Genomic DNA, 57,671 nt, shown 5'->3' with positions numbered 1-57,671 from the left:
GCCTAATTTGTGCTTCATGACGGTCCTTGCACGTTCTTCCTCTGCAACTACCTGGCTCACCGCTGACGACACCTTATCTATTAGCTCCTCCTCACTGAGGCCCAGGGTTATCTGATTTGAGATTTGGTACAATGAACCCAAAACGTCACTTCCTTCGCCATAAGTCCCCCTAACAGTCAGACCAATACGATTGCATTCATTTATCAGTGTAGTAACTTGCTTTGACATTTCAAGGGCAGGAATGTGAACCATTACAGAAGCTCGCATTCCGGTTCCGACGTTCGTTGGACAAGCTGTAAGATAGCCAAAGTCGCGATCGAAGGCGTAATTCAGCTCTTCGAACACCTTTTCAACTTTATTTGCAATACGCCACACTTCACTTAGCTCCAGCCCAGCTAAGATCACCTGTATTCTAAGATGGTCCTCTTCGTTCACCATTACAGATATGACGCCCTTTGGATCTATGACAGCAATGCGTCCAGGGCCGCCGTTAGCAAAGGGTGGACTGATCAAATGCCTCTCTACTAAGATCCATCGTGAAAGAGGATCTAGCGAATCCATCTCTATGACGTCGCTATTTTTAAGAAGATCAGATTTGGATATAACCTGTTTCACCTTATCTGCAATGACAAGGAGTTTTTCTTCATCGCAACGATGGGTAAAGGGAAAATCCCTTAAGTTCCTCGCCAGCCTGATCCTGCTAGAAACCGCAATATTAGAGCTGCTGCCCTTGCCTTTTATCCATTCTATGGGATGCGTCAACAAATCACGCCTTGCCATTATTACCATCACCTTTCGACGTCAGTTCGCGTATACGATCACGGATCTTTGCAGCGCGCTCATACTCCTCCTTCTCAATTGCCTCCTTAAGCTCCATTTGAAGTCGCTCTAGTTCGTTTTCTGCTCCCCTGTCCACAGCAACGTCCATTTCCGGTTTATTCCCCCTATGGCGGTCAGCACCATGTATTTTACGAAGCAGAGGCCTGATAGATTCCCTAAAAGATTCGTAACATTTCGGACATCCAAATTTGCCGCTTTTTTGAAAGCTCGAATAATCCAAGCCACATTCTTGACATCTAATTTCAGTTTCAGTGGCTCTGCGCCTACCTGTCGAAGCGAAAGGCTCAAATAAAGGCCCTAACAAATTTTCCCAAGAGAGATCGAAGTTAAAATGGGGAAACAGGTCCAACTCCAAACTCATGGCTTGAGCACACTCTCTACAGAGATGGTATTCCTTTACCTCTCCGTCGATCATTTGCTTAATGTGCACCTCGGCCTCCCGTTCGTTGCAATGTTCACACAGCATAGCCATTCCCCCTATATAATAGCGAGGCTCTTCAGCAACCTTCTTACCAGTTCGGTGTTAAGCTCATCCCTTTTATATGCCGGAAGATCGAAAAGAGAAGTCAGCATTTCGTCCATAAACCTCAGCATAACTTCAAAAATCGTCCGTTCCCTTAGCGTAAGCAAGCCTCGCTCTTCTAAATTTTTCAACAATCGCCTGATATCCTGCGATGGCATTGCGTCATCTACTATCTCTTCTATGTGATTTAGCCTATCTTCCACATCGGAGAGGCAAACTCTGATGATGCGTATATATCCATGGCCTCCCCTTTGACTCTCGACGATAAATCCCCTCTCAGGAGTGAACCTACTTTGCAATACATAATTGATCTGACTTGGCACGCAACCGAAAACACTTGCCAGTTCCTTGCGTCGCAAGATAATCTCGTCAGTAGAGTTGGACTCGAGCAAACTACGAATGTATTTTTCTATCTTTTCGGTCAAGCTTCCCATACTGCAGCACCCCTTATCTTGCAACTCTGACTTTGACCAGAAGCATTATACGCATAAAGGTCAGAAAATGTCAAGGATTATGTTAGGAGTGCCAAACATTTTACATCGCCGAGTATGACCAAGCAGGAAGGACATGTCTTGAACTTCTGGGGGATAAATGCCCTGATTTTCCTTGAGGTATCTACAACAACAATATTTTAAGCCCTATGGCACAAATCACTAACCCGCTAAAAATACAGGCAAAGCGTCCGAAAAGAAGCCCTAAAGTATGGCCAAAATATACTCCTAGCAAGCACATGCCCATTGTAACGATCCCTATGATCGAAGACAAAAAAACTATAGATACGTTGGTTACAGCAACTCCCACTCCTACGGACAAAGCATCAATCGATGTCGCAATAGCAAGCGCCAGCAAGGCAACACCTTTGGTGAAATCCTTTGAGTCGCATTGTTGCGCTTTTCTTGAATCAATGGCCATCTTTAAGCCAACAAAGAAAAGAATAAAGGAGGCTATCCATTCATCGTATGGCGAAAATTTACGTAATGCATAGCAACCTAAAAAATAACCAAAAATAGGCATGGCAAACTGGAAAAAACCGAAGATGCTGCTCATCCTCAAGGCAACATAAAAACAACTATCCCTTCTGCAAGCACCTGCACTAACGCACACAGAAAAAGCATCCATGGACAACGACAGACCAATCAAAAATGCATAGACAATAGACACAATTTCTGCCCCCTAAAAAGTTCAATCCACTCGCATTATCGGCCTAGGCAACCCGTTCTCCTACTTTATGTTCAGTTCCCATAAGGAGCCTCTTTATATTTGCGCGGTGTCTTAAGATAGTAAGAACCGCCAAAAAAGTTGAGGCCACAATATAAGCTCTATTTGAACCAAGCAATATCAGCAAAAAGGGCACAGAAGAGAGAGAAACCATTGATCCCAACGAGACATAGCGGCTTAGCCTCATGACACAATACCATATAATTCCACCCAAAATCGAAGCTAAGGGGTGAAACATAAATACTACACCGAACGATGTAGCAACTCCCTTTCCTCCTTTAAATTTCAACCAAACGGGAAAGTTATGCCCCAACACCGCTATAACCCCAATAAAAGCCAGAAAATCAGGCGAAGTAACCCCCAAACATCTGGCAATTAATATGGCTAAAGCCCCTTTGCTTATGTCGAAGAAACCGACAATTACGGCCCATTTCCTTCCCATCACCCTACCTACGTTTGTTGCACCTATGTTGCCGGAGCCATATTTCCTGATATCTTCGCCTCTCATCAACTTAACGACCAAATAGCCCATTGGCATTGAGCCCAGGATGTAAGCCAGTAAAACCAAAAAAACTGACATCGGCCTCACTCCTTTGTCTTTCTCAACACTAAGGCGTCTGCCACTAGCACTCCTTTCCCTTCATCTAATACAAATATAGGATTAATATCCAACTCTTCAAGCTCGTTTTCAATGCACGCAAGTTTAGACACCAAGCTCACAACCTCTGCCAACGCCTTTACGTCCTTCCTTTTTTGCCCTCTTGCCCCCGCAAGCAACGGATAACCTTTTAGTTCCCCTATCATCTCATATGCCATATTTTCGTCAATTGGTGCTCGCCGCATGGAAACGTCTTTCAAGACTTCGACGTAAATGCCACCTAATCCAACGACAATAATGGGACCAAATATGGGATCTCTTTTAATGCCAATCATACACTCTAACCCATCACTTACCATTTCCTGGACCAAAACCCCTTCGATTTGCGCATCGGGACAATGCTTTCGGGCATTTTCCAATATTCTGCCATAGGCGTTTCGGATTTGCTCTTCGCCGTTCAAATTTAGAGCTACGGCTCCAGCTTCAGTCTTATGAAGAATCTGAGGAGACATTACTTTTAAGGCTATCGGATATCCTATTTCTTCACTAGCATCAAGGGCCTCCTCCAACGATAAACAAAGACGCTCTTTAGTAACTGGAACACCCCAATATGCCAACAGCCTTTTAGAATCATACTCCGTCATCATAAAGGGCAGATTAGGCAGATAAGGCGACCCCTTTACCATGATTTCAGTAGCTGGCTTCGATAACACCTCATTCCATTTGCCTAAGGCACTTAAGGCAAAAGCACTTCTCCTTAAGCTTTGAAAGAGCGGAATGCCCTCAGCCTTAAGCTGCCTTAAAAAAGCCTCACCATGTTTGTTATCTATCAACCAACTGCAATTTATGGGCTTGATGGTGTGTTTGTTTGCCGCTATCAGATCTTCGGTCATCTGCCTGCCCGATTCGCCAGTTATCATGGATATGATCACCGTCACCATATCTATGTCGGGGCATTCAAGCACTGCATCCAAACATCCCGGAAAACCTTTGGGATCGTTTATGACCTGAGCAGTCATATCTACGGGGTTCAAGCAAGAGCCGAAGGGGGGAATGTAGGGTTTTATCTTTTCTTGTATTTCAGGGCTTAGGATGGGAACCTCCAAGCCAAAATCGTCCAGTAAATCCGTCATTATTATGCCCGCCCCACCCGAAGTAGTTAAAACAGCCACATTTTTGCCTCTGGCTCTCTTGGGAGAAGAGAAGATCGTGCCAAGGTCTATTATATCCTCGACATCGGATATGCTTATCACTCCATACTGTTTAAATACGGCATCCCATACTGCTTTATCGCCTGTCAAGGCAGCTGTATGGCTTTTTGCGGCCTTCTTGGCCACTTCACTTCTTCCGACCTTCAACACGGCAACCGGGATTTCTCGTTCCTTTGCCCTCTGGACAAGATCTAAAAACTTTGAGCCATCCTCTAAGCCTTCCAGGTAAAGTATAAGAAGTTTTACTTCTTTATCTTCTATTATGTAACGTCCAAAGTCTACAACATCTAAATCTACCTGATTACCGGTTGTGACGACATAGCGGAAATTAACACCACTATCTACGCTTAAAGCAAAAGATGCGAATCCAAAGGCACCGCTTTGCGAAACGTAGGCTATATTCCCAGGCTTTAACGGTTCGCCATCAAGCGATGCTGAAAAGCTCAAAGGTACACCATCTACAAAGTTAACCAACCCCTGGCAGTTGGGGCCAACTATGTGAATGTTCCACTTTTTAGCGATCGATACTATCTTTTCCTGAAGGTAAGGATCATCAGCTTCTGCGAAGCCTGAGGAAAATATCACTACAAAAGGGACGTTTTTTTCACCGCATTGCTCTAAAACATCAGGTACAAGATTAGCTCTTACTCCAATTATTACCACATCTGGAGATACTGGAAGTGAACGGACATCGGGGTAACAGACAAAACCGTGAAGGGAATCATATTTGGGATTTACGGGAAATATTCCACCTTTATAGTTATACCGATTCAGCAATTTCAATGGTCTGCCAGAAATGCTATCCAAATTCGAAGAAGCTCCGACTATTGCAATATTCTTTGGCCTAAAGAGACGTCCTAGATCCACATATGATGACATTTCTATCCCTCCCTATCGGCTAAAAGAACGTGTCCGATCATGACTGTAATCATTATATACTATAAATTTATTGAGGTTGCAAAAAGAATTTTTAATCAGCGATGGGAGAACATAATAATGCCATATAATGAAAAAAGGGCTCACTTGAGCCCTTTCTACCTTTAAATTTGCTGTATGGTGCCGAGGGGGGGATTTGAACCCCCACGGGAAACCCCACACGCCCCTCAAACGTGCGTGTCTACCTATTCCACCACCTCGGCATTGCAACAGCATTATACGGTAACTGACATAATTTCGTCAAGGCAAATTGATCTATCGACCGCGCCAAGTTTTTATGGAATTTTCCAGAACAGCATCCAGTATATTTCAGGGAACCTTATTTTCGGGTAGCTATAAAAATTATAAATTAGCAAAAATATTAGCGATGGAAGTTATTATTATATAGCGCAATGAGATCCCAAAACCGATAATCCCTTGCAAGGATATTGCTACCCCCATCCTTGAAGTGGCTTAAGGAATATAATTTTTCTTAATTTTTAGATAAGGCAACTCGACTCCCACAAATAATTGGGTGTAAAATATATATCAGAAAAAACCCTTCCTCAAAAACGTACGCGCATAAGCGCAACCCTCCTGCTTATGTGCGTACGTTTTTGCATGTAATTACTATAACTGGATTAATCCCGTCGAATTACAACTTCTCCCTCAACAATCACTATTAGGAGATGGCTCATGTAATCCAGAGGATCTCCGTCCCAGACAAGCAAATCGGCAACCTTACCTCTATCGATGGAACCCAACTGGTCCTCCATGCCAATATGTTCGGCAGCTTTTATGGTTATAGAAGCCAAGGCATCATTTGGCGGAATTCCAGCCGAGGCCGCCAGTGAGGCATGTAAAACAAGGTGGTTTATTGGCACGACAGGGTGATCAGTGGTAAAACATAAATGCACCCCTTGTCTAAATTGTTTGACGGCCCCTTCCCATGACCTGTTTTGTAACTCCAGCTTAGATCGTGAGGTTATGGCCGGTCCGTAAGCAACCGGTATTTGTCTTTCTGCCAGCAAGCCTGCGATTTTGTCGCCTTCTGTGCCATGCTCCAAGGTGATCTTTATATTGAACTCATCAGCTATGCGGATTGCCGTCAAGATATCATCTGCCCTATGGGCATGAATTCTCAAGGGTAGCTCTTGATTTAACACAGGCAATAGGGCTTCGCGCTTCATGTCCCTATCGAAGGTCTTTCCTTCTCTTTCTGCTTCTGTTTTCTTTCTTCCATAGTCTTGAGCCGACATCAGTGCTTCTCGTAAAATGGCAGCTACAGCCATACGCGTGGCAGGAGAACGATCCTTTTTTCTATATAAGTTTTTTGGGTTCTCGCCGAAGGCCGCCTTCATTCCTGAAGGAAACTTACGAACCATGCGATCTATGATCTTTCCGTATGTCTTTATGATAGCCCCCTGACCGCCAAGCACATTAGCGCTCCCTGGAAGAACCTGTACTGTAGTAACACCGCCTAAAAGCGCATCATCGAAGGCCCTATCGTAAGGGTTTATGGCATCTATTACCCGAAGGTGAGGTGTAATTGGGTTTGTGGCCTCATTAACGCTTTCTTCATCTTCTGGATAACCTTCCTCTATCAATCCAATGTGCGTATGAGGATCTATAAATCCAGGCGTTACCATGCATCCGGTTACATCTACTACCTTGACATCATTAGAAATGCTAAGTCCTTCTCCAATATCCTTTATAATCCCATCTTCGACCAAAATGTCAGATTTCTCTAAGATCCCTTGAGTGATCGTAAAAAGCGTTCCTCCCCTGAGCAATATAGACTTTTTACTCAATTTTCAACACCTCCGACTTCTAAATACAAAAAGAGGCGGGAACTGCCTTTTAAATTCCCGCCCATTTTAATTTCCAGTTCAATACCTCTAATAACTTACTCCCAGTTTCTTGGAAAGTTTTTCTAGCATATCACTTACCATGGAAGGGAGGTCATATTCGGGATTCCAACCCCATTCTTGCTTGGCACAGCTGTCGTCCAACATGTCAGGCCACGAATCTGCTATATTTTGCCTCACCGGATCAACATTATAGGTTATCTGAAATTCGGGAATATGCTTTCTGATCTCCTCGGCGAGCTCTTTTGGCGTAAAGGCCATGGCTGTGACATTAAAGGCATTACGATGGATTAAACGATTCGGGTCTGCCTCCATGAGTTGTATAGCTGCTTTTAAGGCATCGGGCATATACATCATATCCATACGAGTGTCTTCTTTTAAGTAGCAGGTATATTTTTTGTTCTTCAAAGCCTCGTAAAATATTTCAACCGCGTAGTCCGTTGTTCCTCCTCCAGGCAGAGTCTTGTAAGAAATCAAACCGGGATACCTCACGCCACGGGTATCTACTCCATATTTGAAGTAATAATAATCACATAAAAGTTCACCCGTAACCTTTGTAACGCCATACATTGTCCTAGGGCGCTGTATGGTGTCTTGAGGGGTCTTCCACTTTGGAGAGTTGGGTCCAAAAGCAGCTATTGAGCTTGGCACAAATATGGCACACTTAAACTCCCTTGCTATCTCCAGGGCATTTATCAAGCCACTTATATTTACCTCCCATGCCCGCATCGGATTTTCCTCAGCCTTGGCTGACAATATCGCAGGAAGGTGATATATGGTATCAATCTTGTACTTCTTGACAACTTCGGCGTAGGCTTTTGCATCGACTGCATCTACAACCTCATAGGGGCCGGCCTCGATCAAGTCTTCGCTAGGATTTCTCTTGTGGCCACCACAGACCACATTTTCATTGCCATATACCTCTCTTAATGCAGGTACCAGTTCCGAGCCTATTTGCCCCGTCCCACCTGTAACTAAGATCCTCTTCAATTGAACTCCTCCCTTCTGCTCTTCGAACTTTTCGAATGGATTAGCATTTTTATTATATCATTGCATATCATATATTACATGCGAACATTTACCCAATCACGTCAGTTCTTGAAGCAGACAAACCAAAAGGGCCCGTAACCTAAATCTAAAAGTTACAGGCCCTTAGCTTAAACACGTACGACACTAGATCTCGATTTTATCTGCGGCGTTCCTTAATACGTGCAGCTTTGCCGGACAACTTTCTCAAATAATAAAGCTTCGCCCTCCTTACCCTTCCATAGCGAACGACCTCTATTTTTTCTACATTAGGGCAGTAAAGAGGGAATATCCTCTCAACGCCAATGCCGCCAGAGACTTTTCTAACTGTAAAAGTCTCCCTCAACCCGCCATTTTTTCTTGCGATGACGATTCCTTCGAATATCTGGATTCTTTCCTTGCCAGCCTCTCTTACTTTAACGTGCACTTTAACGGTATCTCCTGGCCTGAAATCCGGTACTTCGCGTTTTTGATATTGTCTTTCTACTAAAGAAATCCTAGGATCCATATCGTTTTCCTCCCTCGCTTAAAAACTTTTACCTCCATCCGAAGAGGCGATCTAGTAAAATAGCAACCGCGCTTCTCACGGACAAGTGGTTGTAATCTCCCTTTCCTCCCAATATGGGGCTTAATACTACATCAACCCCGCTAAAAACTTCATCGGCAAGCCCCCAACTTGTGCCAAAAAGAATACACACCGGAAGATCTCTTTCAAGCAGAATCCTTTTTAGCTCAAAGACGGGCAACGCCCCGGCTCTCTTTTTGGCCGTAGTTGCGACAGTCAAAGGTTTCTTTTTTTCCTTCTTTTCTATCCAGGCAAGGCAATCTTCAATGGAATCGAAGGCCTTAAGCAAGCTCAATGCCTCGGACCTCATCGGATTAAGCCCTTCCGGAGCTTTTTCCCAATGATTCACGATTTTACATACCATTTCTTGCTGCGACTTAAGGGGCGTAACTACTATGAACTTATTTATTCCATAAGTCATGCAACTTCTGCTAATATCATGAAGGTCCAACCCCGTCACAGCTGATGTAACTGTCTTGCCGTCTTTATTTAATACCGGATGATGAACGAGCATGACATAGACACCTTGACTCAAGTATGGCCTAATATTGGCCCTGGCCAAAAGATCAGGGCGACGTTTCAAGGTCCTTACGACAGCCTGCCTTCTGCGCCACCTCGCCGTCTTCTCGTGATCCCCCGATACCAGTTCCTCCGGCACTTCCAGGCCGCACCACACCGAAGGCCTTGTATAATGGGGGTGATCCAGCATTCCTCTATAGAAAGAATCCTCTAAGACGGCTTCTCCTCTTCCTACAACTCCCGGGACAAGCCTTGAAACGGCATCGACAATGACCATGGCAGGAAGCTCGCCGCCGGTCAACACATAATCGCCTATAGAGATTTCAAGGTCCACACATTTTTCCGCAAAACGCTCATCGATGCCCTCATAATGCCCGCATATCAATATCACGTGATCCTTTGCAGCTAATGCCTCCACCGTATCTTGGTTGAAAACAACGCCTTGCGGTGAAGTATATACTACAAAAGATTTTTCGGATTTGATGCTTTTCAAGGCATTGTATAAAGGTTCAGGCCTAATGACCATTCCCCCGCCACCATAGGAGTAGTCGTCAATTTGACCATAGCTATTAATAGCGTAATCCCGCAGGTTTACTATATCGATTTCTATTTTGCCTTCCTTGACGGCTCTGCCAACAATGCTAGTATTTAAAAAAGCATCAAAGTATTCTGGAAAAGCAGTAACTATGCTAAAACGCACTACTCCCACAGACCCTCCATTAAATGCACTTTTATAAAACCTTCCTCTACGTTTATCTCCTTGACCACTTCAGATATGGCCGGAAGCATGTGCCTTTTGCCGTCACAGGCCTCAACTACGTATACATCATTGCTTCCTGTCGGCATTATCTCAACGAGCACGCCTAAGCGGTCGCCCCTTTCAACGTCCATGACATCTAGCCCGATCAAATCGTCAACCCAATAAAAACCCTCGGGGAGTTCGACCCTTTCCTCGGGGTCTATCATGACGATGCCGCCGCGCAAATTCTCAGCCTCATCTCTGTCGGCAATTTCATCCACCCCTACGATGAACTGTTTTTTGCCTACATGCTCCCTTAAAGAATTTATCGTGAGCCGGCACCAAAAGGACCCGTTGGGACGATAAACGTTAAGGTGATTCATATGGTTAAAGCGATCCGGAAAATCCGTCAAAGGCAAGAGCCTAAGCTCCCCTCTAATTCCGTGAGCCCCCACTATCCTCCCAATGGTGACCAACTCTTTGCAACTCATTGAACCATTCACCTCGTTTAAATCTCTCATTCCTCGACAACTACATCCACCTTATCTTTGGATTTTATAGCTGCCGCTTTGGCAATTACCCTTATCGATTTGATGGTTGCTCCTGCTTTCCCGATAACCCGGCCCATATCTTCGGGGTTTACTTTTATAGATACTTTGACCTTGCCATCCGCTACCTCTTGTTTTACCTCTACATCCTCCGGCTTAGTGACCAATCGCGTCACTATTGTTTTCACCAGATCAGCGTAATCTACCATTTACATCAAGCCTTCTTGCTTTCGATAAATTTGTCCCACACGCCAGCCTTTCTCAACAATGATCTGGCCGTATCCGAGGGTTGTGCACCCACTTTCAGCCAATAAATGGCCCTTTCTTCGTCGACTTTAACCTCTGCAGGGTCAGTCAACGGATTATAACTGCCTATCATCTCGATGAACTTCCCGTCCCGAGGAGAACGAGAATCGGCAACCACCAAACGATAAAAGGGCCTTTTTTTGCGTCCATGACGTGCCAGTCTTATCCTAACTACCATATGTTCTACACCTCCTAAAATAATCCCTTGGGAAGTTTAAGGCCTCTTAATTTGCCTTTATTCTTTCCAAAGCGTTTAAAGATCTCCTTCATCTGTTCATATTGCCTTAATACCTGATTGACCATTTGGACGTTTGTCCCCGAACCCATGGCGATTCGACGCTTTCTGCTGCCCTTTATTATCTCGGGTTTTCTTCTTTCCTCAGGCGTCATCGAAAGTATGACGGCTTCCACATGCTTGATGCGCCTAAAATCTATATCTGACACCTGGGATTTAACCTTACCGGGCAAGGGAAGCATATCCATGACCTTGTCAAGTGGACCAAGCTTCTGAATCTGCCTAAGTTGAACCAATAAATCTTCAAGAGTAAATTTGTTGTCCTGAAGATTCTTTTGAACTCGTTCGATCTCCTTGGTATCGCTCGACTTTTGTATCTTTTCGAGCAATCCCTCCATATCTCCCATGCCCAATATCCTCTGGGCCATCCTTGCGGCGTCAAATTCTTCCAGATCTTCTAAGTGTTCGCCAACGCCAACAAGCTTGACGGGGACTCCGGTTGCAGCCTTTACCGCAAGAGCTGCTCCACCACGAGCATCACCATCGAGTTTGGTCAATATTACCCCCGTAATGCCTGCTTTCTCTTTGAACATCTGAGCAACGTTGACGCCCTCCTGGCCGGTCATGGCGTCTATGACGAGCAAAACCTCGTGAGGGTTAAGCGTTTTATGCATCTGTTCCAGTTCTGCCATGAGATCTTCATCTATATGCAAACGTCCCGCTGTATCAAAGATAACTACATCAATAAGATGATCATCAGCATATCTAAGAGCCTTCTTTGCGACCCCAAGCACATCGCCGGAACCTGCTTCATCTGGTCCAAAAAAGGGAATGCCGGCCTTTTCAGCTAAAACCTTTAGCTGTTTTACTGCGGCTGGACGTCTTAAATCACAAGCCACGACCATTGGCTTATGGCTGTCCGAAATTTTCAAGGCAAGTTTTACGGCAGTTGTAGTCTTACCGGAACCTTGTAATCCGACAAGCATGAATACCGATGGCGGCTTGGAAGCGAAGTTCAGCCTTTCTTTCTTGCCGCCCATTAGGTTGCAAAGTTCCTCATATACAACTACATACACTTGCTGCGCTGGGGTTATTGACGATAACACTTCCTGTCCAAGGCAACGTTCTTTTATGCGCTCGACCAAATCTTTTGCAATCTTATAGTTAACGTCAGCTTCAAGAAGTGCCCTTCGCACTTCGCGTAAGGCATCATTTACATCCTCTTCGGTAAGCCTGCCTTTGCCTCTAAGTTTAGAGAAAATCCCTTCCAACCGCTCTTTTAAGGAATCAAACATCCTGATCACCTGTCTCTTCCAAATCCGATAGCAATTTTAGCATCTCAGATTTAAATTCTTTTGGGAGTTTATCGTCGTATTGATCCAACAACCTTTCAACGTCAATCTTGTATTTATCAAAGGCCGACAAGGTGCTCTTAAACCCCACTATTTCCTCAACCTCTACAAGCCGCCTTTTTGCACGCTGTAACAGCTCAAATGCCCCTTGCCGACTCATCTTTAAGGCGTCAGCCACTTCGGACAAGGAACAATCCGCCATCTCATGGAGCTCAAAGGCCTTTCTTTGCTTGTCTGTCAAAAGACCCCCATATAAATCGTAAAGCACATTTATATCCAGACGTGATTTTAATAAATCTTCATGTTCCTTAGGCATTAAAAATCTCCCCGCTTATGTGAGCCTGACGCAAGCCAGACTTAAGCGGGAAGATTATATATCTGACACCGACGGGTGTCAACGGTAAAACATTTACAGGTATTACGATCGCAACACAATAGCTACTAACTGGATATCGCTATTATCAAATGACATTGCTCCCCCTTTTAAAATGTCACCGCTATTCCAACTATTGAAGACCCATTCGTCGGATCACTGGCATTTATCCTCAAAGACTTTTTGATCCTTACCTATTTTATTACTTCGGGATTTACCAAATTAGGCGGCACTTCTCCTTTTAGCGCTTTAATGACATTTTCTGCCGCCATGGTGGCCATCTTGGCGCGAGTGGCGTATGATGCCGAACCTAGGTGCGGCAGCAGGACCACGTTTTCAAGCTCAAGAAGCTCGGGATCCACCTCTGGTTCTCGCTCAAAGACGTCAAGGCCGGCTCCCCTGATCCAACCTTCTTTCAGCGCCTTCGCCAAGGCCTTTTCATCCACAATTGGCCCCCTTGCTGTATTTATTAGGTAGGCTTCTTTTTTCATCATCTTCAATTCCCGCTCACCTATCATATGCCGGGTTTCTTTGGTGAGAGGAACATGAATAGATATGAAGTCCGCCTCCCTAAGCAGGTCATCAAGCGACCTATATTCGGCGTTTAACTTCTTTTCCACCTCTTCGGAGGCTCTATGGGCACTGTAATATATGACCTTCATATCGAACCCCATTGCCCTGCGCGCCACTGCCCTTCCGATGCTTCCAAAGCCGATGATGCCAAGCGTCGCATGATGTACGTCGGTGCCCAAAAGAAGCATTGGCTTCCATCCTTTGAACTTCCCCTGACGCAGGAATTTATCGCCCTCAACTACCCTGCGAGCCGTGGCTAGAATCAATGCCCATGCTAGATCTGCCGTCGTATCGGTTAGCACGCCAGGGGTGTTAGTCACCATGATGCCACGCTTTGTGGCTGCCTCTACGTCTATATTATCAAAGCCTACGGCATAGTTAGCAATGATTTTTAGCTGAGGGCCAGCTGCGTCCATCACCTCGCCATCGATTTTATCGGCAAGCAGGCATACGATGGCATTTACCCCTTTAACTTCCTTTAAAAGCAAATCTCTCGGAAAAACCCCTTCGTAGTCGAAGACTTTGACATCACAATGTTCATCCAACATGCACATTCCTTCTTCGGGAATACGACTTGTCACCAGAACCTTGAGCTTGCAATCCATCATCGATCACTCCTTTTCGTTCCTTCCATCGCAAGAGCCGCTAGAAGCGCCACGCCTTTTTTTAGCACTTCATCATTGGTCTTAAACATTGGATTATGATGTTCGGCGTCAGTACCTTTCCTAGGATCAGCAATGCCCAAAAAAAATATGACGCCTGGCACTTTCTGTTGGTAGAAGCTAAAATCCTCCGAACCCATGGCAATGGGTACCTCAACCAAAGATTTGTCCCCAAACATAGCTGAGGCAACTTCTTTCAATGTCTCAATCATGTTCGGATCATTTACGGTGACCGGGTAAACGTGAATATAGTTGGTTTCGACTTCACACCTCAAAGCGCTGCCTATACCTTTTGCGATTCGTTCTATCTTTTCTGGCAGTCCGTCACGCACCTTCGAATTGGTGGTGCGAATGCTGCCTTGGATGAAGGCCTTGTCGGGTATGATGTTAGGGGCACTCCCGCTTTCAAGCCTGCCGATGCTCAATACAGCTGTTTCCAGCGGATCCAACTCACGACTTATGATAGTCTGCACTGACATGATTATATTTGCAGCTGCTATGGTCGGATCTTTGGCCTCGTGAGGCCTTGAGCTGTGGCCGCCCTTACCCTTTATCTCTGCCTCCCAAATGTCCGACGACGCCATTATCGGACCTGACCTGTAGCCTATGGCTCCGGCCGGAAGCGGACTCCATACATGAAGACCCCAAATAGCCTCAACGCCATCTAATACGCCTTCCTCAATTAGCTGCTGAGCCCCGGATCGAACTCCCGATTCTTCCGCCGGTTGAAAGATCAAACGCACCTTGCACGGAAGTTTATCTCTTAAAGAGGCAAGAACATGGGCGACGCCCAAAAGTATCGCTGCATGAGCGTCATGCCCACAAGCGTGCATGACCCCTTTATTCGTGGACTTCCACGGTACATCCGCTTCTTCCTCAATGGGCAGGGCATCAATATCAGCCCTAAGGGCTACAATGGGAAATTCTTTTTTTCCTGCGATATCTCCCACAACCCCCGACTCTGTCCCTCCAAAGCCACGACGTACGCCATCAAACCCGAGCTCTCTTAGCACTTGTTCTATAATTTTGGACGTTCTTTCCTCCTCCCAGGAAAGCTCAGGGTGAGCATGAAAATCGTGACGAAAGTTTATGACCTTTTCTTCAAATCTCTCGGCAAGCTCCAAAATTTCCTCAAATTTCAAAAAAATCACGCTCCTTAAGAATTTATAGCAGCTTTACAAGAAATCCCGCCAAGAAGACCGATGCAATGGTGACTGTGGTAAAGCCAGAAACTAACATCTTGGGCAATATCTTAGTGAGCACAAATTCCTTCTCTGCGGGGGTCTCACCCACTGCATTTGCCACTTCCTGGGACACTATAAAGGTTCCCGGAAAGCCAAACAGACAACAAACACCGATTGCCAGGCTCATTTCCCATGAATATCTGAAAACTTTAGACAAAATCACTGAAGAGATGGCAATTCCAACTACAGCAACGGCAAAGGACAAGGCTATAGGAACTATTAGGGATATAACCATGCTTGGAGTGGCCTTGTTAAGATTCATAAAAATTGGCACCAACAATGCAAAAAGGGTAAAGCCCTCTGAATTGGCTTTGGTTAAAATCTTCGACTCAAGGAAACCAATCTCGTAAAACACGATGCCAAATATCAATGCCATCACGAACTTATCGATGACCCCGCCTAAAAGTTTTGAGACCATCACTGCCAGCCATCCCACAAGCATGGTCTTCATAATCAAGATAAAGGGTGTCTGTAACTCCTTCGGGGTTTCCGGTATAAACTTCCATTTCCGTTCATTATGATCAGTGTTATGATCATTGTTAGCCTGGGATTTCCGAGGCAGATCGCCTTTAAGAATACCTTCGGTTCTAAAAACATCACGAAGACGGCGCCCCTCTCGCGAAAGACAAATAGATGCTATTGGCAAGCCAACGAAGTTTTGAAGCACTAACAGAAGTGTCAGAAATACCAATACGGTCTCTAGGCCCTTGGCCTTTGCCGCCTCACTCATGATAAGGGTCGCCACCACTCCTCCAGAGATAGGACCAGCTGCCGGCACAGCAAACTCCCTACCTATGATAGGAGAGCCTATAAGAAACAGAGCGATGCTCGCAAATACTATGGCGCTTAATGCTATGATTACGGTCTTCCACTCTTCACGCAAATCCCTGAGCCTCATCAAGGTACCCATATGTACCATAAGCGTGGGAATCAATGCAAGAGAGAGCTTAACAATGGCGGCATCCTCAAATAATGTCTTGGGAACTCCAAACCAAAAGACTACCATGAATATGATTCCGGAAACGAATAACATGGAAAAAATTGCCTTAGTCTTTTGAGAAACGAAATCGCCAATAGCATATACCACGGCGATAATCAATAAAGCCGTTATAGCATCCATCCATATTCCTCCTTTTAACTACCATCAAATATATCTTTACAATTTTCTGGCACGCGAATTTAAGTGTATCATGAAATTAGAGCAATGCCATCCCATTACATGTCTGATTCCTTTCGTACACAATCCATTGTCATTTTCGTTGTCTTTACTACATACACGAGCTATAATACAAAAACTATCTTCAGGGATAATTCCAAAGCATCCAAATATAATGCACTTTTGATGTTAAATTAGTATAATAAAGTTATAAAATAGTTGAAGGGAGTGATTTCATTCCATGGAAGTCATAAAAAGTACAGCTGAGATGCAAGAAATATCCCTTCGCCTTAAGCGGGAAGGAAGAATTATCGGACTGGTACCAACTATGGGATATCTTCACGATGGACATTTAAGTCTTATCAAAAAGGCCAGGAGAGAAAACGATATCGTAATAATGAGCAACTTCGTAAACCCTCTCCAGTTCGGTCCCAAAGAGGACTTTGCCACCTATCCGCGCGATTTAGACCGTGATAACAAATTAGCGGAATCAGCTGGCGTGGATTATGTTTTTGCTCCCACAACTGAGGAAATGTACCCACAAGGCTATGACACCTACGTTGAAGTCAAAGGCCCTATTACTGAAAAGATGTGCGGAAAATCTCGACCAGGGCATTTTAAGGGTGTAACCACCGTCGTATTAAAGCTCTTTCTCATTACCCAACCTGACCGTGCTTACTTTGGCCAAAAGGACGCCCAACAGGCCATTGTTATTAGAAAAATGGTCACCGATCTAAATGTGCCCGTAAAGATCATAACCTGCCCCATCATCCGAGAGGAGGACGGTTTGGCACTTAGCTCTCGCAACACCTATCTGTCTTCGGAAGAAAGACTCCAGGCCCTTGCCCTCCCTAGGGCTTTATCAGCAGGCAGAGATATGATCATGAAAGGCGAGACCGATCCGCAAAAAGTGAGACTGCATATTAAACAAATACTGGAGTCATCGCCAGGCATTCGCGTGGACTACGTAGAGGTTATAGATGGGGATGATTTGTCCGATCTTTCCGTGATAAAGGGTAAAGTGCTTCTTGCTGCCGCGGTATATGTCGGGAAAACCAGGCTCATTGACAATATCGACCTCATGTTATAGAAGGTCCTACTCACAACTAAATAACAACAGGCAAACATGGGATCATCGTATAAGAGCGGCCCCATGTTGTGATTTTACATCCCAAGATATGCCCGCTTTATCTCATCGCTGTCAAGCAAATCCTTAGACATGCCAGATAATACAACCTTGCCGGACTGGATCACATAGCCTCTATCCGCAATCTCTAAAGCTTCTAAAACGCGCTGCTCCACCATCAGCACTGTGACTCCGTGTCGCCTTATTTCGACAACGGTTTGTAATACCTTTTCTACCAAGCTGGGCTGCAGACCTAAACTCAACTCATCCAAGAGTATCACTTTGGGCGCGCTCATGAGTCCCCTTGCAATGGCAAGCATCTGCTGTTCGCCGCCACTCATTGTTTCGGCCTTCTGAGTAAGCCTTTCCTTGAGTATGGGAAACAGCGAATAAACCCATTCCAAACGCTGCTCCACAACTTCTTTGCTTTCTTCCTTAAAGGCTCCTAGTTCCAAATTTTCTTTCACAGAGAGCTTGCCAAAGACCCTTCTGCCCTCGGGAACATAGGTAAGGCCCTTTCTTACCATTATATGAGCGGGGAGCCCCGTGACATCCTCGCCATAAAATTTGACAAAACCATCCGTTGGGCGTAACAATCCGGCTATGGTGCGTAGGGTTGTCGTTTTTCCCGCTCCATTGGCTCCAACGATGGCAACTATCTCGCCTTCTTTCACTTCGAATGAAATTCCGTGAAGTACAGGTACCCCCTCATACCCGGCACATAAATTCTTGACTTCCAGCGCAAAGTCAGCCATCATGCCTTCATCTCCCTCAGTCGGTTGCTAAATTTCTCGCCCAAATATGCGGCTATGACCCTTTCGTTTTGGACTACTTCGCTCGGTGGACCTTCCGCTATCTTTACGCCGCCATCCAGGACTACTACCTTATCTGCCAAAGGCATGAGCGCTTCCATAATATGCTCTACTACCAAAAGCGTTACTCCTTTTGTCTTGATATTTCTTAATAAATCCACAGCCTCCTTCAATTCTGTTCCTGTTAGTCCTGCCATTACTTCATCGAGCATTAAAAGTCGAGGCTGAGTGGCTAAGGCTCTTGCTAATTCGAGGCGCTTTTTTAGACCGATGGTGAGGCTACCGGCTCTCTTATTTCTATGATCTTCCAGATGACACATTTTAAGACACGCCTCGGCAACATCCAAGGCGGCATCGATGCTCGCATTCCTCAAAAAAGCCCCTACAAGTATGTTGTCAATGACGCTCATATCATTTAAGGGGCGTACTATTTGAAACGTTCTGACTGCTCCTAATCGGGCTACCTTGTGAGGAGGCCATTTTGTGATGTCGACACCGTCGTAAAAAATCTTGCCGGATGTAGGCTTGTATACGCCGGAGATGCAGTTAAAAAGGGTGGTCTTACCGGCACCGTTTGGACCTATGAGGCCTACGATTGTGCCTTCCTCCACATCGAAGGAAACATCGTTATTTGCGACTAGGGAGCCGAATTTCATCGTTAAGTCGCGAACCTCAAGCAAGGCCATCATTCATCGCCCCCCTTGGCAGCCTTAGAGCGACTTGCCAACCAGCTTATGAAACCCATAACGCCTTTTGGCTGTCTGATCACTATAACAATTATCAAGATGCCGAATATGATTAAATCTACCCCTCCACCTAACCCTCCCCATATGGCGCGAGTGTATTCTTGTAAGGGGATCAATATAGCCGCACCAAGCAGTGGCCCCCAAAGAGTCCCAAGCCCACCAAGGATCGTTATAAGCACGAATCTCATGGACATATCCAGGGACATGACCATTGGCGGATCAACTCTTAAGTTATATTGCACAAAAAAGGCACCACACAGAGCCGCCAAAAAAGCAGAAATGGCTATGGCTGTGAGTTTCACTGAGGTGCTGTTAACTCCAAGAGACTCGGCAGCTTCTTGCCCATCCCTTACAGCTTTCATGTAGTAACCCAATTTATTAGCTTCCATCCAACGAACGAAGGAAAAGATTATGAGAAACAATATGAAGGCGCCATAATAGTATTGAGTCTTGCTCTGAAACCACATAAAATTCTTCCAGCCTTCCTCTATTATGGGGTAATCAAGCCCCATAGCTCCGCCTACCCAATCCCAGACCATAAAGAGCCTGTTAAATATCTCCACGATAGCAAACGTAGCTATGGCAAAGTAATGACCCTTGAGCCTAAAACAGGGATAGCTCATGGCTATCGCTACGATCATTGCCAAAAAGGCACCAGCGATAACGCCCGGCCAAGGAGCAAGGCCATAGGTTACGACGGCCATACCGGTACCATAGGCACCAATCCCGAAAAAAACCGAATGGCCAAATGAAACCTGGCCGCAATAGCCCCCCAAAATATTCCAAGCCTGAGACATGCATGCAAAAAGTAATATTGATACCAGGACATGTTGAGCAAAGGGTCCCTGCAGCGGCCCCGGGATGAGCGGCAACAGGGCAAGAACAATAAGCATCACGTACCAAAGGCGACGATCTCTCCTTGAACGACCCACGCGTCATCACCACCCAAACAAGCCTCTGGGCTTGATCAATATGACAATTAAATAGAGCCCAAAGACCGCAACATACTTAAATATTGGCGCTATGTAAAACCCTACCAGCGCTTCAATCAACCCAACGAGCAACGCTGCAAGCAAAGAGCCTATAATGCTACCAAATCCCCCCATGGCGACGCAAATAAAGGCTATAAGGCTAAATAGGCTTCCCACTTCAGGATGCACAGGCATATACATTGGAAGCAAACCGCCGGCTATGCCTACACATGCTCCTCCAATGCCGAAGACCAAGGCATAAATTTTGTTCGTATCTATACCCATCAGCTCAGCGGCATCCCTATCCATGGCTGTAGCCTGTATAGCCCAACCGATTTTGGTGCGTGTCATAAAATGGTAAGTTAGTAAAATTATCACCATTGAAGCAACGGCAATTATAAATTGAGGCAAAGAAAGAATTAAATTATTTCCAAGCTGTATGACCTTACCTCCCAGATAAGTATCGGACAAAAGCTTAAAATTTGGCGAAAACCTGTTCAGACATATGTTTTTAAGGAGCATAGATAGCCCAAAAGTAGCAAGTAATGCCGAAAGGGCAGGTTTACCGATTAGCTGACTAACTATCAATTTATAAACTATCACAGATAACAAAAAGACGAATATCCCCGAAGCGATCCAGGAAATTAATGGATCCACGTGCATCAAAAAACCTAGCCAATAACTTACATACATGGCTATCATTAAAAATTCGCCATGGGCAAAATTGATGATGTCCATGACGCCCCATATCAAAGACAGTCCAATAGTTACGAGCGCGTAAAGCATGCCGTTGAGCAAGCCATCGAGCACAACCTGAAGAAATACGGCCATCGTCGACTCCTCCCCAGTTTTAATCAAGGGAGAAGGCCTCTATGACGAAGCCCTCCCCCTTGGGCCTGTTCAAATAAACCGTTATTTGCGCTTATCCCAAGAAGGCATAGGAACTACTGGCTCAAAGTTGGCAAATTGCTCGGGGAATACGCGCTTATATTGTCCGCCGACGAGCTGGGTAACTATGCTCATGGCCTTTATATTCTGGCCACCTGGGGCAAAGGCCACCTTGCCGCCTAGAGATAGCGGCGAATCCCACTCGTTAGCATACAAGGCATCCACGATCTTTTCCGTATCAAGCGAACCCACCTTTTCTATTGCCTGCGCTAAAACTAGCATTGCCACGGCTTCCTGGATACTATCGCTATCAAATGGAACTGGGGGGTTTATCTTCTTTTTGTAGATTTCCTCGACAGGGGCAACAGCCGGCATCAGTTCTGCCAATTCAGGAGAATAACCCGTTGTCCCCATGAAGTAATCTCCGTCCCCTCCCAATTGTTTTGCAATCAGAGGATCTTGATACCCGGAACAATAGTTGAGAGAAACCTTGGGAAGCCATGACATCTGCTTCATGGTCTTAATCCAAAGGATGTAGTCGGCGCCAAGGCAAGCTCCAAATACCACGTCAGGGTTTTTACCCTTTAGCATCTGCACTTCGCTATTTAGGTTTGTGGCACCCGGATTGAAAGCAACATCAGCAACATACTGGAATCCTGCTGCCTCTATGGCTTTCTTTGCTTCTTGAGCGGCATGCTTGCCGAACTCGGTATTTTCATAAATTACTCCAAAGGTCTTATAGTTGGTCCCCTTAGTCTCGTTGAGCCATTTAATGAAATTCACGAATTCGATGGATTCCGTCTCATCCGTTGGAGCTATGCGGAAAAAGTACCTAGTTCCTCTCTTGGTCAGTTCGGCAGAGCTGGAGCAGCCGCACATAAATATTTTCTTTCTACGCTCTGCCACGAGGCTTGCCGGTTTTGTGACGGCGCTGTTATAACTTCCAATGACGGCAAAGACTCCTTCCTGATCATAAAGGCGCTCGGCCTCGCTTTTACCGACGTCTGGTTTGCCCTGGTGGTCTGCATGGACTAAGACGATCTTGTGTCCACCCAATAAGCCCTTTTGGGCAGCTAGGGGTACAGGAATGTTCGGATAGGAGTTGTTTATGAGGTCAACCGCAGCTTCTACCGCTGCCTTGCATCTTTGCCCTGCCAGCGCCACGGGTCCCGTTAGAGGAAAAAGCGTACCGATCTTTATCACCTTTTCCTCACAGTAAGCAGCGCCGCAGGACATAAACCCAACCAACAGCGCAATGGCCGTTAGCCACATAACTTTTTTGCCTAACCGCTTGCCCATACCAACAACACCTCCCCAAGATTATCTCTAAATGCTGCTTACACAATAGTATATAGACCAATTAAAGAGACGTCAAATAACCGTGATTTCCTTAGGTAGTTTGGAAAGAGGCTTGCAACCATCCTTTGTCACGACAACGATATTTTCGATGCGAATCCCTATCTTGCCAGGGATGTAAATTCCAGGCTCTATGCTGAAGGCCATGCCCGGTTCCAGGGGCATCTTGTTGCCTTCCATAATATATGGAGCCTCGTGAACTGCAACGCCTATGCCGTGGCCCAGCCTGGTGTTGAAATATTTACCGTAACCAGTATCTTCTATGACCTTCCTTGCCGCCCTGTCCACCTCTTCGGCCGGAACTCCAGGCCTTACCGCAGCTTCACCAGCCTCCTGGGCCTGCAAGACTATCTCGTAAAGCTTCTTTTCTTCTTCTGTCGGCTCGCCTACGAAAACGGTACGGGTAGTGTCCGAACAGTAGCTTTCATACCTACACCCAAAGTCAACGAGCACAAGATCGCGTTCCCCTATAACTCCTTTTGAGCCGTTGTAATGGGGCTTTGATGCATTTTCCCTTCGCGCGACTATGATATCAAAGGCAGGGCCGTCAGCTCCATGCTTCTCAAAAAGATCGATAAGTTGCTTCTTGATCTCACCCTCCGTCATTCCTGGTCTTATAAAACCTAAAAGTTCCTTAAAGGCCGCATCGGAAATTTGAGTTGCCCTTTCAAGTTTCTCTACTTCAGAGGGGCTTTTGATTATCCTCATCTTGTCCAGAAAATGCCAGCCATTTACCAACTTTACTCTGTGTCTATCGGCTATCTCGATAGCATCCACCGCACGTATCCCATAGTTAACCGCAATTTGTTTACCGTTAAGATCAAAATCGTCCATGGCTCTTGCTAATGTTGGATAAAACCAATCTTTATCTTCCCATATATATGCCGGTGTGTCCTTGCCAAAAGCAGCCTCAAATTCTTCCAAGTATAAATAGGGCGTGACGTAAAAGTATTTACCGTTCGACAATATAAAAAGCCCCTTAAATCGTTCGCATTCTCCAGTTTTAAGTCCGCCTAAATATTCCAAATCATCCCCCGGCCCCAAAAGAAGGGCATCAATTCCCTTAATTTGCAGGTCCTTCGAAATTTCCTGCACCTTATTTCTGTCCAGCATCCTCAAATGCCTCCCCTGTCTAATGGCTTTTCTTTTTCACGCAAAACAACTGCTATGCCTCTACTATACACAGTATATCTTATATTTGAAGATGACGAATAAAATTTACGAAAGGTTTTGAGTCAATCATATGCTTGGATATCTGTAGGGAAAATAAAAAGGGCCTCCATCTTATGGATAGCCCTTTTTATTAAATTGGTCCTACTCAGTTTACTTAAAATTATAATCTGTGACGATTCTTTCTCTTCCCGTTACCTGATCCATGTAATATTCATAGCAACAAATACCTAAAAACGATCCCGAAATATTGTAAACGTTTTCAAAACCTCTTCCCTGTAAGGCCATTACAGCGTAGTAACTGCGTTGTCCGGACCGGCAATGCACGTAAACGGGACGATCCTTAGGAACTTCGTCGATTCTATTTCTCAGCACACTCAAGGGTATATTTACCGCATTCTTGAGATGACCCTTCTCGTATTCATCCTTTTCTCGTACGTCAATTATGTAGGCACCAGATTCCACCAATTCCCTAACCTTGGTAACCGGAACCTGCCTGAAGCGGCCATGCAACAAGTTGAGTCCAACCAGCGCTGCGATATTCACGGGATCCTTTGCCGTATTATACAAAGGCGAATAGCTCAATTCCAGCTCCTTCAAGTCCTCTAACGTAGCACCCATGCGAATCATAGCGGCGATTACGTCTATCCTCTTATCCGCAGCTCCCTTTCCTATGGCCTGTGCTCCTAAAATTTTCCCGGTTGGATATTCATATATTAACTTAAGGTGAAGAGGATTGCAGTTGGGCATCAAGCTCACTTTATCATTTGGTATTATGTAAACGAAATCGTAGGGAATTCCACAGGCCTTGGCGGTCTTCTCATTGATCCCCGTGCATGCGGCATTCAAGCTGAAAACCCTCACGACGGAGGACCCTATTACGCCTTTGTTGGAATGAGGAATGTTATATATGTGGTCTGCTGCAGCCCTGGCTTGCATTTGAGCCGGTTCTGCCAAAGCTAATATTGTTGGCTTGCGATTGATGCAGTTATATATCTCAATTGCGTCTCCAACAGCATATATATCCCTATCGCTTGTCCTGTAATTTGCATCTACTTTAATGCCACCGGTTTCGCCAATCTCAAGGCCAGTTTCTTCAGCCAATTTGGTTTCCGGGCGTACCCCAACTGCCATTATCACAGCACCGGACTTAATCTTTCTACCGGACTTCAATTCCACCGAATCGTCAAAAATCTTAACCACAGAATCATTTAATATCAAGTTGACACCATTATCATAAAGTTCCTTGTGTAGTATTTGGGCCATGTCGTAATCAAAAGGAGCCATGACCTGATCCATGGCCTCGATTAAACTTACGTTGTAGCCTGCTATCCTCAAGTTCTCAGTGACCTCGATCCCAACGTATCCGCCGCCCACAACTGTTATGTCATTTATCTTATTGCTCTCAATGTAGTTCTTTATTCTAGCCACATCTACTACATTTCGTAGCGTGAATACGTTAGGACGATCTAAACCCTCAATGCTCTTGGGCAAGACAGGCCTTGCACCTGGTGCCAGAATCAACTTATCATAACGCTCCTCATATTCTTCGCCGGTCGACAAGTTTCGAACAACTATTTTCTTTTCATCTCTTTTGATCCTCACTACTTCGCTATTGACACGAACCTCAATATTATGCTGCTTTTTAAACTTTTCCGGCGTCATTAAGATTAAATCTTCGCTATTTTTGACAATGCCGCTTAGGTGAAACGGAAGAGCACAGTTGGAAAAAGAGACGTGAGGCCCCCTCTCAAACATTATTATTTCGGCTAATTCATCAAGCCTTCTCAATCTTGCTGCGGCTGAGGCTCCTCCCGCCACTCCTCCAACTATCAAAATTCGCTTTCCCATCTTAATTCCTCCTTTGATTCAAATCGCCATCATACCTAAATAGCTAGACATCTATTTAGAAGATGGAAATTTGAAAAACATCTTTTCGCTGACTATTGCTCCTAATACCATGAAGACCAAAAAAATCCAACCTGATAACGAAAGCTCGGCAATTGGGCTATACAGGGCCCCAACATTACAACCGTTAGCAAGGCGAGTCCCCAACCCCATGGTGATGCCGCCAAAACCATAAAAAAGGGCTTCTCTTACCGGAATGCGTAGCCCTGATTTGAACGATTTTACAAATTTCCCGGCAGTCATGAGATAAAGAATTGTTCCTACCACGATTCCGAAGTTTTGAACCAAACCTTCGTTTTGAAAAAATGGGGTTGAATAAGCAGTCGCCGGCATTTTTGTGAAGTTTGCCAAAGTTTCTGGCGAAACGCCAAATAACATCAGTAGTTTTCCCATGAATATCCCATGTGGAGTTGAGGCACCCCAACCAGCCTTTGTAACACTGAACAAAATCGTAAAGAGAATGGTCAATATAATGGCGCCTTCAATTAAGGTCCAAGGTTTAACAAATATATGTTCATAAGTTTCCGCATTAAACAATTTGAATGAGGCGGCATCGAATTTTTTTCTATTTTCCTGCTCCATCTCCATGGGATTGCCAATGTACGTGTTGCTCAACTTGCGTTTCTTTTCATATTGATAGGAAATGAATATCACTATTGAAGAAAACAGCCCTATTAACAAGACTGCTCCTAAATAGCCATTGAGACCATCCCATTTAAAAAGGTCCGGCAAGAACACTCCTCCGCCCGACATCGCTCCAGTGGGAGAGGTTATCCAGGAATTTTTAACCCAACCCATGCTATTTTGAATCGGAAACCCTAACAGCACGCCTAATCCGAAAAATACAATAACAACTAAAGCTCTTGTAAAGCTCGAGGCCAGTGTAGTAAGCACTCCGGTAGCACAACACATGGCGATGCACATGCCAAAGCCGAAAAGAAAAGCTCCCACAATTAACCCCATATTGATGGGATTTATCCAAAGCTTGTAACTTGTGGGGTCGGAACGAAACAAAATGGCTGCAACTACCAGAGAGGTCACGAAAAACATTGCATTCATAGCTCTCATGAGTTTTGTTGAACCTGTCCTGTAGGCCCTATAAACACTGCCGGCAAAACCGGTGTAAGCCCTTGACAAGGTATATCCAAACCCAACACCCATGAGAAGTCTAAAATACAACATATCGGTCTTTAAAAGAACATTCCCAAGGATGAGCACCAAAATAAACCCTATCAGACCCATAACCTTTTCCGCCTTCATAGCAACATGCTTACCTCCCTATCTTCGGATACTTATTCGGATACTTATAAAGTATTTGTGAATGTGTTTGTTATATTATACTACACCCCCTATGGTATGCCAACAAAGAGACCCAAAAAAATTTTGGCCGAACACGAAGGATAGAATCTTAAGTTTTCATAGGCCATGCCTTAACTTATGATTGGGGTATTTGCAATAGGCCACTTCAATCTTACTTAGGTGCAGCCAGAACTCACACTACGAAAGGCTCCTAACTTTAGGATACTACATTTTAATCGTATTCAATTACAACCGAATTCTTGCCTTTAGCCTTTGCTCTATACAGGGCTTTATCGGCCCTTTTTATTGCTTCTTCGACGGGTTCATTGGGCAAATGCATGGATATGCCTATGCTAACTGTCACATCAATACCAGAAAAAGGTCGACTTTCTATTGCTCGCCTTAATCGATCTGCAACACAAAGAGCTTCATCCATAGTTATCATCGAAACGATTAAAAATTCGTCTCCACCCCATCTTACGAACAGATCATCTTTTCTGATAGTACTATTTACTAACTCGCTTAATTCCTTTAATACCGAGTCGCCAACCAAGTGACCATATGTATCGTTTATCTTCTTAAAACCATCTATATCGAATAAAATTAAACTAAGATTTTTTTCCAACTTTTTGCACCTAGAAACCAGATCGGGAAGCTTGTTTTGCAACCCATTTCTGTTTAAAATCCCCGTCAAAGGATCAGACATAGAGCTTACATAAAGCCCCTCTATCAACTGGGCCGTTTCCGCCTCTTTTAGTTTTTCTTCAGTGATGTTCCAAAATATTCCAGCAAATATTAAGGGGTTACCCTTAAGATCTCGCTCGACAACAAGACCTGTAGCCCCCATCCACATATATTCGCCATTTTTCCTTCTGAGTCTATATTTCATCCTATAATTTCCATTTGCACTTTCAAAAGTCCTTTTCAATGAAAGATTTAATTCCTCTCTGTCTTCAGGGTGCACAAGTTCCTCAAATTGAGAAAATGTTTTGATATCATCTTCAGTATATCCTAAAAGTTCATATCCGAAGGGATTCATGTGTAATTCATCCGTTTTTACATTACGTTCAAAATAGCCCACATTGCTTCCCATCAAGGTCAATTCCAAACGTCTCTTTTGGCCTTTCAGGGATTCCTGCATCTGTATTAATGTAGTTATATCTGTCATGACGACAAGCGTTCCTAAAATATTCTCGCCATTTCTAATCGGCCTTTTTTGAATATCTAAATAATGTGCCTCATTTGCCTTGTCCTTAAAAAGTATTTGAGCTGGTTGCAATACCTTATCATTTGCAATAGCATTTGAAATACTCAATTCTATGTCACCAGCTAGGGATATATCGGCGATACAATCGCTAATCTTACATCCCTTAATATTACTGCAGGTCGGTAACAGGTAATTTTCGAATGCATGATTCCATAGGATTATACTTCCATCGTTATCCATATAACATATGGCATCCGGAATGGTTTCTACTAACTGCATTAAAAAGGCCACTTCACGATTTAATTTTCTCTCGGCAATTTTTCGCTGTCTGATATTAATTATCAAAAACAAGACAAGGATGGACAATATTGAAACAATAAATATGGCAGGAAGAAGAACGCTTTTATACTTTCTATAGAAGTTATCGGGAATATTTAATATTATACTATTCTTTGGCAATAAAGTAGGACTAATGTGAAACCTCTTTAACTTACTAAAATCTACTAAGAAATTCTTCGGAAGTTCCATTGTTATGGGAATAAACCTTATATCTTGCCCAGCCAAAACAGAATCCAAAATCTTAACTACCGCTTTAATCTGTGTCTCAGGCGTTGGAGCATAAGAGGCTAATCCTCCCTTTAAATTTACAAGGGGAGTTAGTAATGTCACAACAGGTAAATTTATTTCGTTTAACAGTTCGCTAACTCTTTCTACTGTATATACATTGTTCTGCTCATCCCTCAAGTATGAAATCAGAAGAATTGCGGACCCTTCGGGAGCGTCTTCGAACCTTTCTTTCATCTCATTCCAAGGCAATCCTATGAGATATTCCACAGAAAGATTCCCTAATCTTTTAAATATAAGCCGGGCCATTTCGTACAGGTCGATGCCCAATGTCGTCCTATCGGTCACGACAAACACATGTTTTACGGACAATATTTGTAGCATTAAATCGACATTTGCCGCGACATCCAAATCCTCGAACACTCCCGTCATATTTCGCTCCAAAGCTGCAAAATATACCAAGGCTCTATTTGCCACGCTTCCAAACACAACGGGGATATCAGATAAATTGCCGAGATCTTTTCTGTGGGCAATTAAGAAATTTAAGGCATCGTCATCGAAGCATAATATGATATCTATATTTTGATTCGCATATTTGGATTTGATGTATTCCTTGAACTTATCATAATAGCCACCAGGATCAAACCTCTTTGCATCAAGAAACTCATAAAAAAGGTCGATCGAGTAATCCTTCTCTTGCAATTCCCTTTCAAGAGTATCGTTAAATATCCTAGTGTAAATATATTTCGGATCATATGAATGCAATACTAGGATTCGTCGTTCCCCACATATAGCAACCGTGCTGAACGACAACAGTAATAATATGGATAGACATATTCTATTTCTCAATTTGCCCTTAATCCAAAGACGCCACATGAAATTGCCTCCGCTTGTAATACTATGAGGAGATAGACTACCATCACATTTGACCCACACCCGCCTTATATTGACAGGATAGAACATCCTCTCTATTACTACTGCAACATTATAATAACGCTGTAATTAATAGAATAGTTTCTTTATTAGCCTTCATTTTAATTTATTATATTATAATACATGATGCGCCCTCATAGAAGACTTGTTTTTAAATTTTGTATTTTACAAGATTTAGAACATGTGTAACAATATTACTGATAAGAGCAAATTTAACCTTAACTCACGACAGAGGTATAATTATCCATGTTGCCACCATGGGAAATAATCCACACTTCACAACACCCCGCTAATTTTTAATGAATAGGAGGAATGCCAATTGACCGTTAAGCGCAGGCTCATCTTGCTGTCAGCTGGAATTTTGATAGCTTTGTGCGTGGTTGGGTTATTGTTTTATAGGGGAAGCCGTGCAATTATTATCGACCAAATCGATCAAGGCGGAAGAATGGCGGCCGATACAGCTACTGCGTCGCTTTCCAACTGGATAGACATTCACACTAATATAGTAAAACTCATGGCGGAAAATATAACATACATGTGGGAAAACTACGGAATTTCCGGTTACCTCATTAAGGATTATCTAACGAAGACCTTGGATAAACATAAGGACTTGGGCTTTATTGAAATTTACATGTGTACCACCAGAAATGAATTCATGAGCGCTACCGGTTGGGAGCCACCTGCTGGGATGGACATGCGCCAGCGTCCCTGGTATGTAGCAGCAGAAAAATCAAGCGACGCAATCTTCACAGAGCCCTACGAAGCGGTGAATGTGAAGGGCCTGGTAGTCACCGCGGCCATCGCGGCGAGAGACAGAAAAGGAGAGCTGTTAGGCGTTGTGGCTGCTGATATTTTAATCGATGATGTAATAAATTTCGTGACTTCCCAGAAACTGCTTGGTTATGGCTACGGCATGCTTCTAGATCAAAAGGGTAATCTTATAGCTCACCCAAATAAGGATTACATCATGAAGCTTAATCTAACACAACCATCCAACGTCGTATCGCAAGATCTCGTTTCGATCGCTCAAAAGATGATCAAAGGAGAGAAATCTGACGGCACATACACGCTAAACGGGGAACAAAGAAGGATATTTTTTGCCCCCCTCAACAATGGCTGGTCCGTAGGGATCACAGCTACTACCAAGGAGATTTTTAACCCTCTGATAAAACTTGGAATCACATTGCTCATAATCAGCGTGGTATGTCTAATAGCCTTAGGGCTATTTATATTCTTCACAGCTAGGGCCATAACGAATCCCATCTCCAAGCTTTTAAGCGTAGCTCAAAGTGTGACCAAGGGCGAGCTGACCGCAAGGGCCTCTCTGCAGGGAAATGATGAGCTTGCCCAGGTAGGAAAGGCATTGGATCAACTAATTGAGCACCAGAGACAAATACTCCTTGATCTAAGAGCCAGAAGCGACAAGCTGTCACGTGATGCAGATTCCCTGGATGAGATTTCCGAGACCACTGCCAAATTTGTTGAGGTAATAACCAGAGAAGCAAAGGAATTAAAAGAAATCGCCGAGGACAACGCAGATGCCATTTCTTCGGCAAACGCCGGCATAGAAGAGGTGGCCTCAGCTGCTCAAGGAGCTGCAAAAGCAGCTGCCGAGGCTTCCAGTCAGGCCGAAATCCTACGAGGAAATGCCCAAGAAACCGGCAATCTGATAACCAGTGCAGCAAGGCGTGTGACAGAAATGGCTGACTCGTTCCGTCAGATTGCTAAAGTAATCACACAATTGAATGACCGGGCGGGGCAGATAGGAAGTATCGTATCCACCATTTCCGGTGTAGCCGACCAGACAAACCTGCTTGCTTTGAACGCGGCTATAGAAGCTGCAAGGGCCGGCGAATATGGCAGAGGATTTGCGGTAGTAGCTGACGAGGTAAGAAAGCTTGCCGAAGAAAGCAACAAGGCTGCCATGGAGATAGGTGCCTTGGCTAAATCAATTATAGAAGAGACCTCCAAAGCCGTAGAAGTTACCAATAAAGGCGTTGAGCTCGCAGGAGCAGGCGAAAAGGAAGCGTTGATGATGGAAACGCACATATCCGATGTGCTTAAGGCCATCGAGCTCATAGTAGATCAGATTCAAAACGTAGCCGCTACAGCCGAGGAACAATCAGCAAGCACTCAGGAAATGGCCGCCTCAATAGACAGGGTTGCTCAGGGAGTTGAGACAACACGCAAGAAAGCAGATGAAATGACTAAATCGGTCAAAGAATTGGAAGAACGGGTGACAACTTTAAAGCATGCCTCCGAAGAGCTGGAAGCACTTGCCAAGGAGTTGCACGCAGAGATTAAACTATACAAACTAGATTCTTCGGTAACCGCCGCCCAATCAACAGGACTCGTTCCTTTAGATTAACCAAAAACTAGCGGCAGGGCCTATAAATACAGCAGGCCCTGCCGCTAAAATATCTATCTTATTGGGACAAAGCCAGTCTTAGTAACAATCTTTTGTCCCTCGTCGCTCAAGATGAAGTTTATGAACCTCATCGTTTCTCCCGTTGGCCAACCTCTTGTAAACATAAAAAGATACCTAGAAATGGGATACTCCCCTGTTCGTGCCGTCTCGGGAGTTGCCTTTACCTTCTCCACGCTGACGCCTTTTACGCTGTTATTTAAATATCCTATTCCTATATACCCTATGGCCAATGGATTCATGGACACCGCCTGCACGATTGCACCATTGGATGCCAATACCTGAGCTCTGGGCGTTATCTTCTCGCCTTTCATTATTTTTTCTTCCCAAATTTCAAATGTCCCGGAGCTGGTATCTCTTGTTATGACAGCTATCTTTTTATCTGCCCCCCCAACTTCCTTCCAATTGGTGATTTTGCCGCTATATATATCCTTAAGCTGTTGTAAAGTAAGGTTGTTTACGGTATTTTTGGGATGCACTATAGGAACAATTGCATCTATGGCAACTCCAAAGGGTACCGGGTATGCCCCCTTTTCAAAGGCCAGTTTAGCTTCCTCCTGCTTGATAAATCTAGATGAATTTGCGATATCGCAAGTTCCATCAATCAATGCCTTGATCCCGTTTCCACTGCCCTCACCGGATATCGAAAATTTGGTATTTGGATACAGTGCGACATACGCTTCCATAGCCGCCTGTGCTATCGGCAAAACAGTCGTGGATCCCTTTAAAGTTAGGCCTGCAGCCGAAGCAATCCCATTCAACTGGCCCAACGCCAAAACTGACAGCAACAAAAACACTAAAAATTTTCTCATTGTTATCCCCCTTCTCGCTTTCGATCTTTTAACTTCAGGTAAATGATAACAAATCGATCTGACGTTTACGTGACGTTTGAGTAACGAACCCGTTACATCGACAAACCGAAAGCCCCATCAACAAAAGAGAAACACAAATGGTGCCAATAAAAACACGGATAATACAGCCCTGACAAAGTATATTGCAGTAAGCTTCCAAAAATTTAGTGGTATGGAAGAATTCAATATCAGAACCCCAATCTCAGTCATATAAATTATGCCTGTAGCAGATATGCAGGCACACATAAACTTACCGGCGACTGTGCTGCAAGTGGCTCCGATGACTGCGGCCAAGAATTGATCCGCATAGGCAAGAACAAAGGCAGGGGCCACCTTATACGCTTCAGGTATTTTAACCAATTCAAGCAACCAGGCAAAGGGCAAGGAAATCCATTGAAACACTGGAGTATAGGTCGCAATTATGAGCACAATGGTTCCCCAAGATACGACAAGCGGCATCGTGCTAACGATAAGAAACGAAAAAGTCTGATAGCATGTCTTAAGTATCGTATTAAGCCCTTCCCCTTTTGCCCTCTCTACGGCGGACGTCAAAGCCCAATCCTTTAACGAATATCCGGCAGGGATTTCCCTTTCTGGAATTCTTTGTCCTGATCTTCCGGAATACGTATCGGGAATGTTTTTAAAGGGCCATATGCGTGGGGTAAGCACGGCAAGTATGAAGCAGACCGCATAGATTGAGATCAAGATTTGGAAATACATGTTAGACAATCCCACAAAATCCGCCATGACGTAAATGTAGGCAACGCTTATTACTGAGAAAGAAATCGATATGATGGAGGCCTCGCGATCACTATAATATCCCGCATCATGCAATCTAGTGGTTATCACTACGCCTACAGAGTTGCTTCCCAGCCAAGATGCAAGACAATCGATAGCAGATCTGCCCGGAAGCTTAAAAAGAGGATGCATCAGCGGACGTGCTAAGGTACCAATATACTCCATTAATCCAAAATCCGTGAGAAGCGAAACCGCTGCGGCCAGAACGCTAAAAATTACCAATAAAGAAGGCGCTAATACCAATGCAGGCGTTCCACCCGTGTCCATGCTCCATATCGCTTCAGGGCCTATTTTAAAATAAATCATGACGAAAAATACAGCCCCTAAGACCCTCGAAGTAATCCAAAGAGGACGAGTTACAAAAAGATCTTTAAAAAATTGGCTTTTGACTATGAAATTAGGTCTTGCAAGAGAAGCATATAACGTAATAACTGCGCTCAATACCACTAAAACCATTGCCGCTACAGTAAGGAAAGGTTTAAAGGTTTCTTTTGCCCAATCAATAATGATTCCCAGTATTGTGTTAAGAGTGCCATCCTGAGGAACAGGAACCAAAAACAAAATGATGCCCAACGCTGATGGAATTATAAAGCGCAAAATCTCAGCCATCGAATACTTTGTCCTTGATCCGGTCATATACCAACACCCCTATCTGTGTCGAATTGTTTGCTAGTAATATAATCCGCATAATTTGGCCGAATATCAAGTGGTAAATAAAATTGGCAGGGAAATGAAAAGGCTATATTTCCCTGCTTAATAGGTTATATTTGGCGAAAACAAACTCCTTTAGCTCTCGTAGATAGCGTATTTCAAATAAAAATCAAAAACAATTAACAATTTTAAAGCCCAAGCTCGTCAAGTCTTTGTCGCGTAGGCATCCCTTGTGAATCTCACCCCTTGGCCTCGTAAATGAGGTCGAGCAACCTATCCTGGTTTACTACACACCCCTTGGCAGGACCGTCCGGTGCGGGCTCTTTCTACTTCGACGCGCCATGATTTCGAGCTTCTGCCTGCTTTTCACGCAACATCCTCTTCGTTTTTCCGTCTCCCCTCCTCGCCGGTAAAGACTTACCCTTAATGTCATTATAGTTAAGTACATTAATTATAACTCAAATTAGTACTTTATATCTGATAATCCACGCCACATTTCACTTTAGTCCGAAGACCATAGCATAGACTCATTCAGTTCAACCCAACTATCTCGTCTTCATGGTATAACGACAAAAAGAGGAGCAAATAGTCCCGTATGTGCCTCGTTATTAGGAAGTTGTTTTTGATGTGTTCCCTACCGTTGATGCCCAGCTTTTTTGCATATTCGGGCTCATTTAAAAGCTGCTTCAAGTAATGGACAGTCCCATCGATTGAGTACGTCAGGATTCCCGAATACTTATGCGCTATTTGAAGAGGGATCCCCCCAACCGCAGAGGCAATGACCGGCTTTGCCTTCCACAGGCCCTCTGCAACAGTCAGGCCAAAGCCCTCTTTCAGCGATTTTTGCAAAATTACGCTTGAGGCCCTTTGAAGTGCGTTGATCTCGATGTCCTTTGCTGGCGGAAGCAGCAGCACATGTATATCGGGGTCATCTGCAGCGGCGTTTCTGACGTCTTCCAGGACCTTTGCTCCTTCCGGGTCATCGGTCGCGCCGCCACCCGCCAGAACCAATTGGCAATCTATGTGCCGTTTAACCCTCTTATATACCTCGATAACGCCTATGGGATCCTTCAAATAATCGAATCGGGATATTTGCGTCACGATTGGGCGCATCTTGTCGATGCCAAACTGATCCAGCACGGAGTTTATCGTTTCCTGAGGCAACTCCTTGTTCTTGTCGCTTAAGGGGTCTATGGAAGGGGAGATCAAAGCTTGGGGTATGCTCAACTTTCTGGCAAATGCCGGGGCAGAAAAAACAGCACAATCGTACCTCTCGATGTACGATTTCAAAAAGGCCATAACGCCTTCCTTTGGAGTAGTGAAATCGACGTGACATCTCCACGCCCACTTTTTACCTATGGCCTCGCGTCTTTCGATTAATACAATCGGCTGGGGGTCGTGGATGAACATCACATCCCCGCAAAGGTCCATTTCATCGGCATTTTGCCGATTAACTTCCTGAAAGTACAAAAGTTCATCAAGCGATATCGGTATATCTACACCATGCAAGGCATTATGAATTTTTTTTGTTATAGTAAAAAATTCCTCGTTACCCTTGATGACATCCCAGCGAGCGTCCACTCCAAGCTGTTTCAGCAACGGGACCATCCTGGATAATATCTCAGCTACTCCTCCGCCAACTGCCGTTGAATTTATGTTTTGCACTATCTTGCCTTTAAGTTTGTCCCCCAAGTAGAAAAGCTCGTCAATGACTGCTTGCCCTACAATTGAAGAATATTCCCTGATATCGGCTACCATCTTAATCATCTCTTTCCAATATATTTACGATCCTTTTCCTCAGGCCCTCGATGGTAAATGCGTATGGATCCAGTTTGCTTATCCGATCAGCTGACATTTCCTCTCCAATGCTTCTCAGCCATGCAGAAAAATCATTCTCTTTTCTTTGAAACCGCAATCTTGGTTCAAAGATGTGAAAATAAATGGAGTTTATGTATATTTTTCCGACGATGTCCTTAAATTCATCTAAATTTGTCGCAACAAAGGGAGTAGGATGGACAAATGTCTTGCAGCTCAAGAAGTGAAATTCATGCCCTTCAACGCAATCTATCATGCTCCTGCCGCCAAAGATATGCTCTTCCAACCTTTTGATATACTCCTTCCTAATTTCATCTAAAGAATCGAAATCTACTATCTCCACACTTGCAATGCTCTCTCCTAATTCCCTCAGGCCAAGGACGTTAGATATCCAGTAGGCAAAGTCGTTAGGTGGTTCCGGAGAGGCGTAATAGTGCTGCTGGAGAAACCTGTGGGTGTGATAATATATCGAAGCAGACGGCACTTTTTTAATGCCTTCTAAAAGCTGAATGGGATTTTTGGCCCTTATCGCAAGCATCTTAACGAGGTGTGATTCCGTACAAAACCTGAACCCGTTTTCCATCACCTTTCACCTCTTATGCAATTTTTAAGCTCTTTCAGCAAGCTCCTAACATCTCTATAACTTACGGCGTTAAGCCTTGCTATAGATGTAACTATCCCCACGCGAACGGTCCAGGCATGAGAAGGCAGTTCTTTAAAGAGATCTTCATCGGTTCTATCGTCTCCAATTGCCAAGATGAAGTCGTAATCGGCCCTTGAAAGAAAATGAAGCGCTGCCTTTCCCTTGTCTATGCCAGATGGCCTTAATTCGATCAGCTTATGGCCCTGAATTACCTGCACTTCAGTATTGGCCACTACCTGCAGCAATAGATCCGTTAGTTCTTTGGCAGCATCGACTGCCTGTTCGGGATCACATTTCCTGTAATGCCAACTTAAAGAGTATTCCTTTTCCTCTAAAAAGGATCCAGGGACTTTATCAACATAACGCAGCAGTAATGGCTTTAACTTATTTTTCCACTCAGCGCTCATAGGCTTCAGCAACTGCCATTCCTTTCCCTTCTCTTTAAGCCAAACACCGTGTTCGGCGACAAAGCCCACGTTTAGGTTTCCCAGCCATTTTTGGAGCGTATCTCTATCCCTACCACTGATGATCACGAGATCAACCTCGGGAATCTCGGATAAATCTTTCAAAAGATCCAAAACTTCGTTGGAGGGTACTGCCTTTTCGGGGCTATCTGCAAAAGGTACTAAAGTCCCATCGTAATCCAAAAAAATCATACATCGGTTGGCTCCAACGAAATCATCTATGATCTTTCTTCTAACTACATCGGATAGCATCCTGGTTCGAAATCGGCTTTGCCCTTCTTTGACATCCTTTAATTCATCGATAAAATCCGTTGCCCATTTAACAACGTCATATTTCTTTAACCTGCTTTGCATCTTTTCAATCCTGCTTTTTTGTTCTTCCAAGGGCATCTCAAGGGCATTTTTAATGGCTATGGCAATTTCTCCCCTGTCGTTAGGGTTAATCAACACAGCTTCGACCAATTCCTTAGAGGCACCCGCAAGCTCGCTTAATATCAATACACCTGTTGCATCCTTTCTGGAAGCTACATATTCTTTGGATACCAAGTTCATCCCATCCCTGAGTGGCGTTATCAATGCAACGTCGCTCATATTATAAAGGGCAACAAGTTGATGAAATGGTACGTGGCCATATTTATATATGATAGGCATCCAATTAAACGTTCCAAATCTACCGTTAATGTTACCCACCATCTGATCTATCTGAGTCTTTATTGTCTGATAACGGTCGACGCCAATCCTGGAAGGCACGATCACAAGCAACAGTACCACTTTCTTGTGCCATTGCGGGTTGTCTTTCAGAAAAAGCTCGAAGCCCTCAAGCCGGTTTAAAACCCCCTTCGAGTAATCAAGCCTATCCACCGAGATAATCGTCTTAAAATCGGAAAGCGTATTTTTCAGCTTCTCTCTTTCCATCTCGGTTTCCTTTGAGACCACGGCGTCATTAAACCTATGGAAATCTATGCCCATAGGAAAGGTATCGGCTTGGACCATCCTTCCATCGACGAACATCTGTCCCATGTTCGCCTCGATGCCTAAAATACGAAGCACCGATCTTAAAAAATACTGAGTGTAATCGTGAGTGTGAAAACCAATCAGATCTGCCCCCAAAAGCCCCTCAAGTATCCCCGCTGCCCATTTTTTGGGTAATAGACGAAACAGTTCGAAAGACGGAAAGGGGATATGAAGGAAAAATCCTATGGGAACATCTGGCATCCTTTGCCTTATCATGCGGGGAAGCAACATCAAATGATAGTCATGGATCCAAAGTATATCACTTGGGCGAAGCACCTCCATGATGGCGTCGCAAAAATATTGATTTACCTCCCTGTAGGATTCCCAGCTCTCGCTTTCATAAACCACGTAACTTGGAAAATAATGAAACAAGGGCCATATCGTCTTATTGCAAAAACCGTGATAAAAGGCCTCCATTGTCTCTTCCTGTACAAATACGGGATAGGCATTAAACCTGGTTGCGGCAACCTCCTTTATGCCATCTTTATGCTCATCATCTATGGATGCGCCGGGCCATCCAAGCCATACATATTCGACAAGATTCGTAAATGCCGAATGCTGAAGCGAGTCAAGATAGGCACTTAAGCCCGTCACCAACCCTCCAGCGCTCGCCTTCAACTCCAATCTCCCGTTGCTATCTACAACGGTAAATGGCAACCTGTTGGACGCAATTATTAGCCTTGCACTGCTCAATATTAACGATCTCCTTTCTCTATATTAAATGAACTATCAATGGTTCTTAAGTTCGAATGTCCAATTTTAGGCCGTAAGTATAGGATTTTAGAGGCCAAAGAAATTGATACCGAAAAACTTTCATTGGGGAAATTATCCGAATTTTCAATGCTATTTTCTTAACATATTTCCAATAAAAACAATTTGCCCCAAAGGAATCAATCCTTCAGTTATGCCTTGCCTAGAAAGAATCCATTGCTAAAAGTGATATTGTAAACCAATGAAACGTATTTTATAATATTTTAACACAGCTTTTTAAAGCATAATCTTAAAATCAAAAAACAAAAGGGGTGTTTCTGATGGAAACTAAGATTGATAAAAAGGGGTGCCGAAGGTTAAGCTGGAGCATCCTTTTTCTCGTCATTCCAGTCTTAATATTAATATTCTGTATGCTTGCGTTATCCACTGTTACATTATTTCAAAAAGCTCTTACTAGGTCAATGAGCGCGCAGCTCGTAGAACAGGTTAAGGTTAAGGCAGCGATGATGAATGACTTTCTTTCAGCAGGCAAGGCAGCGTCCTACCTTGCTTATGACATTGAGGCACTCGATAACTATGACGTAGACTTAATCGGACCAATTATGAAAAAATTCCTTGAAAAACACGATGAAGTTGTCAGTGGTGGGTATTGGCTTGAACCCTATATTTATAAGGCTGACTCAAAGTATTATGGTCCTTTTTATTATAAGGAAAACAATAACATAATACTGTCATGGGAATATAATACTGATGCAGTTAACTACCTAAATGCAGATTGGTACAAATTGGGATTTACCGGCGATGAAGGTCTTAAATGGTCCGAACCTTATATTGATCCCGTATCGAACGTATTAATGATAACTTCGGTAGCGCCAATCATAAAAGACGGGAAACGTATAGGCGTTACGACCATGGACATCAGCCTGGCAAATCTTGATCAATATATAGGCGAAATTAAATTTGGTCGAAAGGGCTTAGCTTTCCTGGTTACAGGGGCAGGATACTATATGTGTTTTCCGGATAAAGACAAAAACCTTAAAGCCAAAATTACGGAGGAAAAAGAGGGACTTTTTGCCGAAATAGGCAAAGCCATATCCAATGGTTCAGCGGATAAAATATATTCAGGTAATGCATTAAATGATACTTACGTGGCCGCCATTCAACCAGTTGGCAATACTAACATAAAGATGATAGCCATGATGCCAAAAGCTGAATTTTACGACACGCGTGATGCCGTATTGAAAGTTGTTGTGACTTCTGTACTAATTGCCATCGTGCTTCTATCTTTAGTAATATGGTATGTTATTAAAGTCAGAGTAAACCGCCCCCTAGCAAATTTACTTGCTTACGCCGACAAAGTCTCTAATGGTGATCTGACTGTATCACTTGACATTAGCAGAAATGACGAGATTGGCGAAATTTTTGAGGCATTTAGAAAGGTTTCTATATCAATGAAAGAGATTGTCAAAAGGATAATACCCATTAGCAATAAACTGACGGAAAATGCGTCCACTCTTTTTAAGGTTTGTCAAAACACCACAGAAGTCATGCAAAAGATTCGGAAGAATATGAACAACCTAAACAGCATAGCCGAATCAAACGCCTCAGCAGTAGAAGAAACAAATGCCGGGATTGAGGAAGTAAGCTCTGCCGCCCAAACATCTGCACGTGAGACCACTAGAGGAGCCAATGCAGCCTCTAATGTCTTCGAGACCGCCAAGATCACGGCTTCGGTAATGGATGAATCGGTAAAGGAATTACGAGCCGTAGGACAATATTCCCAACAAAGCATGCAGAATGTTCAAGACCTGGTTGAAACGGTATCCAAGATATCAGAATTTGTGAACGTTATCTCTAATATAGCTTCTCAAACCAATTTATTAGCATTAAATGCAGCCATAGAAGCTGCAAGAGCCGGTGACGCAGGCCGAGGGTTCGCTGTTGTGGCTGAAGAAGTACGAAAGCTTGCTGAAAAATCAAGCGAGGCAGCTTCGGAAATCTCTACAACCATGAATAGGCTTTTGGAAAAATCACAGGAAACAGTAACATCATCTCAGGAATCCACTAAAGAACTTGACTTGATCATAAATAAAATCTTCAATACAAAGAACAAAATTTATGAATTTTTGCAGGAAATTTCTAAAATCACTGATGTTATTCAGAGCATCGCAGCTGCTGCAGAGGAGCAATCGGCATCCATAGAGGAAATCGCATCAGGTATAGATCAGATAGCAAGTCATACATCGGAAACTGCACATTTAGCATCAGATGTCCATAACACTCTAGTAGCAGCAGAAAATGAAGTCGTCCAAATAAAATTACAAGCCGAAAACTTGCGAGGGTTCGTGGAAGATCTTAACAAAATGGCAGCCCAGTTTAAAATTGATTCAGCTGAGATCAATACACCTGAGTCTACTGCCATTGCGAGGCGTTAAGATAGGCCATCCAAACTTGTGTTTGGATGGCCTATCTCTTTTCTCACAGATTGCAATGACATACCTAGATTACCACGCGCTCTTATGTAGGGTAAAATAGAAGGAAACGTGGGGGTTGATTTATAAATTAGGGAAATGGAATTAAAAAACTAAAAGCATAACTGGAGAATGAATACGATTGAGAACAGAATATAAGCTGATATTACTGGCCCAGGCTGCCAAATACGATAGAGTGTGCGGAAAGGGCAAAGAAGAGCTTCAAAATAAAAGCTGCAGTAACAACATAAAGGACTTTATCTTCTACAGCCCATGTGCCAGCGGAAGATACATTCCTCTATTGAAGGTGCTTTTTACCAATTATTGTGTAAATGACTGCATGTATTGTTATAACAGACGTTCAAATGATATAGAGAGGGCTATTTTTGAACCTAAAGAGTTGGCTCAGCTGGCCTATGACCTTTACAGGAAAAACTATATAGAAGGATTGTTCTTAAGCTCCGGCATCTTCAGGAACGCTGACTATACAATGGAGTTAATCATTTCCACGGCGCAAATGCTCCGGAACGAATACGGCTTTAAAGGATACATACATCTTAAAATCATCCCTGGGACTTCTTACGATTTAATAAGGAAGGCCATGATCCTTGCCGATAGAGTTAGCTGCAACATCGAGCTGCCCACAGAAAGCAGCTTAAAGCTTTTGGCTCCGGAAAAATCGAAAAATGATATCCTTAACGCCTTAAAATCTGCCAAAAACTACACCCTGGAGCTCGAAAAACAAATATCGGCCTCGACGCAGTTGATAGTAGGAGCAACTTCGGAGTCGGACAAAACTATTCTCAAGCTTTCTCACGAGCTTTACGCAAACAGGTTGGTAAAGCGGGTCTATTACTCTGCCTATATCCCGATCAACTCAAACGACGTCCTGCCTAAGATCGAACATCCTCCCCTTTTGAGGGAACACAGGCTGTATCAGGCAGACTGGCTCATGAGGTTTTACGGCTTTAAAGCCGAAGACATCTTCGAGGGCTCCGAAAACCTATCGCAAGACATGGACCCCAAGATGTGTTGGGCATTGAGAAACATGCACCTGTTTCCCGTGGACATCAAGAAGGCTCCCTATGAAAGGCTCATACTTGTCCCGGGCATCGGCACGAAAACGGCCAAAAAGATAATAAAGGCAAGGCGAGAAGACTACCTTGACGAACAGGGATTAAGGGCATTAGGCATATCCCTTAAACGGGCAAGGAACTTCATTACGATTGGCGGAAAATTGCTTCCGGAAGAACCTCCTTCACAAAAACGGCTTAAAAGGACTCCTCGCCCCTATTCAAAGCAACTTGTTTTGTTTTAACGCAAGATCGCGTAGCTTGGCGTAATTTAGATCAATCTAATACCCCTCTTCAATGGCCCTTATGAGCAAAACAAGGGTTTCGTTCACGGGGGTGGGAATGCCCAGTTTTTTGCCCTCGTTAACTACGGCACCATTTATATAATCGATCTCCGTAATTCTTTTTTTGGCCACATCCTGATACATCGAAGAATAATTTGCGGCAGTTGCCCTTGCAACGTCTTTGCAATGTTGGACGGGATCATGTTTCAATTGTATGCCTTTTGCCTTACATATCTTCTCGGCTTCCCTTACGGCATATTCGAGAAGCTTTTCTGAGCTTGTATGTTCAACGAGATAACCGTTTGGAACTTTAAGAACAGCGGTCAGAGCATTAATGCCGACATTGACCATAAGCTTATCCCATACAAGAACTGTAACTTCATCCGAAACTCTCATTGGAAGCCCTGCTTCGGTGAATATCTGTGCAATTTCTTTTATTCTCTGAAATATTTTTCCATCAAATGGGCTGATCACAGTTTCGCCCAATCCGGCATGCCTTACGCGACCCGGCTCAATAAGGGTTGCACCGTTATTGGTAATGCCAACTATGATCCTACTGCTACCAGTTATCTCGGCGATCTTTTCTGCATTTCCCAGCCCATTTTGCAATGTCATAATCATGGTGTTTTCGCCAATTATGTGTGAAGCTCCCTTTACTGCAGACTCGGTAAAGGGCGATTTGACAAAGACGATCACGAGATCAACATGATCCTTAATTTCATCTGCCGGAGAAACTCCCTTGACGTTTATAAACCTATCGCCGCCAATGCCTTCTAAATGCAGCCCATTTTTGTTTATTGCATTGATATGCTCTTTCCACGTATCTATCAACACCACATCTTGACCATGTTCGGCCAGTAAGCCCCCAAAGACTGAACCCATAGCTCCGGATCCTAAGACGGCAATTTTCATGGTAATCCTTCTCCTTTTGAAGCTGTACCGCTACACCTCAACATCAAGTGTAGCAGTACAGCTATAAATTAACATTCTAACTGTTTTATTACTTCCTCTTTCATGCTGAAGCTATGAGCATCATCGGGAAAGACGCCCAGTGCAACCTCTTCTGCATATTTATTAAAGGCCTCCAGCTCTAATTGGCCAATCTGCGCGTATTGCTTGACAAATTTTGGAACAAACCTATCAAATAATCCCAGCATATCCTGAGTCACCAAGACCTGTCCATCACAATACACGCCGGCGCCAATGCCAATCGTAGGAATAGTGAGCTTTTGAGAGATGATCTTCGCCAACGGTGCAGGAATGCATTCAAGGACAATGGCAAAGGCCCCTGCATCCTCCAAAGCTATAGCGCTGTCTATTAGATTTTGAGCTGCTTTTGCGTCTTTGCCCTGCACTTTAAAGCCACCTAGGCTTCCTGCTGTCTGCGGAGTTAGGCCAATGTGTCCCATAACGGGTATACCTGCTTTTACTATTGCCTTAACAGTTGGGGCATAATCCAGGCCCCCTTCAAGCTTAACGCTATCTGCACCTGATTCCTTTATGAGTCTTCCTGCGTTTCTAATGGCATCCTCAATGGATACCTGATAAGACATAAATGGCATATCGGCAACTATGTGGGTATTTGGTGCGCCCTTGACGACGGGCTTTGCGTGGTGAATTATATCCTCTACCGTAACCGGCACAGTGCCATCATAACCCAGAACTACCATGCCAAGCGAATCGCCTACCAATATCATCTCAATGTCAGTCTTTTCTATTATGACAGCAGTTGGATAATCATAGGCCGTTACCATCCTAATTTTCTTGCCCTGCCTTTTAAGCTCTTTGAAATCTGGGATTGGAATTTTTTTCTTGTCCACTTTAATGACCTCCTATTTTATTTATTCGTTTAAATAATAAAGGGCTGCCAAAGTATAAATTTGTTATCCTCCAGTTTGTAGATGATAACTCCGTCGACATTATTTGCCTACCTCTTTTTCTATAAAATCCTTTATCTCGATCATAGAACCCTCATGGTCCACGGGGAAACAAAGCAAAAAATCGTCTTTGCAAGCAAGTTCAGAATATTTAATCACTTTAGCAACAAAAAGCTGAGTTAATAACGATGCAGCCTACCAAATATTGCAACACTGTTGCAATTTATAATTGGCCGTGTTATCTTAATTCATAATCACCATTCAAACTTCAAGCCTTTATAAGGAGGAATAGGTCATGAAACGATCCGGCAAGATCTTCGCGGTAGCATCGGTATTTTTGTTTCTAGTCAGTTCACCCGTGATGGCAAATGTAGTAGCCGTAGCCGCAGGGATAGCCCCTTGCGTGGAAGAGGTCGTAGATCTTTACGTAAAAGCAGGAGGAGAACCTGTTGAATTAGTAAAAGAAGCATGCGGTCCCCTGGCACGACAAATAGCATTAGGAGCACCATACGAACTATTTTTGGCTTCCGAGCCACGCTGGCCAATTTGGTTAAAGGACAAAGGATTATTAACTGAAGTCGATACTTTTGCCATAGGACAACTCACCCTGTGGCATGTTTCATCCGATCCTATTGACGTAAGCCAGACAGAAACAGCGGTAATCGCGATCCCGGACCCAGAAACCACAGCCTACGGCAACTTAGCGAAACAATATCTTGACAAAATAGGCCTATGGGATAGAAAAATGAATGAAAAAAGGATTATACTTGTTGGAAGTGCACCACAGGCAGTAGCGGCGGTAAAAGCCCGAACCGCCGAAATGGCGTTTATACCATTAAGCATGGCTATCAAGGCCGGAGGCAGCTATACATCTATTCCCGATATGGTCATAGAACAAGTAGGAGGACTTACAGCTAAAGCCGATGATGGTGCGCGTAAGTTTTGGGCATTTTGTCGTTCTGAAAACGCAACTCCCATTTGGGTCAAGTGGGGATTTGTAATCCCTGATAAGTCGCAAAAGGGGAAGATCTCAAAATGACTTTTAAACCCGCTAATAAAGATGAGCAATTGAATTTACTCACAGCAATCAGAAAAAAGCTGTTGGCAGAAATTGTAAATCGACCAAACCTTTTGATGCAAATTGTCCACATAGAACCGTTGGGCGTAAAGGAAGCCATAGGCGATCCGACTCCTTATAAGGATTTTGCCTTGCAGCGAGGCGAAGAGAGATTAACAGAAGCCACTATAATTGGCTTTAAGGGACAGGCCTTCACTTCATACCCCTCTCGTTGGCGCGGTACGCTGGATGAAGCATTAAATTTATCATTGGATTCGGAGAAAAATAGAGCTATTTTCGTCGCCACAGCTAACGCCTTGGGGCGGTTGCTTAATTTATGCGATCGTACAATCCACTGCAAAGACCAAGGCCCTGATAAATGCGGACGAGAAATGGCTGAATATATAGCCTCCCAATTTGGATCCGAGATCAACATAGGCATAATCGGATACCAGCCGGCCATCGTAAAGCACATGGTAAATTTTTTCGGAAATGATAGGGTTTTTGTGACAGACTTAAATCCTGACAACATAGGCAATGAAGTTTTTGGCGTAAAGATATTGAACGGCTCATCATGCCTCGTTGAATTGGCAAAAAACTGTCATATAGGCCTTATAACGGGTTCTACTTTAATCAACGGCACATTAAACGAAATATTGGACGTTTTCAAAGAATACGGCGTAAAACCTTACATTTACGGCACAACTGCAGCGCTGCCACCCAAAATACTTGGCATCGAAAGGCTATGCTTCGAAGCAATATAATATATAATAGTGTCATTTAATACCTCAAAAGGGGCCATTTGCATTCTGCTGAAATGGCCCCTTCACATAAACCTCCTCAACAATTACATTTAATTAGGTGCCTTTTCCAAATTAAGATAGGGGGGAAACTTATGCTTCGAGTGGGAATATTGCAGCTAGATGTCCAAGTCGGTGATAGGAAGGCCAACTTCTCGCGCGTAAACGAGTTGCTCAGCCGAGCTTTCGTTCCATCTAAATCACCTACAGCTATCGTACTTCCTGAGCTTTGGGATACCGGTTACGCCTTGGAGAAAGCCCAAGCACTCGCTTCAGATGAAGGCAACGAGACAGCTACATTCTTAGGTGATCTGGCTAAAAAATACAACATATGGTTTATAGGCGGCTCCACTTTAGCCAAAACTTCAGCAGGCATCAAAAATAGAGCTCAAGTCATCGACCCCCGCGGTGAGTTGATCGCCTATTATGATAAGGTCCACAGATTCCCATTAATGGACGAGGACAAATACCTCGCTTCAGGAGATAGGGACTGCACATTCAACTGGGAAGGTTTTAAAAGCGGCTGCGTGATCTGTTACGATTTACGTTTCTGCGAGTGGATAAGGTGTTATGCATTAAAAGGCGTAAAGGCTCTCTTCATCAGCGCTGAGTGGCCAGCCGCCAGGGCCAAGCATTGGGATATCCTGCTTAAGGCGAGGGCTATCGAAAACCAGATGTACGTGATATCTTGCAATAGATGTGGCGCTACGGGAAAGGACGCCTTTGACGGCGGGTCATTGGTGGTAGATCCATGGGGTGAAGTCTTGCTGGACGCCGGCAATTTGGAGGGGTTATGGTTCGTAGATATAGACGTTTGCAAGGTTGACCAAGCAAGGTCTACAGTCCCCGTCTTTAAAGATAGGGTGCCGACTCTTTATGTGGACATTACAAAATAAAAAGAAATTACCGGAGTAATCATAAATTACGAGGGATCAATAAATTGTAATTTTAGTTCACATTAAGATATAGTATAATATAATGCAAATTTGTTTTAATACCCGATGAATATCAATGATTGCCTAATGGATTGAGGTGAGCGAGGTGCCATCGAAAAAGGTTTGGCTTTTAAGCATAATCTGCATAGCCATATTGGAGTTAATCTTGTATCTTCTTCCCATCACCAAGTTCATAATGGCCGTTGCAACAGTCTTGACAGGTCCTCTAATCTTTTTTGCATCATTTAAGTGGCATCTTAAAGAAGGGGTCAAACCCTTAATGCCCCTCAAGCCTCAACTGACGGCAACGCTTGAATTAAGGTCCCCAGACCAAGGTCGACAAACATTTAATCTCGACGAAAAAGTTTACGACAGACTTTTTTCCGTAGCCGAGACAATGGGGTTCGACACCCAACAAATTTCCTGGCTTTCCAAAGATACCAAGAAAACCTTCGACCAAATCTCAAAGATATTTGCGCAAATTGAGGAATACAGCCACCAAAATGCCGCCAGCACGGAAGAAATAACTGCCAGTATAAATGAATTATCCAGCATAACATCCAAAATACGTGATAGTATTCTAAATATAGAAAACAGCTCCATACAAGCAAGAGACATGTTGAAACAAGACAAGGATACGCTAGACAACTTAAGCCCTCTTTTGAACGAATTGATAGAAGTCATCCGTATGGCCTCAGATGATAACCTAAAGCTTCAGGAATCATCCAAAAAGATCAATAAGATAATAGAATATATTAGCTCGATAGCAAAACAAACAAACTTGTTATCTCTAAACGCCTCCATAGAGGCAGCCAGAGCTGGAGAGACAGGTAAGGGATTCTCCGTAGTATCGTTGGAAATCAAAAAACTTGCAGATGAAACCAAGAACTCTGTGGCCGAAATCTCACCCATAATCAAGGAGATCAATGACCGAGTATCGAGATCAAATACAGCCATGAACTCATGTATAGATAAGCTTAAAGAAGTTGAAAAAGTATCAGCTTTTTCCAGGGAAATTATTACAAAAATAGAAAACGCCATAGAAAAAATCGGAGCTGCCTTGACCGAGTTGACAGATATGTCATCAACCCAAATGGGGGCTTTAAATGAGATCGAAGGGGCTTCAAATTCAATTGCAAAATCAGTAGAAGAAACTTACAATACAATTGTAAATCTTTCCAAAGATATCGATATCCAAAAGGACAAAAACGCTCAATTAGCGCAATTTAGCGATAAGCTATGCGATACGGCCTTAAGTTTACAGACATTGATGGCCAATCTTAAAACTGATAAAGAAATCATATTTGGCGTAAATCCCTTTACATCCCCCGAAAACATAAAGCAAATGTACGCCCCTATCCTTGAGAGACTATGTAAAAATATTGGATATAAGGCAAGAATTATCATCGTGAAGGATTACGATGCCTTAATAGATGGGATGGCAAAGGGCTTGATCGACGTCGGATGGTTTTCCCCCTTCGCCTATGTAACGGCACACAAAAAAATAGGAGTTAAACCGATAGCAACACCAAGGGTTAATAGCAAGTTTTCTTATAGAGGATATATAATTACCAAGAAATCCAGCGGCATACGATCCCTATCTGATTTAAAGGGAAAGCATTTTGGTTACGTTGACCCCCAAAGCGCATCGGGATACTTATACGCAAGGCACATACTGAAATCCAACGGTCTTGACCCGGACAGGATCTTTAGCAAGGTATCTTTTATGGGAACTCACGATAATGTTATTAAGGCAGTCTTGAGCGGCGAAATAGACGCCGGAGCGACATACAATGAAGCAATGGATATGGCAAAGGCCAAGGGGTTAGATGTGAACGCACTGGAAATCATAGCTGAAACGGAGGATATACCGAAGGATGCCATAGCGGTCAATCCAAATATGCCTGACGAAGTAGCTTCATTATTACAAAATGCCTTCGTAGAATTCAAGGAATTTCAAGGGCTTAAAACTCCTGTCGACGGTTTCGTTGCCAGCGATGATAAAAGATACGATGTCATAAGGACAATAGCTTAAATTAAAATGTCCGGGCTTTGATGAGCCCGGACATTTTAATTTAAGCTATGATCAAACGATGTAGTTTATAAACGTTGTGATTACTATTGCGTTGGCAAAATCTATCAAAAAGGCACCAACAATGGGAACGACAAAAAATGCCCTTGGAGCCTCTCCAAACCTCTCAACAACGGACCTCATATTTGCCATGGCATTGGGCGTCGCCCCTAAGCCAAACCCACAAAAACCTGCAGTTATTACGGCAGAATCATAGTCTCTACCGCACAAGTTATATGCTACAAACATGGCATAAACTGCCATAATAAACGTCTGACTCATAAGTATTACAAGCATAGGAGCAGCCAAATCCAACAGCTCCCACAGCCTCAGGTTTATCAAGGCAAGGGACAAAAACATATTAAGGCCTATAGCACCAATCGTTTCCACTGCCTTCTGGTTAATTGTCCATTTTTGGGTAAAATGACCCAAGTTCAGTATAATCGCTGCAATTATCATGGAACTCACGTATGCCGGCAATGTTATCCCGTGTCTCTTGAAGAAGTTCGCCAGCACTGCGCCTAATCCTATGGCAGCCAGCAAAAAGGCGAAATTTTTCATCAAGCTATCATATGAAAGTTTTTCGTCCCCGTTTCCATTTACAAAATCGAGATCGTACTTCTCCGGATGAGGTTGAAGGTGATTTCTCTCTATCTAGAATCTTCCTATGGGACCTCCGATTAACGACCCAGCCACAAGCCCGAATGTAGCAGCAGCCATAGCTGCTGTCATAGCGCCATTCAACCCTAGATCCTCAAGCAGCGGGGCAAAGGCAGCTCCCGTACCGTGTCCGCCTGTCATTGTGACAGAACCGGTCACTAAGCCTAAAAGCGGGTTTTGATTCAATATTTTAGCGAGAGTAACACCAACCCCACATTGAATTACACAGAGCACCACAGCACATAACCAAAAAATTACAACCTGAAGCCCTCCTCTTTTTATCAGTTCGATGCTCGCCGTAAATCCTATCGATGTAAAAAATATCATCATAAATGGGGATTGCAACGTGGTATCCATCTCCAGGGTAAGCAATCCTGTTTCCCTGAATATTAAGTTAGCAGCAGCAAAAATTAGCCCTCCAACCACAGGATCCGGAATACAAAATTTGTACAATATCGGCACCTTAGATTTCACGTAACCACCAAAGTAAAAGACTACGGCAGCCAATGCAGCTGTCTGCATCATATCGAGCTTAACGATCATAATTCGATCCCTCCGATAGATTAAGTGTAATTATGCTGTAAATAACACTAATAATTATGGAGTTATAGCACCTAACAAAATATTATATAGCTTCAAAGGTTATAGTAAAGTAATTTTAAGTATACTTTCATCAATTTACCTCCTATTATTAAGAAATCATTAGATAAAGCAAACTTATCACATCTTTCAGCAATTTTTTATGATCATATTGCTATCTTTTAACTGTACTTTAAAATAACACTTTCACTTTAACGCAGGAAGAGGGGGTTTCCCCCCTCTTCCTGTTGTTGCATATATAGTTGTTTATCTAGCCAAATGCTCCTACTTTATTGAAAGATATTTTTTAGGTACCTCTATCTCAGTCATGCCGAGATATCCTTTGCCAAATACATACGTATCCTGGTAAACCATGATGTAATTTGTCCTTTCAACCCCCGTGCTAACGTCTGTATAACGACTACCGTTAACCTTTATGCCCGGCGTAATGCCCTTGCACGCAGCTATGAAATCCTCGACGGTGAGTTTAGCCTTTCCCTCTACTACCCTCTTTCCCAATTCACCTAAGCCGGCCGTGACAACATAGGGATGAGAGTAAACCCATGTGCCAAGTCGTCCGCTAGCTCCCTTTTGCTTTATAACTTCTTCTATCTTTTTGACTATCTCCGGGAAGTTGCCCTTCTCAGCCGTCAAATCCAATCCCAGCGCTCCCGGATATCCCATTAAAGGAGAGGCGTAATCGGGTTCGACAAAATATCCTCCGTAATTTACAATTTGCCTGATCAACGGCTCGGTCTGAGCGTCGTTAGTGCAGAAGAAGGCAGTTTCCTTGCCATATTTCTCTAGCCATGCGGGCACTTTTTCCAATATGAACTGTTGGGCTCCAGCCACACCGACATCGCTCACCGGGTCTGGTGCCGTTTCAAAGTGAAAATTAACTCCGATGTCCTTGCATGTAGCTTCCATTATGTTGCGCCTTCTTGAAAGCAGCTCATAACTCATGTGCCTGGGGAAGGAAATATGAACGAAGTTCTTTGCGCCCATCTTTTTGGCAGCGACGGGAAGGAGGTAACCCCTATATATATCATTCGCATTCACAGTCAGATCAGCTACAGAAGATATGACGCCCGGATCCTCTTGCGAGTTTCCGGCTAAACACAATATATCCGGCCTTTTTTCCTTGACCCTCCTAAATGCTTCGGTGGTGCCCGGGACGGCCGTGCTGGCGATGATCACTTTCATCTTTGGATCATCCGCAAGGCCTACTATCTGGCTTATCGTAGTTTCCATCTCTTGCATGAAGTTATCGGGATAGGTGACGTGCTTTACCATACCTCCGTGGGCCTCATCCCCATATATCTCCATCAGTTTCTCGGCACCGCGAAGTTCGTCTTCCTGTTGCGATACGGTTCCAGTCATGACGCCAATATGAAAAGGCGCTGCCGCATACGACACACCACACCCGCATAAAACAACTAGCGCCACAGCCGCGAGCATCAAAACAAAACTACCGGCTTTTTTCACGTACTTTCCCTCCCCTTAATAAAATATACAAAACATAATGTTGCAACAATCCCAAAATGAATTATTGCACCAAAAAAGGATAGGGTCAATGCTTTAAATACTTATGACAGATCATTGTCAGGCCTTTGCGTCTATCTCGCACTCAATCCCTTAACTGCATCTACGAGCCTATCTACCTCTTCCTTCGTGTTGTATAAAGAAATGCCGATCCTCGTAAGGCCACCACTTTCAAGCAATCCCAATATTTCTACGGGACGTATCGCATAAAAGTGACCATCCCATGCCAGTATCCCCTTTTCGTTCAAATGCTTGCACACCTGGATGGGATCATGACCCTCAAGGGTGAAGGATATGGTAGGGGCGCGGCGACTTCCATCAAAGTGTGGACCATATATCGTTACGCCGGGAATGGATCCCAAGTTCTTGTAGGCGTACAAAGCAAGTTCGTGCTCGTAGGAGGATATCTTTTCCATAGCGGATACAAGTTTTTCTCTCAAAGTATTGCCCTTCCCGTAAGTCGAGATATATTCGATGGCAGCCTTGACTCCAGCTATGCCCTCGTGATTTAGGGTGCCGGTCTCGATGCGATAGGGAGCTTTATGGTCTTGAGTGCAAACCCTTTCGCAGTCTAGCTGCTCGAGCAAACCTTCCCTGGCATATAAGATCCCAACGTGAGGGCCATAAAACTTATATGCAGAACATAGCAAGAAGTCCACTCCCAGGGATTTAACATCTATGGAAAAATGAGGGGCGTAATGGACCGCATCGACCGAAAGGTAAGCCCCAACATCATAGGTCCAACGCCTGACTGTGGCAACGTCGTTAACAGTCCCTAGGGCATTAGAAGAAAAACCCATTGCGACGAGGCGCGTGTTTTCCGTCATCTTCTTGCGAAAATCGTCCATATTAAGCGTACCGTTTGGAAGAAGTTTCACCTCGCGAACGATAACTCCACGCTCCCTTAGTCGCAACCATGGACCGCGATTTGCCTCGTGATCCAACTGGGTGATGAGAACCTCGTCACCCGGTCGCAAGGACCTTTCCATGGCTCTGCTTAGGGCATAGTTCAACGTAGTCATATTTTGTCCAAAGGAGATGGTATTACCGCCTTCCGCTCCCAAGAAAGCTGCGACGGCATTTCTTGCCTCTGCTATTAACCTGTCGGATTCCATCGTGGTTACGAAATAACCATGGGAATTAGCGTTACAATTCGTAAAATAAGCCGTGACAGCATCCATCACTGCCTTCGGTACCTGTGTTCCACCAGGACCGTCAAAATAGGCTAAAACATGACCGTTATAGGTCCGATCAAGGGAGGGAAAATCTTTCCTGCGCAACTCAAATTCTCGATATAAGTCATCCATCAGTTTATCCTCCCGTCATCAATATGGATAGACACAAGACTTATTATACTCAAAAAAGGGCAGTAACCCTCATATGGTCATAAGATTTAAAAATTTTTTCTCCTTGCCCTTTAAACCATCACCACAAAAAGCTCCATGGGAATATCTGCGGTAAGCCTTTGCGCTCCCTTGTCCGTAACGAGGTAATCGTCTTCCACCCTCATGCCGCCATAGCCTTCCATATAAACGCCCGGCTCGACGGTTACAACGTCTCCCTCTTCGAGCACATCCGTAGATCTCGACGATAGTCTGGGCATTTCATGAACCTCAAGGCCAATCCCATGTCCTAAGCTGTGCGTAAAATATTTATCCAGGCCTCGATTGGCTAAAATTTGCCTTGCTGCAGCATCGACATCCCTAGCGGCAACTCCAGGTTTTATCCTTGAAACCGCTTCGATATGGGCCATACACAGCAAGCTATGAATCTCCACGGCCTTTTTAGATGGAGACCCTATATAGACGTTCCTGGTTATATCGGAAACGTAACCTTCATATCTGGCGCCAAAATCGATCGTAGCCCATTCGCCCTTTTGCCACTCCCGCAAGGTAGGTCTGCCGTGAGGGAGGGCAGACCTTTCACCCGAAGCGACTATGAAACCCGTATCTCCCCAACCGCCTTCTGCGCCTAAAAGCCTCATTTCATACTCCAGCCTTGCGGCTACTTCCGTTTCTTTGATGCCAGGCCTAATATCGTTTAATATGTTTAAAAAGGCCTTACTGGCCTGCTCGGCGGCTTTTTTAATGAGTTCAACTTCTTCTTGCGATTTTTTTCGCCTACAAACAGCTAAGGCATCCGACACATCGACCAATTCGAATCCAAGCCGTGCTAATTTAAGGTATAAATAGCTTGGCAGGGTCTTAGCGTTAATGCCAATCGTTTTAGCGCCTAAATCTCTCAGCAATGACTCCACTAAAGCAATATCTTCATTATTGCCTTTATCTATCACAGTAAAAGGTGATTGTTCCCTAGCCTGCAAGATATACCTGCCGTCAGTGATTAAAAACCTTTCCCTTGGGCCAAATATTAGAACGCCGCTTGTGCCTCGAAAACCGGAAAAATAGTACAAGTCTTCCCACCCGACACCCTCGATATTAAAAAGCACCACGGCATCGATGCCGTTTGGCCACAAGCTTTTACCAACCCTGCTGTGTCTATCAAGGATCAAATTACGATTCATCAAAACTCATTACCATCCTTTTTATTTATCGTATAGTCAAATACTTTTCGGGGACCTTGAGCTTTGTCAAACCAAGATAGCCTTTCCCAAATACGTAGGTATCCTGGTAAACCATCATGAAATTCTTTCTTTCGACGCCCGTGCCCAGATCTAAATAATAACTCCCATTCCACGCCGCCCCAGGAGTAAACTTCTCATATGCAGCAACTAAGTCCTTTAATGTTATACTTGCCTTTTTGTCTATAACCCTTTTAGCAAACTCCCCTAGTGCGGCAGTCGTACAATATGCGTGAGAATAAGTAGCGGTGCCAAGACGTCCTGAAGCTCCTTTTTGAATGATTACTTCTTCAATCTTCTTTATTATTGCTGGAAAATTACCCTTCTCTGCAGATAAATCTATACCTAGTGCACCAGGATACCCTAACAGAGGTGAAGGGACGTTCGGTTCAACAAAATAACCGCCATAATTTACCACTTGCCTGATCAAAGGTTCAGTTTGCGCATCATTCGTGCAATAGAACGCTGTTTTCTTGCCGTATTTTTCAAGCCAGGCTGGTACCTTTTCTAGGATGAATTGTTGTGCTCCTGCTACACCAACATCGCTTACCGGATCCGGAGCCGATTCAAAATGGAACTTCACTCCTATGTCCTTGCAAGTTGCTTCCATTATGTTACGCCTTCTAGATAGAAGCTCATAGCTCATGTGTCTTGGGAAAGATATATGCACAAAGTCAGTTGCACCCATCATCTTTGCGGCTACAGGGATCAGATACCCTTTATAAATATCATTTAGGTTTGCGCATGCATCTGCTATCGAACATATGACAGCTGGGTCTTCATGCGGCTCACCGGCGAAACATAGAATATCGGGCCTTTTATCCTTCACTCTCCTAAATGCCTCCGTGGTGCCAGGGACTGCTTCGTTAACGATAATGGCTTTCATCAGAGGATCATCTGCTAAAGACGCAATTTGGCTGATAGTTGTTTCCATTTCCTGCATAAAGTTATCTGGATATGTAACGTGTTTTATTATGCCGCCTTTAGTCTCGTCTCCGTATTCCTCGATAAGCCTTTCTGCCCCCCGAAGCTGATCTTCGCCTTGAGAAACGGTCCCAGTCACAATACCAATATGGTACGGCGCTGCAGCATAAGCCAGGCTATTTCCACACAAAACAAATAAAGCAATTGTTAGAAGTATCAATACCATTCTTTTACTCCTCATGATTTTCCCCCCGTCAAGTCTAGATTGCAAAGTATTTTTGCCATATGCTAAATTGTAGCAGAACTTGCCAGCGTCACTGCTGCATCAACCCACCGCCATACTTTATCGGCAGAATCGCATTGCACTTGAATTGTTCTCCCATCCAACCTTTTTATCCCTGGCAAGTAAGAAACCGTATCACATTGAGAGGTCTGTCTAAAAGTGATCTCCAAATTATAGGGGCACTCGAAAAGATCTTGAGAAATGTAGGTCGAATTAAAGGTTTTTAAGGCCCTTGCGGCAGCATCTTTCAATAGTTGATAGGTCTCTTCAGGGGGCAAAAGGGTGGCGCAACTATTGGAACGGCCCTCTTTTACTGCACATGTTACAATCCTTTCATTATCGAAGAGCATTTTTGCTTCTTCAGAGACCGCCTTATCTCCAGTAACCAAAACAACGGGGACCTTACTTTCCATACACACTGCTGCATTAAGCCCAGTTTCGCCTACTAACGTTCCATTAAGTTTAACACTAAATATTGTTTTACTTGATACTGTGTGATCCAGTATAGCATTAACAGTTCCAGCCATAGCATGATAAGCCACAAAAAACGCGCAATCGCAACCATCTTTTATGCCTTCTGCCATTGCCAAAGGTTTAAGGTTGCCGGAGATAAGCCTGACATTTTGGGGAAGCTGTGATACATCTACGTTTATCATTCGGGCATGAGAATCGTTAACAAGTATTTCTGTTGCCCCTCCCTCAAAAGCACCGTCTATTACAGCCTTAAGATCATGAAGTTGCATTTTACAACCAAAGGCATACTCAGACGGCGATTCTGCCCGTACTTGAAGGGGGTTAACTACTCCAGTTGCGCCTTCCATATCCACGCTTATATAAATCTTCACAATAGCTCACCTCAAATTTGAGATTTTATTTAATTATAATCGCTTTTTTCTTTATTCATAAATTAAGATTAAGTATAAAAAGATCTTTTACCTATCAATTAAAGTATTAGGCTGATCAAAAATACAGACACTTTAATAATATAAATACTAGCAATTCAAATGCCAGTTTTTTCAATATTAGGAGCAACTTAAATATCCTTTTCATTTATGTTTCCATCCCTCATAGGAAGTTCAAAAACTATGATGGGGTTTACCGCAGCGCCTTGGCTCTCTATGTGTTTCCATCCCTCATAGGAAGTTCAAAAACGTTCTATTCTGTCGTATTCCGGGTCATAATCGCTATGTTTCCATCCCTCATAGGAAGTTCAAAAACGAGTATTGTTTTTACGTTTTGCAAGACTTCTTCTCCGTTTCCATCTCTCATAGGAAGTTCAAAAACCGGGAAAGCTCAGATACGACCTTATCCCGCCCTTTGCCCGTTTCCATCCCTCATAGGAAGTTCAAAAACGAGTGCAATGCGGGCGAGAATGACAGGAGGTGACGGGTTTCCATCCCTCATAGGAAGTTCAAAAACTGGGAAGAAGATCCCATTGGCGGCGGCCGGTGCCTGGCGTTTCCATCCCTCATAGGAAGTTCAAAAACCTAAGCCATATTTCATAAATTGGCTGGCAAAAGTCGTGTTTCCATCCCTCATAGGAAGTTCAAAAACGAGGAAGAATTTACAACCTGTGCTGCTGTTTTATCAGTTTCCATCCCTCATAGGAAGTTCAAAAACCCCGCCTGCCGTCCGACGCGCCCGCCGAATATGCCGGTTTCCATCCCTCATAGGAAGTTCAAAAACTATAAACAGCTTGAGGAGGGACAAA

47 protein-coding genes, 1 tRNA gene, 1 pseudogene and 1 CRISPR repeat array (2 of these 50 cut by a window edge) are annotated in these 57,671 nt (G+C 43.9%); of the genes and pseudogenes, 8 read left to right on the top strand and 41 right to left on the bottom strand.

Going from position 1 to position 57,671, the window contains the following annotated elements; translation table 11 throughout:
- The 19 genes from BUQ78_RS08040 to BUQ78_RS07950 all read right to left on the bottom strand — a co-directional run.
- A protein-coding gene (locus BUQ78_RS08040; RefSeq protein ID WP_074199853.1) for a protein arginine kinase crosses the window boundary here: on the bottom strand, nucleotides 1–780 show its 5' portion. 279 nt of this gene lie to the left of the window's left edge; only the first 780 of its 1,059 coding nucleotides appear in the window; the start codon lies at nucleotides 778–780; its stop codon lies off the left edge, out of view.
- A complete protein-coding gene (locus tag BUQ78_RS08035) occupies nucleotides 767–1,306 on the bottom strand; it encodes a UvrB/UvrC motif-containing protein (RefSeq protein WP_074199852.1) in 540 nt (179 codons plus the stop codon). Before BUQ78_RS08035 ends, BUQ78_RS08040 begins: the two co-directional genes overlap by 14 nt.
- A gap of 11 nt (nucleotides 1,307–1,317) precedes the next feature.
- Nucleotides 1,318–1,797, bottom strand: a complete 480-nt coding sequence (locus tag BUQ78_RS08030; RefSeq protein WP_014807368.1) for a CtsR family transcriptional regulator — start codon at nucleotides 1,795–1,797, stop codon at nucleotides 1,318–1,320.
- A 181-nt stretch (nucleotides 1,798–1,978) separates the two neighbouring features.
- Nucleotides 1,979–2,524, bottom strand: a complete 546-nt coding sequence (locus BUQ78_RS08025) for a manganese efflux pump MntP (RefSeq protein WP_074199851.1) — start codon at nucleotides 2,522–2,524, stop codon at nucleotides 1,979–1,981.
- Nucleotides 2,525–2,567: 43 nt separating this feature from the next.
- Nucleotides 2,568–3,161, bottom strand: coding sequence for a glycerol-3-phosphate 1-O-acyltransferase PlsY (plsY, locus tag BUQ78_RS08020; protein WP_014807370.1), 594 nt, complete (start codon nucleotides 3,159–3,161; stop codon nucleotides 2,568–2,570).
- A gap of 5 nt (nucleotides 3,162–3,166) precedes the next feature.
- Nucleotides 3,167–5,269 (bottom strand): acetate--CoA ligase family protein, encoded by a 2,103-nt coding sequence (locus BUQ78_RS08015; RefSeq protein WP_084532305.1) that lies wholly within the window; start codon nucleotides 5,267–5,269, stop codon nucleotides 3,167–3,169.
- 175 nt (nucleotides 5,270–5,444) lie between these two features.
- Nucleotides 5,445–5,529, bottom strand: a tRNA-Leu gene (locus BUQ78_RS08010).
- Nucleotides 5,530–5,946: 417 nt separating this feature from the next.
- Nucleotides 5,947–7,116, bottom strand: coding sequence for an amidohydrolase (locus tag BUQ78_RS08005; RefSeq protein ID WP_074199849.1), 1,170 nt, complete (start codon nucleotides 7,114–7,116; stop codon nucleotides 5,947–5,949).
- 87 nt (nucleotides 7,117–7,203) lie between these two features.
- Nucleotides 7,204–8,163, bottom strand: a complete 960-nt coding sequence (locus tag BUQ78_RS08000) for an L-threonine 3-dehydrogenase (RefSeq protein ID WP_014807373.1) — start codon at nucleotides 8,161–8,163, stop codon at nucleotides 7,204–7,206.
- A 196-nt stretch (nucleotides 8,164–8,359) separates the two neighbouring features.
- Nucleotides 8,360–8,707: a 50S ribosomal protein L19 gene (gene rplS / locus BUQ78_RS07995; protein WP_014807374.1), complete on the bottom strand. Its 348-nt coding sequence runs from the start codon at nucleotides 8,705–8,707 to the stop codon at nucleotides 8,360–8,362.
- Nucleotides 8,708–8,735: 28 nt separating this feature from the next.
- On the bottom strand, nucleotides 8,736–9,983 hold the full coding sequence (gene trmD, locus BUQ78_RS07990; RefSeq protein ID WP_014807375.1) for a tRNA (guanosine(37)-N1)-methyltransferase TrmD: 1,248 nt from the start codon (nucleotides 9,981–9,983) through the stop codon (nucleotides 8,736–8,738).
- Nucleotides 9,983–10,513, bottom strand: coding sequence for a ribosome maturation factor RimM (gene rimM, locus BUQ78_RS07985; RefSeq protein ID WP_074200209.1), 531 nt, complete (start codon nucleotides 10,511–10,513; stop codon nucleotides 9,983–9,985). Before rimM ends, trmD begins: the two co-directional genes overlap by 1 nt.
- 26 nt (nucleotides 10,514–10,539) lie before the next feature.
- A complete protein-coding gene (locus BUQ78_RS07980) occupies nucleotides 10,540–10,779 on the bottom strand; it encodes a KH domain-containing protein (protein ID WP_014807377.1) in 240 nt (79 codons plus the stop codon).
- Between the two features lie 5 nt (nucleotides 10,780–10,784).
- The gene (rpsP, locus tag BUQ78_RS07975) at nucleotides 10,785–11,054 is read right to left on the bottom strand and encodes a 30S ribosomal protein S16 (RefSeq protein WP_014807378.1); all 270 of its coding nucleotides are present in this window, start codon (nucleotides 11,052–11,054) and stop codon (nucleotides 10,785–10,787) included.
- 14 nt (nucleotides 11,055–11,068) lie between these two features.
- Nucleotides 11,069–12,406: a signal recognition particle protein gene (ffh, locus tag BUQ78_RS07970; protein ID WP_074199848.1), complete on the bottom strand. Its 1,338-nt coding sequence runs from the start codon at nucleotides 12,404–12,406 to the stop codon at nucleotides 11,069–11,071.
- Entirely contained in the window at nucleotides 12,399–12,779 is a 381-nt protein-coding gene (locus BUQ78_RS07965; RefSeq protein ID WP_074199847.1) for a sigma factor-like helix-turn-helix DNA-binding protein, read from the bottom strand. The genes ffh and BUQ78_RS07965 overlap by 8 nt, the downstream gene beginning before the upstream one ends.
- 251 nt (nucleotides 12,780–13,030) lie before the next feature.
- Nucleotides 13,031–14,014, bottom strand: coding sequence for a glyoxylate reductase (gene gyaR / locus BUQ78_RS07960; RefSeq protein ID WP_318259587.1), 984 nt, complete (start codon nucleotides 14,012–14,014; stop codon nucleotides 13,031–13,033).
- Nucleotides 14,014–15,222 (bottom strand): M20 metallopeptidase family protein, encoded by a 1,209-nt coding sequence (locus BUQ78_RS07955; protein ID WP_084532301.1) that lies wholly within the window; start codon nucleotides 15,220–15,222, stop codon nucleotides 14,014–14,016. Before BUQ78_RS07955 ends, gyaR begins: the two co-directional genes overlap by 1 nt.
- A 13-nt stretch (nucleotides 15,223–15,235) precedes the next feature.
- Nucleotides 15,236–16,435, bottom strand: a complete 1,200-nt coding sequence (locus tag BUQ78_RS07950) for a hypothetical protein (protein ID WP_074199844.1) — start codon at nucleotides 16,433–16,435, stop codon at nucleotides 15,236–15,238.
- 277 nt (nucleotides 16,436–16,712) lie between these two features.
- Between BUQ78_RS07950 and panC the strand changes: the two genes are divergently transcribed.
- Nucleotides 16,713–17,561 (top strand): pantoate--beta-alanine ligase, encoded by an 849-nt coding sequence (panC, locus tag BUQ78_RS07945; RefSeq protein WP_074199843.1) that lies wholly within the window; start codon nucleotides 16,713–16,715, stop codon nucleotides 17,559–17,561.
- A 74-nt stretch (nucleotides 17,562–17,635) separates the two neighbouring features.
- On the opposite strand, the gene BUQ78_RS07940 is transcribed toward panC, so the two are convergent.
- The 9 genes from BUQ78_RS07940 to BUQ78_RS07900 all read right to left on the bottom strand — a co-directional run bounded on the left by BUQ78_RS07940 (nucleotide 17,636) and on the right by BUQ78_RS07900 (nucleotide 29,394).
- Nucleotides 17,636–18,355 carry an ABC transporter ATP-binding protein gene (locus tag BUQ78_RS07940; RefSeq protein ID WP_143228363.1) on the bottom strand — a complete coding sequence of 240 codons (720 nt, stop codon included), beginning with the start codon at nucleotides 18,353–18,355 and terminating at the stop codon, nucleotides 17,636–17,638.
- Nucleotides 18,352–19,098 (bottom strand): ABC transporter ATP-binding protein, encoded by a 747-nt coding sequence (locus tag BUQ78_RS07935; protein WP_014807390.1) that lies wholly within the window; start codon nucleotides 19,096–19,098, stop codon nucleotides 18,352–18,354. Before BUQ78_RS07935 ends, BUQ78_RS07940 begins: the two co-directional genes overlap by 4 nt.
- On the bottom strand, nucleotides 19,095–20,087 hold the full coding sequence (locus tag BUQ78_RS07930) for a branched-chain amino acid ABC transporter permease (protein WP_014807391.1): 993 nt from the start codon (nucleotides 20,085–20,087) through the stop codon (nucleotides 19,095–19,097). The genes BUQ78_RS07935 and BUQ78_RS07930 overlap by 4 nt, the downstream gene beginning before the upstream one ends.
- 6 nt (nucleotides 20,088–20,093) lie before the next feature.
- Nucleotides 20,094–20,957: a branched-chain amino acid ABC transporter permease gene (locus BUQ78_RS07925; RefSeq protein ID WP_014807392.1), complete on the bottom strand. Its 864-nt coding sequence runs from the start codon at nucleotides 20,955–20,957 to the stop codon at nucleotides 20,094–20,096.
- Between the two features lie 81 nt (nucleotides 20,958–21,038).
- Nucleotides 21,039–22,313, bottom strand: coding sequence for an ABC transporter substrate-binding protein (locus tag BUQ78_RS07920; protein ID WP_014807393.1), 1,275 nt, complete (start codon nucleotides 22,311–22,313; stop codon nucleotides 21,039–21,041).
- 72 nt (nucleotides 22,314–22,385) lie between these two features.
- Nucleotides 22,386–23,483 (bottom strand): M24 family metallopeptidase, encoded by a 1,098-nt coding sequence (locus BUQ78_RS07915; RefSeq protein ID WP_074199842.1) that lies wholly within the window; start codon nucleotides 23,481–23,483, stop codon nucleotides 22,386–22,388.
- A gap of 210 nt (nucleotides 23,484–23,693) precedes the next feature.
- Nucleotides 23,694–25,391, bottom strand: coding sequence for an FAD-dependent oxidoreductase (locus tag BUQ78_RS07910; RefSeq protein WP_074199841.1), 1,698 nt, complete (start codon nucleotides 25,389–25,391; stop codon nucleotides 23,694–23,696).
- Nucleotides 25,392–25,442: 51 nt separating this feature from the next.
- Nucleotides 25,443–26,708 (bottom strand): YeeE/YedE family protein, encoded by a 1,266-nt coding sequence (locus BUQ78_RS07905; protein ID WP_014807396.1) that lies wholly within the window; start codon nucleotides 26,706–26,708, stop codon nucleotides 25,443–25,445.
- A gap of 271 nt (nucleotides 26,709–26,979) precedes the next feature.
- Nucleotides 26,980–29,394, bottom strand: a complete 2,415-nt coding sequence (locus tag BUQ78_RS07900; RefSeq protein WP_074199840.1) for a diguanylate cyclase — start codon at nucleotides 29,392–29,394, stop codon at nucleotides 26,980–26,982.
- Nucleotides 29,395–29,770: 376 nt separating this feature from the next.
- Between BUQ78_RS07900 and BUQ78_RS07895 the strand changes: the two genes are divergently transcribed.
- Nucleotides 29,771–31,819, top strand: a complete 2,049-nt coding sequence (locus BUQ78_RS07895; protein WP_074199839.1) for a methyl-accepting chemotaxis protein — start codon at nucleotides 29,771–29,773, stop codon at nucleotides 31,817–31,819.
- A 53-nt stretch (nucleotides 31,820–31,872) separates the two neighbouring features.
- Here the strand turns inward: BUQ78_RS07895 and BUQ78_RS07890 are convergent, their stop codons facing one another.
- The 5 genes from BUQ78_RS07890 to BUQ78_RS07870 all read right to left on the bottom strand — a co-directional run bounded on the left by BUQ78_RS07890 (nucleotide 31,873) and on the right by BUQ78_RS07870 (nucleotide 38,805).
- Nucleotides 31,873–32,688 (bottom strand): phosphate ABC transporter substrate-binding protein, encoded by an 816-nt coding sequence (locus tag BUQ78_RS07890; RefSeq protein ID WP_074199838.1) that lies wholly within the window; start codon nucleotides 32,686–32,688, stop codon nucleotides 31,873–31,875.
- Nucleotides 32,689–32,805: 117 nt separating this feature from the next.
- Nucleotides 32,806–34,161, bottom strand: a complete 1,356-nt coding sequence (locus BUQ78_RS07885; protein ID WP_074199837.1) for a YjiH family protein — start codon at nucleotides 34,159–34,161, stop codon at nucleotides 32,806–32,808.
- Between the two features lie 546 nt (nucleotides 34,162–34,707).
- Nucleotides 34,708–35,934 carry a glycosyltransferase gene (locus BUQ78_RS07880; protein WP_318259586.1) on the bottom strand — a complete coding sequence of 409 codons (1,227 nt, stop codon included), beginning with the start codon at nucleotides 35,932–35,934 and terminating at the stop codon, nucleotides 34,708–34,710.
- Nucleotide 35,935: 1 nt separating this feature from the next.
- Nucleotides 35,936–36,574: a DUF5752 family protein gene (locus BUQ78_RS07875; protein ID WP_074199835.1), complete on the bottom strand. Its 639-nt coding sequence runs from the start codon at nucleotides 36,572–36,574 to the stop codon at nucleotides 35,936–35,938.
- Nucleotides 36,574–38,805 carry a bifunctional alpha,alpha-trehalose-phosphate synthase (UDP-forming)/trehalose-phosphatase gene (locus BUQ78_RS07870; RefSeq protein WP_074199834.1) on the bottom strand — a complete coding sequence of 744 codons (2,232 nt, stop codon included), beginning with the start codon at nucleotides 38,803–38,805 and terminating at the stop codon, nucleotides 36,574–36,576. Before BUQ78_RS07870 ends, BUQ78_RS07875 begins: the two co-directional genes overlap by 1 nt.
- A 338-nt stretch (nucleotides 38,806–39,143) precedes the next feature.
- Between BUQ78_RS07870 and BUQ78_RS07865 the strand changes: the two genes are divergently transcribed.
- Nucleotides 39,144–41,258 (top strand): methyl-accepting chemotaxis protein, encoded by a 2,115-nt coding sequence (locus BUQ78_RS07865; RefSeq protein ID WP_074199833.1) that lies wholly within the window; start codon nucleotides 39,144–39,146, stop codon nucleotides 41,256–41,258.
- A 178-nt stretch (nucleotides 41,259–41,436) separates the two neighbouring features.
- Nucleotides 41,437–42,612, top strand: a complete 1,176-nt coding sequence (locus tag BUQ78_RS07860; RefSeq protein WP_074199832.1) for a putative DNA modification/repair radical SAM protein — start codon at nucleotides 41,437–41,439, stop codon at nucleotides 42,610–42,612.
- A 36-nt stretch (nucleotides 42,613–42,648) separates the two neighbouring features.
- Here the strand turns inward: BUQ78_RS07860 and BUQ78_RS07855 are convergent, their stop codons facing one another.
- Nucleotides 42,649–43,563 carry a ketopantoate reductase family protein gene (locus BUQ78_RS07855; protein ID WP_074199831.1) on the bottom strand — a complete coding sequence of 305 codons (915 nt, stop codon included), beginning with the start codon at nucleotides 43,561–43,563 and terminating at the stop codon, nucleotides 42,649–42,651.
- A gap of 68 nt (nucleotides 43,564–43,631) precedes the next feature.
- Entirely contained in the window at nucleotides 43,632–44,471 is an 840-nt protein-coding gene (panB, locus tag BUQ78_RS07850) for a 3-methyl-2-oxobutanoate hydroxymethyltransferase (RefSeq protein ID WP_074199830.1), read from the bottom strand.
- Nucleotides 44,472–44,823: 352 nt separating this feature from the next.
- Between panB and modA the strand changes: the two genes are divergently transcribed.
- From modA to phnD, 4 genes are all read left to right on the top strand, one after another.
- Nucleotides 44,824–45,567 (top strand): molybdate ABC transporter substrate-binding protein, encoded by a 744-nt coding sequence (modA, locus tag BUQ78_RS07845; protein ID WP_074199829.1) that lies wholly within the window; start codon nucleotides 44,824–44,826, stop codon nucleotides 45,565–45,567.
- Nucleotides 45,564–46,349 carry a Rossmann-like domain-containing protein gene (locus BUQ78_RS07840; RefSeq protein ID WP_074199828.1) on the top strand — a complete coding sequence of 262 codons (786 nt, stop codon included), beginning with the start codon at nucleotides 45,564–45,566 and terminating at the stop codon, nucleotides 46,347–46,349. Before modA ends, BUQ78_RS07840 begins: the two co-directional genes overlap by 4 nt.
- 131 nt (nucleotides 46,350–46,480) lie before the next feature.
- Nucleotides 46,481–47,281 (top strand): carbon-nitrogen family hydrolase, encoded by an 801-nt coding sequence (locus BUQ78_RS07835; protein ID WP_074199827.1) that lies wholly within the window; start codon nucleotides 46,481–46,483, stop codon nucleotides 47,279–47,281.
- A gap of 145 nt (nucleotides 47,282–47,426) precedes the next feature.
- Nucleotides 47,427–49,355: a phosphate/phosphite/phosphonate ABC transporter substrate-binding protein gene (gene phnD, locus BUQ78_RS07830; RefSeq protein WP_074199826.1), complete on the top strand. Its 1,929-nt coding sequence runs from the start codon at nucleotides 47,427–47,429 to the stop codon at nucleotides 49,353–49,355.
- 51 nt (nucleotides 49,356–49,406) lie between these two features.
- Here phnD and gltS read toward each other — a convergent pair.
- The 6 genes and pseudogenes from gltS to BUQ78_RS07800 all read right to left on the bottom strand — a co-directional run bounded on the left by gltS (nucleotide 49,407) and on the right by BUQ78_RS07800 (nucleotide 56,805).
- A pseudogene (gene gltS / locus BUQ78_RS10145) lies at nucleotides 49,407–50,573 on the bottom strand (sodium/glutamate symporter).
- A 342-nt stretch (nucleotides 50,574–50,915) separates the two neighbouring features.
- Complete coding sequence (locus BUQ78_RS07820) at nucleotides 50,916–52,088, bottom strand: DUF3798 domain-containing protein (protein ID WP_143228420.1); 1,173 nt, start codon at nucleotides 52,086–52,088, stop codon at nucleotides 50,916–50,918.
- A gap of 158 nt (nucleotides 52,089–52,246) precedes the next feature.
- On the bottom strand, nucleotides 52,247–53,479 hold the full coding sequence (locus BUQ78_RS07815) for a cysteine desulfurase-like protein (protein WP_074199825.1): 1,233 nt from the start codon (nucleotides 53,477–53,479) through the stop codon (nucleotides 52,247–52,249).
- A gap of 110 nt (nucleotides 53,480–53,589) precedes the next feature.
- Nucleotides 53,590–54,696: a M24 family metallopeptidase gene (locus BUQ78_RS07810; protein ID WP_074199824.1), complete on the bottom strand. Its 1,107-nt coding sequence runs from the start codon at nucleotides 54,694–54,696 to the stop codon at nucleotides 53,590–53,592.
- A 25-nt stretch (nucleotides 54,697–54,721) separates the two neighbouring features.
- Nucleotides 54,722–55,903 (bottom strand): DUF3798 domain-containing protein, encoded by a 1,182-nt coding sequence (locus BUQ78_RS07805; RefSeq protein WP_014807418.1) that lies wholly within the window; start codon nucleotides 55,901–55,903, stop codon nucleotides 54,722–54,724.
- 62 nt (nucleotides 55,904–55,965) lie between these two features.
- Nucleotides 55,966–56,805, bottom strand: coding sequence for a M55 family metallopeptidase (locus BUQ78_RS07800; protein ID WP_074199823.1), 840 nt, complete (start codon nucleotides 56,803–56,805; stop codon nucleotides 55,966–55,968).
- Nucleotides 56,806–57,014: 209 nt separating this feature from the next.
- Nucleotides 57,015–57,671: direct repeats of the CRISPR family, unit length 30 nt; unit sequence GTTTCCATCCCTCATAGGAAGTTCAAAAAC; it runs 1,853 nt beyond the window's last position.

The sequence above is a fragment of the Acetomicrobium flavidum genome (genome assembly GCF_900129645.1).
Lineage (GTDB): Bacteria > Synergistota > Synergistia > Synergistales > Acetomicrobiaceae > Acetomicrobium > Acetomicrobium flavidum.
The sequence above is the reverse complement of the archived record's forward strand: the minus strand, read 5'-3'. Positions and strand labels throughout refer to the sequence as shown.

What these genes read in the sequence shown, in the direction of transcription:
- BUQ78_RS07890 (WP_074199838.1), bottom strand. Translation starts at nt 32,688, where the DNA reads ATGAGAAAATTTTTAGTGTTTTTGTTGCTGTCAGTTTTGGCGTTGGGC.
- BUQ78_RS07855 (WP_074199831.1), bottom strand. Translation starts at nt 43,563, where the DNA reads ATGAAAATTGCCGTCTTAGGATCCGGAGCTATGGGTTCAGTCTTTGGG.
- rplS (WP_014807374.1), bottom strand. Translation starts at nt 8,707, where the DNA reads ATGGATCCTAGGATTTCTTTAGTAGAAAGACAATATCAAAAACGCGAA.
- BUQ78_RS07965 (WP_074199847.1), bottom strand. Translation starts at nt 12,779, where the DNA reads ATGCCTAAGGAACATGAAGATTTATTAAAATCACGTCTGGATATAAAT.
- BUQ78_RS07815 (WP_074199825.1), bottom strand. Translation starts at nt 53,479, where the DNA reads ATGGATGACTTATATCGAGAATTTGAGTTGCGCAGGAAAGATTTTCCC.
- BUQ78_RS07885 (WP_074199837.1), bottom strand. Translation starts at nt 34,161, where the DNA reads ATGACCGGATCAAGGACAAAGTATTCGATGGCTGAGATTTTGCGCTTT.
- BUQ78_RS07935 (WP_014807390.1), bottom strand. Translation starts at nt 19,098, where the DNA reads ATGATGGCCTTGCTTGAGGTTCGCGACTTAACGATGAAATTCGGCTCC.
- panC (WP_074199843.1), top strand. Translation starts at nt 16,713, where the DNA reads ATGGAAGTCATAAAAAGTACAGCTGAGATGCAAGAAATATCCCTTCGC.
- BUQ78_RS07900 (WP_074199840.1), bottom strand. Translation starts at nt 29,394, where the DNA reads ATGTGGCGTCTTTGGATTAAGGGCAAATTGAGAAATAGAATATGTCTA.
- BUQ78_RS08015 (WP_084532305.1), bottom strand. Translation starts at nt 5,269, where the DNA reads ATGTCATCATATGTGGATCTAGGACGTCTCTTTAGGCCAAAGAATATT.
- BUQ78_RS08030 (WP_014807368.1), bottom strand. Translation starts at nt 1,797, where the DNA reads ATGGGAAGCTTGACCGAAAAGATAGAAAAATACATTCGTAGTTTGCTC.
- plsY (WP_014807370.1), bottom strand. Translation starts at nt 3,161, where the DNA reads ATGTCAGTTTTTTTGGTTTTACTGGCTTACATCCTGGGCTCAATGCCA.
- BUQ78_RS07920 (WP_014807393.1), bottom strand. Translation starts at nt 22,313, where the DNA reads ATGGGCAAGCGGTTAGGCAAAAAAGTTATGTGGCTAACGGCCATTGCG.
- BUQ78_RS07805 (WP_014807418.1), bottom strand. Translation starts at nt 55,903, where the DNA reads ATGGTATTGATACTTCTAACAATTGCTTTATTTGTTTTGTGTGGAAAT.
- gyaR (WP_318259587.1), bottom strand. Translation starts at nt 14,014, where the DNA reads ATGGATTGCAAGCTCAAGGTTCTGGTGACAAGTCGTATTCCCGAAGAA.
- BUQ78_RS07880 (WP_318259586.1), bottom strand. Translation starts at nt 35,934, where the DNA reads ATGGTAGCCGATATCAGGGAATATTCTTCAATTGTAGGGCAAGCAGTC.
- BUQ78_RS07980 (WP_014807377.1), bottom strand. Translation starts at nt 10,779, where the DNA reads ATGGTAGATTACGCTGATCTGGTGAAAACAATAGTGACGCGATTGGTC.
- BUQ78_RS07915 (WP_074199842.1), bottom strand. Translation starts at nt 23,483, where the DNA reads ATGCTGGACAGAAATAAGGTGCAGGAAATTTCGAAGGACCTGCAAATT.
- BUQ78_RS07865 (WP_074199833.1), top strand. Translation starts at nt 39,144, where the DNA reads ATGGAAACTAAGATTGATAAAAAGGGGTGCCGAAGGTTAAGCTGGAGC.
- BUQ78_RS07925 (WP_014807392.1), bottom strand. Translation starts at nt 20,957, where the DNA reads ATGGCCGTATTTCTTCAGGTTGTGCTCGATGGCTTGCTCAACGGCATG.
- ffh (WP_074199848.1), bottom strand. Translation starts at nt 12,406, where the DNA reads ATGTTTGATTCCTTAAAAGAGCGGTTGGAAGGGATTTTCTCTAAACTT.
- BUQ78_RS07835 (WP_074199827.1), top strand. Translation starts at nt 46,481, where the DNA reads ATGCTTCGAGTGGGAATATTGCAGCTAGATGTCCAAGTCGGTGATAGG.
- BUQ78_RS07875 (WP_074199835.1), bottom strand. Translation starts at nt 36,574, where the DNA reads ATGGAAAACGGGTTCAGGTTTTGTACGGAATCACACCTCGTTAAGATG.
- rpsP (WP_014807378.1), bottom strand. Translation starts at nt 11,054, where the DNA reads ATGGTAGTTAGGATAAGACTGGCACGTCATGGACGCAAAAAAAGGCCC.
- BUQ78_RS07840 (WP_074199828.1), top strand. Translation starts at nt 45,564, where the DNA reads ATGACTTTTAAACCCGCTAATAAAGATGAGCAATTGAATTTACTCACA.
- BUQ78_RS07940 (WP_143228363.1), bottom strand. Translation starts at nt 18,355, where the DNA reads ATGATGGCTGACTTTGCGCTGGAAGTCAAGAATTTATGTGCCGGGTAT.
- BUQ78_RS07905 (WP_014807396.1), bottom strand. Translation starts at nt 26,708, where the DNA reads ATGAAGGCGGAAAAGGTTATGGGTCTGATAGGGTTTATTTTGGTGCTC.
- BUQ78_RS08035 (WP_074199852.1), bottom strand. Translation starts at nt 1,306, where the DNA reads ATGCTGTGTGAACATTGCAACGAACGGGAGGCCGAGGTGCACATTAAG.
- BUQ78_RS07810 (WP_074199824.1), bottom strand. Translation starts at nt 54,696, where the DNA reads ATGAATCGTAATTTGATCCTTGATAGACACAGCAGGGTTGGTAAAAGC.
- BUQ78_RS07820 (WP_143228420.1), bottom strand. Translation starts at nt 52,088, where the DNA reads ATGCTCGCGGCTGTGGCGCTAGTTGTTTTATGCGGGTGTGGTGTGTCG.
- BUQ78_RS07950 (WP_074199844.1), bottom strand. Translation starts at nt 16,435, where the DNA reads ATGGATGCTATAACGGCTTTATTGATTATCGCCGTGGTATATGCTATT.
- BUQ78_RS07910 (WP_074199841.1), bottom strand. Translation starts at nt 25,391, where the DNA reads ATGGGAAAGCGAATTTTGATAGTTGGAGGAGTGGCGGGAGGAGCCTCA.
- rimM (WP_074200209.1), bottom strand. Translation starts at nt 10,513, where the DNA reads ATGAGTTGCAAAGAGTTGGTCACCATTGGGAGGATAGTGGGGGCTCAC.
- modA (WP_074199829.1), top strand. Translation starts at nt 44,824, where the DNA reads ATGAAACGATCCGGCAAGATCTTCGCGGTAGCATCGGTATTTTTGTTT.